This window comes from Candidatus Pelagibacter sp. HIMB1746 (assembly GCF_052047555.1).
Classification (GTDB): domain Bacteria; phylum Pseudomonadota; class Alphaproteobacteria; order Pelagibacterales; family Pelagibacteraceae; genus Pelagibacter.
This window is the reverse complement of record NZ_JBNAJZ010000001.1, coordinates 1-56,986: the sequence shown is the minus strand read 5'-3', so window position 1 is coordinate 56,986 and position 56,986 is coordinate 1. Positions and strand designations below refer to the sequence as shown.

Below are 56,986 nucleotides of genomic sequence, written 5' to 3'. Positions count from 1 at the left end.
ACAGGTGAACCTCCTGGAGAATTGATTGATATTGCTACTGCAGCAGCTTTTTTTAGTGAAAAAGCTTTTTTAATAATTTCTTCCTGTCCTGCAAAATCAATACCTTGCTTAAATTTACCAGCATTACCAATGACGCCATTTAATTTAATATGTGAAACAATTTTTTTCTTTTTTAAAAAGGAGAACATATTTATCTCTTACAGAATATTTAGTTGATTATAAAGACTACTTATAATTGAAGAAATAGGTGCGTCAAATGATAAGTAATAAATATAGCTTATTTATATTAATTTAAAATTAATATGGGAACTGTAGTACAGCTTAAAAACCAGATAAATAATTCATATTTCCAATTGAAGGATTCTGTTGAAGAAAAACTAGCTTTGACTGAAGAAAGAATAAAATCCAAATTAACTAGTGATGTTCAATTAGTTCAAAAAATGACTAATTATCATATAGAGACTGGTGGCAAAAGACTAAGGGCTTTATTAACATTAGGAAGCGCTAAGTTATGTGGTTACTCAAAAGGTTCAAGAGACGTAAATTTAGCAGCTTGTGTAGAACTTATTCACAGTGCAACTTTGATGCATGATGATGTTATCGATGAAGGTGAGATTAGAAGAGGTAAAGAAACTTTAAATAAAATTTGGAGCAATCATTCCTCGGTTTTGATTGGAGATTATCTCTTAAGTAGATGTTTTGAGATGATGGTTGAAGATGGAAACTTAGAGGTATTAAAATTATTATCATCAACTTCATCTAAAATTGCCCAGGGAGAAGTATTACAACTACAACATAAAAATGAAGTTGATATGCTTGAAGAAACATATCTAAAAATTATTTCTGCCAAAACTGCAGAACTATTTGCTGCTTCAACAAAAGTAGGTGCAATTTTAGCTGAAGTAGAAAATAAAGAAAAGGATGCGCTAGAATTTTATGGAAGGAATTTAGGGTTAACTTTTCAAATTGCAGATGACACATTAGATTATAATTCTGAATTAAAGTTGTTTGGAAAAAAAATAGGAAAAGATTTTTTTGAAGGAAAAGTGACTTTACCAATAATCTTGCTTTACCAAAAATTAGAAAACAATGAAAAAAATAAGCTAAAAGAAGTATTTAATAGAAAAGAAAGAACAAAAGAAGATTTTAATAATATTATATCTTTGATTAATAAATATAAGATTATAAATGAGTGCTACCAAAAAGCTCAGCACTATATTAATTTAGCATCAAATTCTTTAAGTGTGTTCAGGGATACTAAAGAAAAAGAAATTCTTAAAAAACTTACATCTTTCAGTTTAGCGAGAAATTTTTAAGGACTTAATAAAGCTTTATTCCATAATCCATTCTGGCTTTTTGTATAGAGTAATCTTTCATGAATTCTATTTTCTCCATCTAGCCAAAACTCTATACTTTGTGGATTTAAATTCCACCCAGACCAGTGTTTTGGTCTAGGAACTTTTGTTTCATCAGAATATTTATTTTTATATACCTTAATTGAATTTATCAATTCATCTCTATTTTTTAATTCTTGGCTCTGATTTGATGCCCATGCACCAATTCTACTTTCATATGCTCTGGAAGAATAATATTCATCTGCAACATCATCAGAAACTAATGATAAAGTCCCAGTAATTCTGACTTGTCTTAAAAGACTTTTCCAATGAAAACACATTGAAGCGTTAGGATTTTCCTTTAGTTCATTACCTTTTCGACTATTTAAATTAGTGTAGAAAACAAATCCATCTTTATTAAAATCCTTAAGGAGCACCATTCTGACTGATGGAACATTATTTTTACTTGAAGTTGCTAGCGCAACTGCATTTGGATCATTTGGTTCAGTCTGTTTGGCTTTTTCCATCCATATTTCAAATAACTTAATTGGGTCATCTAAATTTAAAAAGCAGCTGTTAATACCAAGTCTGTTTTTTTCATTCATAATTTAAACAAAATAATCTATATAATATAAATAATGTCATTTAACACTTTTGGAAAGCTATTTCGTTTCACAACTTGGGGTGAATCTCACGGTCCTGCTATTGGTTGTATAGTTGACGGTTGTCCTCCAAACATAAATCTAGATGAAAAAGATATTCAATTAGAATTAGATAAAAGAAAACCTGGACAATCAAAATTTACCACACAAAGAAAAGAAGACGATAAAGTCCAAATACTTTCAGGTGTATTTGAAGGAAAAACTACTGGCACACCAATTTCTTTAATTATTTATAATAAAGACATGAGATCTAAAGATTATGGAAATATAAAAGATAAATTCAGACCAGGGCATGCGGACTTTACCTATTTCAAAAAATACGGAATTAGAGATTACAGAGGTGGAGGAAGATCTTCAGCTAGAGAGACAGCTTCAAGAGTTGCGGCTGGTGCTATAGCTAAACTAGTACTTCAAAAAAAATTAGGAAAAAAATTTAAAGTTATAGGTGCTGTAACTCAATTAGGAATCTTAGGATGTGATACGTCACAGTGGAATGATAAAATTATTTCAAAAAATCCATTCTTTTGTCCAGATAAGTCTATGATTAAGTTATGGGAAAAATATTTACTTGGTGTAAGAAAATCAGGGTCATCATGTGGCGCTGTAATAGAGGTTAGAGCAAGAGGTATTCCTGCAGGTCTTGGTGCGCCTATTTATTCAAAATTAGATTCTGATATTGCATCAGCGTTTATGAGCATTAACGCAGTTAAAGGAGTAAATGTTGGTGCTGGAATGAATTCTGCACAACTAAGTGGCGAGCAAAACTCTGACGAAATATCATTAAAAAATAATAAATTAAAATTTAACTCTAATAATGCAGGCGGGATCTTAGGCGGAATTTCTTCTGGGCAAGAAATAATAGCATCATTTGCAGTTAAACCTACATCTTCAATTTTAACTACAAGAAAAACTATTAATAAATTTGGAAAAAATACCACAATATCAGTTAAAGGGAGACATGACCCTTGCGTAGGAATAAGAGCTGTTCCAGTTGGAGAAGCTATGATGAATTGTGTTTTATTAGACCACTACCTAATGAATCAGGCTCAGTGCGGATAAATAATTAGTTTTTTACTACTCTAATTGAATCCTTATTAAATAAAACTTCTAAAACTTTTTTTGTAATTTGCGGACTATTAAGTCCAGCAATATCATACATATTTTTTGGATTATCTTGCTCTATGAATTCATCTGGAAGAGTCATGGATCTAAATTTTAACCCTTTATCAAATATCCCTTTTTCAGCTAATAAATTTTTAACATGGGAACCAAATCCTCCTATAGAACCTTCCTCAATTGTAATCATTAATTCATGTTCTCTTGCAGATTTTAAAATTAAATCTTCATCTAAAGGTTTTGCAAATCTGGCATCTATAATTGTTGTTGAAATACCCTTTGCTTTCAATTCTTCTGCAGCTACTTTACATTCTTCAAGTCTAGTTCCTAAGCTCAACAAACAAACTTGAGTTCCTTGCTGAATAATTTTTCCTTTACCTATCTCTATTTTTTCCTCTATTGAAGGAAGTTCAACTCCAATACCTGTTCCTCTTGGATATCTTATTGCACAGGGTTTGTCATTAATATCAACCGAAGTATTAATCATTTTTACTAACTCAGCTTCATCACTAGCTGCCATCACGATAAAATTTGGTAAAGTTGACAAATAAGTAATATCAAAAGACCCTGCATGCGTTGATCCATCTGCGCCAACTAATCCAGCTCTATCAATTGCAAATCTTACAGGTAGACTTTGTATTGCTACATCATGCACTACTTGATCGTAAGCTCTTTGAAGAAAGGTAGAATAGATAGCGGCATAGGGTTTATACCCTTCTGTTGCAAGACCTGCAGCAAAAGTAACTGCATGCTGTTCAGCTATACCAACGTCAAACATTCTTTTTGGAAATTCCTTGCCAAAGATATCCATACCAGTTCCACCTGGCATTGCTGCAGTTATTCCAACAATCTTACTGTCTTTTTTTGCATGCTTAACAAGTGTATTTGCAAAAACTTTTGTATATGCAGGTAAATTAGAACCACTTTTTTGTTGCTCTCCAGTTTCAACATTAAATTTTGATACTCCATGATAGTGATCGCTAGCTTTTTCAGCATAAGAATATCCTTTTCCTTTTTGAGTTTTAATATGTATCATAATTGGACCCTCATGCTTTGAGTCTCTAGCATTTCTTAAAATAGGGACAAGTGAGGAAAGATCATGTCCATCTATTGGTCCTGCATAATAAAAACCAAGTGAGCTAAATAGTGTTCCACCGGTGACAGCAGAACGAAAAAAATCTTCTGCCTTACCAGCTTTAGCACTAAATCTTTTTGAAAAAGCTGAGGTGACTAATTTTAAAGTTTCTCTTAAGCTAAAATAGATTTTTCCAGTAAATAACTTTGCTAAATATGTTCTCATTGCACCTACTGGTTTTGCTATAGACATGTCATTATCATTTAATATAACGATCATTTTAGTTTTTGATGCGCCAGCATTATTCATAGCTTCGTATGCCATACCAGCACTAATAGCGCCATCTCCAATAACAGCTATTACATTTGAAGATTTATTTTCTAATTTATTTGCTTCAGCCATGCCAAGCGCAGATGATATAGATGTGGAACTATGAGCTGCACCAAATGGGTCATATTCACTTTCAGATCTTTTAGTAAAACCTGATAAACCGTTGCCTTGTCTTAAGGTTGTAATTTTTTGTTTTCTTCCTGTTAAAATTTTATGTGGATATGCTTGGTGTCCTACATCCCAAATTAATCTATCATTAGGTGTGTCAAAAACATAGTGCAGAGCTACAGTCAGCTCAACAACCCCTAGACCTGCACCTAAATGTCCACCAGTTTTAGATACTGCACTGATCATCTCTTCTCTAACTTCATCAGCTACTTGTTGTAAATCATTTTCAGAAACTTTTCTTAAATCAGATGGAAAGTTAATATTATCTAAAAACTTGTAATTATTTTTCATTTATTTCTATTCAATATAAATTCTAATGTATCGTTTAAATTTTCTGATTTTGAACCATAAATTTTTAAATTTCTATTAATATCTGAAATAATCTTACCACAATATTTTATTGAAGCATCATAACCTAGCAAACTTATAAGCGTAGCTTTGCCTTTTTTTTGATCTTTTTTTGTTCTCTTCCCAGCAATTTTAGAATTACCTTTAAAATCTATTAAATCATCTGCTATTTGAAAAAGAAGACCAATATCAGAACCAAGACTCTCAAAAAATTTTATTTCCTTTAGACTTTTCTCCTTAATGATTGCTGGTACTGCACAACAAAAACTAAAAAGTTTTCCTGTTTTTTTAATTTCCATTTCTATAATTTGTTTTTTTGAAACTTTCTTTTTTTCATAATCTAAATCTAAATATTGACCACCCGCTATACCCAAATGTCCTGAACACATAGAAAGTTTATCTACTAATTTAACTTTAATTTTGTCACTCAACTTTATCTTAGAACTAGTTAAAATTTCAAAAGCCATTGTTAATAATGAATTTCCAGCAAGGACAGCTGTCGACTCACCAAATTTAATATGAGCTGATGGTTTACCTCTTCTCATATTATCGTTATCCATGCATGGTAAATCATCATGAATAAGAGAATAAGCATGAATACATTCTACAGCAGCACCTATAGCAATTAATGTGTGATAGTTAATTGAGAATAACGATCCAATATCAATTAATATTTTAGATCTAATTTTTTTTCCCCCAGGGAATAATCCATACTTCATTGCATAAACTAATTTGGAATTTTCTTGTTCCTGAATATATTTTTTCAAGAATAAATTGGTATCTTTTGCAATTTTATTAAGTTGATTTTTCACTTTCTCTTAATGATATCCTTAATTTTTTTATTTGTATTTTCACTAATGGATCTCAAATTTTTTTGAAATTTTTTTTCAATTAAATTATTTAATTTTAGTAACTCTTGATAGCTTTCTACAGAATTGTCTAGGTCATCTTTTTCTTCTAAAGACTTTATCATTTGATTTGCTTCATCTGTTAACTCTTCAAGCGTTCTATTATCATAATCAAGTGGTAAATTTTTATCTTTCATATATTAATCATTACTATTACATGAAAAATATTCAATCAAACATCAAAAAAGCAAAAAATTACTTAGATAAAAGTCATTGTGTAGCTGTTCCAACAGAAACTGTTTACGGACTCGCAGGTAACGCATACTCGGACACTGCTGTTAAAAAAATTTTTAAACTAAAAAGAAGACCTGCTAACAATCCACTAATTGTTCACTACTATAATTTAAAAAAAATTTCAGAAGACTGTGAAATAAATGATAATTTTATTAAACTTTATAAAAAATTTTCTCCAGGACCAATAACATATATATTGAAGCTCAAAAAAAATTCTAAAATATCAAAGTTTGTAACTAATAATAAAAAAACAGTTGCTATACGATTTCCAAAACATCCTCTATTTAGAAAATTACTCAAAAATTTAAAATATCCAGTTGCAGCACCAAGTGCTAATATTTCTTCAAGGTTAAGTGCTGTAAAAGCAGCAGACGTCAAAGATGAATTCGGCAACAAAATAAAATTTATTTTGAATGGTGGTTTTTGTAAAATTGGTGTCGAGTCTACAATATTAAATATAACAAATAAACCTAGATTACTAAGATATGGAGGATTGAGTGTTTCAAAGATTAAAAAAACTTTGAATCAAAAAATAATAATTAATATAAATTCAAAAGATAAAATTTCTCCTGGTCTTTTTCCTTTACACTATTCTCCAGGATTACCTTTAAGAATGAATGCAAAAAAAAACAAAAAAAATGAAGCTTTTGTACTCTTAAAAAAAAGAGAAAATATATCTAAAGATATTTATTATTTAAGCAAAACAAGTAACTTAAATGAAGCTGCCAGAAACCTGTATAGTGTTTTGAGGAAAATAAAAGAAGATAAATATAAATCAATAGCTGTAGAAAAAATACCAAATGAAGGAATTGGAAAAACAATAAATGACAGACTCAAGAGAGCATCAAACTTCAAATGAAAAACTCAATAGAAGTCATAAATCTATCAAAATCATATAAGAGTAAAAATGCAGTTAATAATATAAATTTTAAAATTAATGAAAATGAAATAGTAGGATTGTTAGGTCCAAATGGATGCGGAAAAACAACAACAATCGGAATGATACTGGGATTATTAAAACCTACAAGTGGCCAAGTCTTAATTAACGGTAAAAATATTGAAAATAATAAGATTTCAATTCTACACAAAATGAATTTTATTTCTCCCTATATTGAATTGCCTAAAAAATTAACTGTAAACCAAAATTTAATTGTGTATGGGAAACTATATAATATTCAAAATTTGAATGAGAGAATTAATTTTCTCTCAGAAAAATTAAGATTGGCAGATCTTTTAGATAAAATTACAGGAGAGCTGTCATCAGGACAAAAAAATAGGGTCAGTCTTGCGAAAGCATTAATTAATGATCCTACTGTGCTCTTGTTAGATGAGCCAACTGCTGCTCTAGACCCCGAAACAGCAGATTTTATTAGAACCTTTTTAGAAAAGTATAAAGAAGAAAAAAAAATATCTGTTTTGCTGGCTTCTCATAATATGGATGAAGTAAAAAGATTGTGTAATTCTGTTATGATGATGAAAGATGGTGCTATCGTAGACAGTGGTACTCCAGAAGATTTAATAAAAAAATATGGACAAAAAAACCTGGAAGAAGTTTTTTTAGAAATTGTTAGGAAAGATAAATGAATATTACAAGAATATATGGATTATTTTTAAGGCATTTTTATTTAATTACTAGATCGTTCCCAAGAATACTTGATTTAATATATTGGCCCTCCATCCAGATAACTCTTTGGGGTTTCATTTCCAATTTTTTTGCAGCACACAGTTCATATTATAGTGGAGCTGTTGGAGTTATATTGTCTTGTGCAATTCTTTATGATTTTCTTTTTAGAACAAGCATTGGTTTTAATATGTTATTTTTAGAAGAAATTTGGAGTAGGAATTTTACTAATTTATTTATTGCTCCAATGAAAATTAGTGAAATAATTACTGCACTTGTAATCACCGCTTTAATAAGAGCTTTAATCGGATTAATTCCAGCGATACTTTTAACCTCACCATTATTTGGCATATCTATATTAAACTTGGGATTACCATTAGCTTTTCTTTTTTTAAGTTTGTACATTTTTGGAATTACTTTGGGGCTTTTTGTATCTGCTGGGTTGCTAAGATTTGGGCCATCTTTTGAGAATATTGCATGGTCTACAATGTTTTTATTGGCACCTTTTGGCTGTATCTATTATCCAGTTGAAATTTTACCTGAAATATTTCAATCAATAGCTTTCGCATTGCCATTAGTTTATATATTTGAAGAAACCAGAAATATCTTGGTCAATGGAATTGTTAGCTATGAAAATATTCGTATCGCACTTTCATTAAATGCATTTTATTTCACAGTTGCTATAGCAACTTTTTATTTTTCGTTTGATAAAGCTAGAGAAAAAGGGACATTAATTAATATTGGAGAGTAAATGGTGCGCCTGCAAGGAGTCGAACCCTGAACCTCCAGAGCCGAAATCTGGCGCTCTATCCAGTTGAGCTACAAGCGCATTTAGTATTAATATTATATTTTATGGAAAAAAGCATTAATTTTATAGTTGAAGAAGAAGAAAAGAATTTAAGAGTAGATGTATTAATTAACAAAAGAGACGAAATTATTAGTAGAACCAGAGTTAAAAATTTAATTTTAAAAGAGAAATTAAAACTAAATAATGAAATAATTAAAAGTCCATCTAAAAAAGTTTCGATTGGTGATGTTGTAAATCTTACGATTCCAGAACCAGAGATTGCATCTCTAAAGCCTTATGATTTTAAATTAAATATTGTTTATGAAGATTCTGATTTATTAGTCATCGATAAACCTTCAGGAATTATAATGCATCCTGGAGCAGGCAATTATGACAAAACAATTGTAAATGCATTGATGCATTACAATAAAGAATCTTTATCAACTATTGGGGATGAATTAAGACCTGGAATTGTCCATAGAATTGATAAAAATACTTCAGGTTTAGTTGTTGTGGCAAAAAATAATGAGACCCATGAAGATTTATCAAAACAATTCAGTAAGCACACAATTATTAGAGAATACCAACTTTTAATATGGGGAAAGCTAAGACCATCTTTTGGTAGGATAGAAACATTTATTACTCGTAGTTCAAAAAATAGACAACTTATGGAAGTGAGCAATTCAAAGGGCAAGAAAGCTGTAACAAACTATAAAACAATTGAAATTTTCGAAAATAAAAAAATACCTACATTAAGTTTAGTCGAATGCAAATTAGAAACTGGTAGAACTCATCAAATCAGAGTGCACATGAACTATAAAGGAAATAGTTTAGTTGGTGATGACAAATATAAAAAAAAATATAAAAAATTGAAAAACGTTGATTTTGACATTCAAAATTCAATTACAAATTTAGACAGACAATTTCTACACGCAAAGACTTTAGGCTTTGTTCATCCTAAAACTCAGAAAGAGCTGATTTTTACCTCAATTTTGCCTCAAGAACTAAATAATATTTTAAAAATGCTTAGAAACACTGAAGAATAAATTATTGAAAATTAAGTATAATTAACTAAATAAACTCTGCTATGAACACAACTATGAGCAACAATCTTCCTACACTATCCAATGAGGGTGGTCTTTCTGCATATTTAGAACAGATTAAAAAATTCCCAATGTTGGCCGCAGAAGAAGAATATATGTTAGCCAAAAATTGGAAAACAACTGGAAATATTAAAGCTGCTGAAAAATTAGTAACTAGTCACTTAAGATTAGTTGCAAAAATTGCTATGGGATACAAAGGCTATGGTCTGCCAATTAATGAAATGATTTCAGAAGGAAATGTTGGTTTGATGCAGGCTGTTAAAAAATTTGAACCGGAAAAAGGTTTTAGATTAGCAACTTATGCTATGTGGTGGATTAAAGCATCCATCCAAGAATATATTTTAAGATCTTGGAGTCTTGTAAAAATTGGAACAACAACTGCTCAAAAAAAATTATTTTTTAATTTAAAAAAAATTAAAAACCAAATATCCCCTGAAACTGAAGGTGATTTAAGGGATGAACACGTAAACCATATTGCTAACAAACTTGATGTGAGTAAAGAAGAAGTTGTTTCAATGAACAGAAGACTTTCTGGAAAAGAGTTTTCATTGAATGCTCAAGTTGGAGAGGATGGTGATGAATGGCAAGACTGGTTAGTAGATAAAGAGCTTGATCATGATTTAAAATTTGCTCAACATGAGGAAATGGAGCAAAGAAAAGACTTATTAAAAGATTCTATTACAGTGCTTAATGATAGAGAAAGAGAGATATTGTATTCAAGAAGACTTAATGATGATCCAACAACCCTGGAAGATTTAAGTAAAAAATATAAAATTAGTAGAGAAAGAGTTAGACAAATAGAAAATAAAGCATTTGAAAAACTTCAAAAACAAATGCTACTTCTTGCTAAATCTAAAAATTTATTACCTGCAAATTAAGCTTCAAAAGGATTTTCAATTAAAATAGTATCATCTCTTTCAGGACTAGTAGAGACGCTTGATATTTTTGCACCTATAAAATCTTCTACTGCAAAAATATATTTTTTTGCATTATCAGGTAATGAGTCCATATTTTTAATTCCACTAGTAGATACTTTCCAGCCTGGAAAAGATTTGTAAATTGGTTTTATTTTAATTTGATCCTCTACAGCAGCAGGCAAATAATCTAATTTTTCTCCATCTAGTTCATAAGCAATGCACATTTTAATTTCATCTAATTCATCAAGAACGTCCAATTTTGTTAAAGCTATACCATCTATACCTGAAACTTTAATTGTTTGTCTTACTAGAACACCATCAAACCACCCACATCTCCTTTTTCTACTTGTAACAGTTCCAAATTCTTTTCCACGTGTGCCCAAAAGTTCACCTACTTCATCAGTTAGTTCTGTTGGAAAAGGCCCTTCCCCTACTCTTGTTGTATAAGCTTTTGTAATTCCTAAAACATAGTTTATTGAATTAGGACCACAGCCTGTTCCAGTAGCTGCGCTCGAAGCAACTGTATTAGATGAAGTTACAAAAGGATAAGTTCCATGATCTACATCAAGTAAAATGCCTTGGGCACCTTCAAATAAAATTTTCTTTTTTTGCTTTTTAAATTGATCAATTTTAAGCCATACAGGCTGTGAAAATTTTAATATTTTAGTAGCAATTTTGAGTAAATCAGATTTAAGTTGATCTTTTTCAAAAATTTTTTTTCCAAGTCCTTTTCTGATTGCATTATGATGTATCAATACAGAATCTAATCTTTGATCTAAATTTTTTTCTGATCTTAAATCCATAACCCTTATTGATCTTCTTCCTACTTTATCCTCATAAGCAGGACCAATTCCTCTTCTGGTAGTTCCTATTTTACTTTTTCCTGCAGTATCTTCTCTAATTTCATCCATTTCTCTATGGAATGGCAAAATCAGATTTGCAGATTCTGATATTATGAAGTTATCTACATCTACTTCTACACCTTTAGATTTAATCTCTTCAATTTCTTCCAATAAGGCCCAAGGATCTACAACAACACCATTACCAATTATTGATATTTTACCTTTTCTAACAATGCCAGATGGAAGTAATCTTAGCTTATAAGTAACGCCATCAATAACAAGAGTGTGGCCCGCATTATGACCACCTTGAAATCTAATAACTACATCTGCCTGTTCAGATAACCAATCAACAATCTTACCTTTTCCTTCATCACCCCATTGAGATCCAACAACAACTATGTTTTTCATTAATTAAATTTTTTATTTACTTTTATAGAAGTGAGATGGTTAATTGGACCATGACCTCTTCCATAATTTGGGTTTGTTTTAATAGCTGAATTTACATACTTAATTCCAAGCTCACAAGATTTCTTTGCTGGTTTTCCACACGATACAAATGTAGTGACTGCACTTGATAAAGTACAACCTGTACCATGAGTATTATTTGTTTTATAACGCGTACTATTAAAAATCTTAATATCTTTTTTATTAACAAAAACATCCTTAACTATTTTATTTTTTGAATGTCCACCTTTAATAAGAACATTTTTAGCTCCAAATTCCATAAGCTTATTTGCAGCGTAAATCATATCTTCAACAGATATGATTTTTGTTTCAGTCAAAATTTCAGCTTCAGGAATATTAGGGGTAACTAGTGAAACTTTTTTTATTAATTCCGATTTTAATAACTTAATTGCTTTATTATCTATTAATTTGGCACCACCTTTTGCAACCATGACAGGGTCTAAAATAATACTTTTAACTTTAATTAAATTTAATGCTTTAATTACCATCTTGATAACATTAGATGAGTGTAACATTCCTATTTTGATTGCATCAGGCTTAATATCTTTTGAAGTAAAAACTATTTGATTGAAAATTTCTTTTGGATTGATGCCTACTATTGATTTCACACCTGTAGTATTTTGAATTGTAACTGCAGTTATAGCTGTCATCGCATAAGAACCTAGAGCTGTAACAGTTTTAATATCAGCTTGTATACCAGCCCCACCAGATGAATCTGAACCCGCAATAATTAAAATTTTCGAATTTGGTTTCAATTTATTTTATTTTTTTGGATATCATGTTTACACATCTGGATAAAAGTATTTTATTATCACTTTCTGCCATGACTCTAATTTTAGCTTCTGTTCCCGATTTTCTAACTAAAACTCTTCCCTTACCATGAATTAATTTTTCTGCGAGTTTTATAACTTTTTTTATTTCAGGTTTATTAATAATATTTTTATCTTTAACAGTTATATTTTCTAATAATTGAGGAGTTTTCTTGAAACTCTGAAAAAATTCACTCGTTTTTTTACCTTTTCTCAGAGCAAAAAGAACTTCTAAAGCTACAAGCAACCCGTCTCCAGTTGTTGCAAATTTACCTAAAATAATATGTCCTGATTGTTCACCACCTAAATTAAATTTATATTTTTGCATTTTTTCTTTAACATATCTATCGCCTACATTAGCTCTTAAAAATTTTATTCTTTTAGATTTTAAATATTTTTCCAATCCATAATTCGACATTAAAGTTCCAACAACACCACCTTTTAGCATTTTTTTATTTTTCCATCTTGCAGCTAAAGCAGCTATTATTTGATCACCATCTACAATGTTACCTTTTTCATCGCACATTATAATTCTATCAGCATCTCCATCTAAAGAAATGCCAATATGAGCTTTATATTTTTTTACAGCTGTTCTAATTTTTCTTGGAAAAGTTGAGCCACAATCTTTATTAATGTTTAAACCATTTGGGTTTACACCTATTGCTATAACTTTAGCGCCTAATGATTTTAATAACTCAGGCCCTGCTTTATAACCAGCACCATTGGCACAATCTATAACAATTCTTAATCCTCTTAAATTGAACTCTTTTGTGAAATTTTTTTTTAATATTTTAATATATTGTTTAGTGCCTGTTTCTAATCTTTTAACTCTTCCTAACTTTTCAGGACTGGAAAGGTTATTTGATATTTTTTTATCTATAAGAGCTTCTATTTTTTTTTCTATTTTATCTGATAATTTCATTCCATCAGGACCAAATAATTTTAATCCATTGTCATAATGAGGATTATGAGAAGCTGTAATCATAATACCCATATTAGCCTTCATTTCTTTTGTAAGCATAGCTAATCCATTGGTTGGTAAAGGACCCAATGTGTAAACATGCATGCCAGCAGAAGCCAAACCAGAAACAAGCGCAGGTTCAAGTGTATATCCTGACAATCTTGTATCTTTTGCTATTATTGCTGTTTGTTTTTTTTTCTTTTGGGATTTAAAATATGTACCACTAGCTAGTCCAAACTTAAAAAACATATCTCCATTAATATTTTCACTATTAATAGCTCCTCTTATTCCATCTGTTCCAAAATATTTTTTTGCCATTATTTATTTGTTATCTCTTTAAAAACTTTAATTGCTTGCATAACTTCATTAACATCATGAATTCTTAAAATCTGAACTCCTTGTGTCATCAAATATAATGATGACGATATTGTTCCTCCAATTCTAGTAAAGCTATCATTTTTTTTGGAAATATCTCTAATAAATCTTTTTCTAGAATTTCCTACAAGTATAGGAAATCCTAATGAATGAAAAATAGAAACACTTCTGATTAAATTCATATTATGTTTCAGTTTTTTTCCAAACCCGATTCCAGGGTCTAAAATTATATTGTTATGTTTAATACCTTTAGACCTTAGAAGTTTTATTTTCTCCTCAAAAAAATCATAAATATCTAGTAATTCATTATTATATTTTGGATTTTTTTGCATATTTTCTGGTGTTCCAAGCGTGTGCTGAATGACAAAAGGAACTTTATTTTTTTTTAATACGTCTATTGTTTCTGTATCAAAACTTAAGCCTGAAACATCATTAATTAGTTTTACACCTAATTTAATTCCATTTTTCATTATATCAGATTTTCTAGTATCCAAAGAAATCGGAATTTTTTTTACAATAGATTTTAAGATTTCATTAATTCTTTTCCATTCATCTTCTTTATTTACTGTCTTTGAACCTGGTCTTGTTGACTCTCCTCCAACATCGATTAAATCAGCGCCATCGTTATATAGTTTAAAAGCATGACTTATTCCTCTTTGTTTTGTATTAAATTTTCCTCCATCAGAAAAACTATCTGGGGTAAGATTTAAGACACCTAGTATATTTGGAACTTTTTTAAATTCTAAGTTAGAAAAATTTTTTTTTTTAGTTTTAATTTTTTTTAAATCTAAATTAACTTTTTTCTTCAAATCATTTGGTAAATATTTTATTTGATTAATTGAAATTTTTTTCTTTGATTTTCTAGTTATTATTTCAATATGATCAAACGATATTTCCTTAATTTGATGTAATGGTATGGCTTTTTTTTTACTTACTAAAATTTTTGATTGATTGCCATAATAGAAATTACACGCTCTTGTGTAATATCTTTGCATTATAAATTAATGAACAATTTTTGGTTTTAGACCCATGGCTCCTAAAGCCGAGTCATGATCATCTTTTGAGTCTTGATTTTCTAAAATTTTATCTTTTGGATATAAGTTTTTGTTAATTATGTTCTCAATCTCTTCACCTGTTAAGGTTTCGTAAGTAATTAATGCTTTAGCAATTTTATGTAGATCGTCAATTTTCTCAGTCAAAATTTTCTTTGCTTGATTATATCCTTCGTCGACTAGTTTCCTAATTTCCTTATCAATTTTTTGAGCAACTTCTTCAGAAACTGATTGTGTTTGAGTAACTGATCTTCCTAAGAAAACTTCCTCTTGATTTTCCCCATATTCAACTGGACCCATTTCCTCACTCATACCATATTTAGTTACCATCGCTCTTGCAAGTTGAGTAGCTTGATTAATATCTGAACCACTTCCTCCACCTGCTCCTGTAGAAATGTTATCTTTTCCAAAAATTAATTCTTCTGCAACTCTTCCTCCAAAACAAACTGCTAGTCTAGCTTTTAAATATTTGATTGAATATCCATGTTTATCTCTTTCTGGTAAATTCATAACCATTCCCAAAGCTCTTCCTCTTGGAATGATAGTGGCTTTATGAATTGGATCATAACTAGGCATATTAAACGAGACTAAAGCATGGCCACCTTCGTGATATGCGGTAAGTTTTTTTTCATCCTCAGTCATTACCATTGATCTTCTTTCAGCACCCATTAATACTTTATCTTTTGCCTCTTCAAATTCTAATAAAGTTACAATTCTTTTATTTTTTCTAGCTGCTAATAAAGCAGCTTCATTGACTAAGTTAGCTAAATCTGCCCCTGAAAAACCGGGGGTCCCTCTTGCAATAGTTCTTAAATTTACATCGGGTGCCATCTTAATTTTTTTCACATGGACTTTTAAAATTTTTTCTCTTCCAATAATATCTGGGTTTGAAACAACTACTTGTCTGTCAAATCTTCCAGGTCTTAATAGTGCTGGATCAAGAACATCAGGTCTATTTGTTGCTGCAATTATGATAACTCCCTCATTAGTATCAAACCCATCCATCTCTACTAATAATTGGTTTAAAGTTTGCTCTCTTTCATCATTACCTCCACCTAAACCTGCACCTCTACTTCTTCCAACTGCATCTATTTCATCAATGAATATTATGCACGGAGAATTTTTTTTACCTTGTTCAAACATATCTCTTACTCTTGATGCTCCAACACCAACAAACATTTCAACAAAATCTGAACCAGAGATAGTAAAGAAAGGAACTCCTGCTTCACCTGCAATAGCTCTTGCTAACAAAGTTTTTCCCGTTCCTGGAGGTCCAACCAATAAAGCACCTCTAGGTATCTTTCCACCAAGTCTACTAAATTTTTTAGGGTCTTTTAAAAATTCTACAATTTCTTCTACTTCTTCTTTTGCCTCTTCTACTCCAGCAACATCATTAAATGTTACTTTGCCTTTAAGTTCATTCATCATCTTAGCTTTTGACTTGCCAAATCCCATTGCTCCACCTTTTCCACCTTGCATCTGTCGCATAAAAAATATCCAAACAGCAATTAATAAAAGCATTGGGAACCAAGAAAGTAGTACGCCAAATAAAGATGGCATTTTTTCATCTAACGGAGCCGCTGAAATACTTACTCCTTTGTCTGATAATTTTTCAATTAAATTTGGATCGTTTGGAGCATAAGTTGAAAATGAATTTCCATTTGAGTAAACACCCTTGATGTTGTTTCCCTGTATCTCAACTTTTAAAACTTCTCCATTTTCAACTGAAGTTAAAAAATCTGAAAAAATTATTTGATTTCCTCCTCTAATATTTGATTGAGGATTTTTAAACATGTTATAAAGACCAATAGTTAAAAAAACTATTATTCCCCACATAGCCAGATTTTTAAAATTCATGATGTAAAGATAAGAATTATTGCAAATTAAACAAGTGACAAAATAACTATAAATTTAGTGATATTAACGCTCTTTATATACAATTACAGTTTTCTTGATTTTTTTTATTACACAATTTCCAAGTGTAGACTTAAAAGTAATTTTACTCTGTAGATTTTCTAAAATATTGGTAATTTTTTTACCTCTGGGCGGAAAATACTTTTTCCCAACTAACTGTAAGATCTTTGAAAATGACCTGAACAAAACTTCTTGAGGAAAGTTAAAAAATTCTTCTTTTAATACAACTTTATTTTGAGAAATAATCGAATTTTCTTTTAAATTTTTTTCACAAAAAAACTGGATTGATTGGTCGACACTTTTTAAATTACTAATTGATAATTTAAATTTACTTTTATCCAAACCTTCACTTTCAAGATTTTTAATTAAATTTCTAATTCTTACTCTTTTAAAAATTTCATCTTCATTTGAAGGGTCTTCTACATATTTATTAAACACCTTTTTTGAGATGTAGATTAAATCTTTTTTTTCAACGTTTATTAAAGGTCTTAAGATATTTGCATTATTAATTAAAGTCGTTTTGTCTAAAGATACGATACCCTTTAAACCACTACCTCTTAAAAGCCTAATTAAAAAATTTTCATAAACATCATCTTCATGATGACCAAATAAAATATGATTAATTTTAAATTTTTTTGATTGGTTAATTAAGAGATTATATCTCTTTTTTCTTGCAAGAGATTGGATATTATTTTTGGGTTTTTTCCCATTCCATTTTAAAATATCTAAATCTATAGAAAAATCCTTCAAAAGATTTTTTACAAATAAAGCTTCTACAGATGAATTATTTCTCAATTTATGGTCAACTAGAAAGTATTTAATTTTTAAAGATTTTTTAATTGAATAAATTTTTGAAAAAAAAGCTAAAGCAAGACTATCAGGGCCACCTGACACAGCAACTGTAAAATCGTTATTTAAATTTAAATTATTTTCAAATTTATTATAGATTTTATAAATTCTTTTATCTCTTAGCTTATTAAGAAGTTGTTTATGAATCTTGCTTGACGCATTCAAATTTTTTAGACTCATATTTTGCTTTTTGTATTACAGACTGATTTGCGTTTGGATATTGCAACTCTACACCATTAATCATCTTACAGCCTTGATCTTTTTCACCAATTTGAACCATTGAAACTCCAAGTTTTAATAAATTTATTGGAGCTTTCTTTCCTTTTGGATATTTTTGATATCCTTCGAGATAAGCTGAAGCAGCATCAGTATAAAGTTGTCTTATTCTGAAAGTTTCTGCATACCAATATTGAGCACTACCTGCTAATTCATCTTCAGGATTTGATAACACAAATTCTCTAAAAGCTCTTTCTGCTGTACTGTAATCTCCAACTTTTAAGAAACTTGTTGCAAATTCATATTGTTCTTTTGGAGTTAAATCTATTGGTAAAATTTTATCTTCAGCTTGAAAAGTTTCTTCTACAATAGAAGCTGTAGTTTCAACTGATTGAATCTGTTGATTCTTCTCTGCAGTTTCCATATCTTTATAAGAAATTGTACCTAAGTCCTGAGGCTGCGAGCTTCCAGGAAGAATTTGCTTCTCAATTTTAGGCGCAGAACTGAGTTGTTGACTGCTATCAATTACATTAACAGAACTTAAATCATTTTCTATATCTTGAAACCTTATCTGATTATCAGACTGTAGCTTGGATACTCTGTTTGAAAGTTTATCAAGCTTAAAATTAATTTCCTCAAATTTATTAGTAAGTTCTCTAAACTGCTCCTCTACCTCTGATAACTTTAACAAATGTCTGGTTAAGACATCCTCAGAATTATTATCAAGACTTGATACTGATTGATTATTTGTATTACTTTCTATTTCAATTGATCCAGAGTAAACAGCTCTTTCAAGAGTTTTTAAATCTTTTTTAATTAAATCTAAAATTTCATAAATATTGTGGTTATCTGAGTAAGCAATTCCTGAAAAAAAGAAATTTAGTATTATTAAATTAAATAATGTTGATCTGAAAAGTGATCTCATCAAATTTTTATATGATTATAAAAAGGCAAAAAAAAGACCCTAAAAATTTTAAATTTTAGGGTCTTTTTTAAAAATTCTTTAGTTTGCTTTAACAGTAACTGATCTTCTGTTTTTAGACCATGCTAAAGGATTTGATCCTGAATCAACAGGTCTTTCTTTACCATAACTGATTACAGTAATTCTGTCTGATGAAACACCATAAGTCATTAGATAATCTTTTGCAGCGTTAGCTCTTCTTTCACCAAGTGCTAAGTTATATTCTCTTGTTCCTCTTTCATCTGCATGACCCTCTAAAACTACAGTGATGTTAGAATTTTCTCTTAACCAAGCAGCTTGAGCTCTTAAAGTTTCTCTTGAAGCTGTAGTTAATATAGATTCGTTAGTTGCAAAGAACACTCTATCAGCAACACCATCTGCTAAATATTTTACGCTATCTGTTCCAACGTAAACATCTCCTTGCATTTGACCTGCAATTTTTTCAATTTTAGTAACTTCTTCTTTTTTAGTTTCTTCTTTTGGCGCTTCTACAGCTACCTCTTTTTTTGTTGCACACGCTGTTAAGATTATTCCAGCTGAAATAACTAATAACGTGTTTTTGAAAATTTTGTTTAATCTCATTAATTTGCTCCTTGCTGCTTTTTCAAATACTATTTTTTTCACAACTAATTAGATGTTTCAACCCAAAAAATCAAGAAATTTCATCGTATTTAAAGATAAAATGATATTAATTACTTAATAAAGACGACCAAGATGGGTCAGATGCGTCTGTCTCAGTTGTTATCAATCTTTCATTATAACCAGTTAAATCAATAGACCATAATTTAGCAGAAAAACCTTCGCCTTTAGAATTAGTTTTTGTTTCTCTATAAAATATCAAAACTCTTCCATTGGGTGACCAAGATGGGGCCTCTTGATAATAGTTTTCTGTTAACAATCTTTCACCGGTTCCATCTGTTCTCATCACTCCAATATAAAATTTTCCTTTATGTAATTTTGTAAATGCAATTAAATCACCCCTAGGAGACCAAACTGGTGTTCCGTACAAACCATTACCAAAAGAAATTCTTTTCACATCACTTCCATCATTTTTCATGACATAAATTTGTTGGTAACCACTTCTGTCAGAGTTAAAAGTTATATATTTTCCGTCTGGAGAATAAGAGGGTGATGTATCAATTGAAGGATGATTGGTTATTCTCTCTACTAATCGAGTCTCTAAATTCATTGTATAAATATCTGATTTTCCATCTTTTGCGAAACTCATGATTATTTTTTTACCATCAGGTGAAAATCTAGGAGCAAATGTCATTCCAGGAAAATCTCCAACTACTTCTTGTGTTCCCGTTTCAATATCTAATAGATAAACACGTGGCATATTTTTAAAATAAGATAAATAAGTAACCATTTGACTTGCAGGGTTAAATCGTGGAGTAAGGACAAGCTCATTTCCTAAAGTTAGAAATTTATTATTTGCACCATCTTGATCCATGATAGCTAATTTTTTTATTCTTTGTGTTTTTGGTCCTTCTTCTGCAACATAAATTATTCTTGTATCAAAATACCCTTTTTCGCCTGTTAATCTCTCATACACTTTATCTGATATTATGTGCCCAACTCTTCTCCAATTTGTTGGTACAGTTGTAAATGCTAAAGCCATCATCTCTTTTGCAGCAAGCACATCCCAAAGTCTAAACTCGACTCTTAATTTGTCATTAATGTAGTTTACTTTACCCGTTATAAGAGCTTGAGCTTTAATTAAATTCCAATCCTCAAATCTTGGTTTTAAATTTGCTATATCTGGAGCTTGTAAAAATGCTTTTTTATCTAAAGGATTAAATAAACCTGAAGTTCTTAAATTATTTTCAACAATTAATGATATTTCAGATCCAATGTTCTCTTTGTCTAGAATTTTTTCAAAATTCTTTCTAGACGTTTCATCTATTGATAATGGTGAGACTGCAAGTGGAAGAGGGTTTAAATTTCCCCTTGTAATATCAACTTCAATTAGCGCTAAAGCTTTTAATGGAAAAAAAACAAAAATGAAAATTATAAATTTTTTAATCATAAATTCTTTATACTAACCTCCTAACATCTCTCTTGCATCAAAATTTAATTGTAATTCTTTCCATCTCTCATAACCAGAAGCTGGAACTCTCAAAGGTTGACATAATCTTACTGCTCTTAAGGCACTTTCTGCTAAGACTTTATAAAAACCCTGTCCAGGTTTATTCATTCTAGCATGATCTAATATCTCAGTTTTTGTGACTGAACCATCTGGTTTAAGTTTTAATTTTATTCTGACTAGTAAATTTTCGTCATATGGCAAACCTAAAGGTATGCTCCAACAACCAAATATTTGGGCCTTTAATGCATCTTCCTCACTTAAAGTTAGTTGAGAGTTTTCAATGTTTCTTACTTGATCTTGGGTTACATCATTATTGGTTTTCACTTTTTCCGCTGTTTCTTCTTTTGATTTATCTATTAATGCTGCAATGTTGTTTGGATCAAATAAATCTTTTTTTTCAAACTCAGATACTTGCTTTACTTCATTATCTACCTTTTCTGGATTTTGTTTTTTTTCCTCTTTAGTCTTTAATTTTTTAACTTCTTTATCTGGCAAAGGGACAGCTTCAGGATTTTGTTTTTCTATCGTTTTGTTTTTTTTCTCTGAGACAACAGTCTTTGTTTTGGTTTTTTTTACTTTTTTAGGTGGAGCTTGTTCTGAAACAAGTTTTTTTTCTTTTTCTTTTACTTTTTGAATAATTTTTTTTGCTTTAGGCGCGAAAGGAATATTTGTTTCTTCTGTTATTTGAATTAATTCAACAGAAACTATGGGTGGAATGTCTATTGGTTTTTTTGATAGAAAAGGCAAACTTAAAGCTGTAAGGACAACTAAAGATATGTGTAAAGCTGAGGATATAGCTATACTACTACTCTTCACCGTAACTACCTTTGTTTAAGAGGCTCAGAGATTAAAGCAACTTTTGTAAAACCAGATCCAGATAATAAACCCATTATCTCTAAAACTCTTCCATAGTTTATTGTTTTATCACCTCGTACATAAATTCTTGTGTCAGTTCTATTTTTTGAAACAGCTAAAACTTTAGCGATTATGTTGTCATACTCTACTTTTGATTCTTGGATAAAAATTTCTCCTTTAGCATTAATAGATAATGTTAGAGGTTCTGTTTCCTCAGGCAAAGAATCTGCAGAACTTTCAGGTAGATCAACTTGAACACCAACTGTTAATAGTGGTGCAGTGACCATGAATATAATTAATAGAACCAACATCACATCAACAAAAGGTGTAACGTTAATCTCACTCATTGGTTCTTTTGATGAGCGATTTAATCTGAAAGCCATTTAAATTATTGTTAAAAATCTTTTTGAAAAATTCTCTAATTTTTCTGAGTATTTTTTTGCGTCTGTATTAAATTTATTGTAAGCAACTACTGCAGGTATAGCTGCTAACAATCCTAATGCAGTCGCAAACAATGCTTCGGCTATACCAGGCGCAACTATTGCAAGACTAGTATTTCTTGAAATTGCAATTGACTGAAAAGAATTCATAATTCCCCAAACTGTTCCAAACAATCCAATAAATGGTGCGGTTGAACCAACAGTTGCTAAAAATGTAAATCCCTTTTCAATCTTTGACATTTCTTTTTCTATTCCACCTTCAAGGAAGGCTGTCATTCTTTCAGACAAATTTGTTTTGGATTTTTTCTTTAGTAAGTTTTCCATTGCATTTCGAAACACCAAAGACATTGGGTCATCTAAATTATTTGGTAAACTATTGTAAAAATTTTCAGCAGATTTAGAGTTCCAAAATTTTTCCTCAAATTCCTCTGAGGATTTATTTATTTTTTTAAAAAGTCTATATTTTTCTATAATTACTGCCCATGAATATACAGAGCAAAGAATAAGGCTAATCATTACTGCTTTAACAATTATATCTGCTTTTAAAAATAAGCTAAAAAGTGAAAAATCTGTATTTGTTCCTAAGTCTAATGCATTTGCGGCTATATCTGCTTCCATAATCACTCATCACACTTAATTGTGTCATGAATTTGGCTATATAAATTTAAAGATTATTCATTTTTGTATGTTTCATGAAAATAACTGGCTATCAGAATTGCATCAGCTTTATTAGAGTCTTTTTTTTTAGATAAATTTGTAGAAAAATAAGGAAATATTTCAATAGCTCTTGTCCTGCTGGCATCTTTTTCTGAGTTAATTAAATTAAAATATTTTTTCCATTTTGCTGGTCTTACAAAATAAATTGGCAACTGCATTGCGCTACAAATACCTTTTAAAATTCCAAAAGATTGACCAAAATTAAACATACTGGTTACCCCTTGGCCTGGCATAGCTGAAACTTGTTCTATTACCACTTTAATATTTTTCTTTTCATACGTTTTTATTTGTGAAGATATTTCATTAAATATTTGAGATCCATTAACTTGTTTTTTATTTTTTTTTCCTTCAGTCATTGTTGGCATCTCAAGAACATCTTTGATTATTCCATCCTCTAAGAAACATATGGATCCTGAAATTCCTGGATCAATTCCAATTATTAACATCAAATGTTACCTAAATTTACGTTTGAAAAAACGTTCTGAACATCATCGTCATCTTCTAGATTTTCTAAAAACTCAATCACACTTTCTTTTTCATCATTTTGAATATCAACACTGTTAATAGGCACCCATTCAATCTCTGTGGAAATGAAATTCGCAATTTTATTTTCTAAATTTTTTTTTACATTATATATTTCATTTGAAACACATTGAACTTCATGAAACTCCTGGTGAGAGATACATTCCTCTGCACCAGCTTCTAAAGCTAATTCAAAAATCTTGTCTTCTGATATTTCATTTTTATCAATCTTTATTATCCCAAGTTGTTTAAAATTATGAGATGCCGATCCTTGTGTACCTAGACTTCCACCAGATTTTTGAAAGATGGTTCTCACATTGGAAGCTGTTCTATTTTTATTATCAGTTAAAGTTTCAACAATTACAGCAATCTTGTTTGGTCCAAAACCTTCATATCTCAAATTTTCAAAATTTGCACCAGACGCGGCAGAAGATTTATCTATTGCTCTTTCAATATTATCTTTTGGCATATTTGCTGATCTTGCAGCTTGTACTGCTGATCTTAATCTTGGGTTCATAGCAGGATCTTTATCTCCTAACTTTGCAGCTACTGTAATTTCTTTCGATAATTTAGAGAAAATTTTTGAACGTTGCTTATCAGCTTTTCCTTTTTTATGCTTAATACCTGCCCAATGTGAATGACCTGCCATATCTAAATTAAAAATTTTTTAATTTTTCCCCAAATATATAACTATTAATGTTTTTAGCTAAGCCTGTATTTATATCACAATCAACAATAACACCAGACAAAGTCCCTTCTCCAACTGCAGGAAAATGTTTAACCGAGTCTTTTTTTAAAAATCTGTTTAATGAATTCTCTTTATCCATCCCAATTACTGAGTCGTAATCACCACACATGCCTGCATCAGTTTGATATCCAGTACCATTGTTTAGTATTCTAGCATCATTCGTTGGTACATGTGTGTGTGTCCCAACAACTAAAGTTGCATGACCATCAAAAAAATGACCTATAGCATTTTTTTCACTAGTAATTTCACCATGAAAATCAACCACTAATAAATCGTAGTCATCTTTTAATTTATACTCACTTAAAAATTTTTTTGAAGTTTCAAAAACATCATCACACTTTTTCATGAAAACATTACCCATAAGGTTAAGTACACCAACTCTTACATTTTTATCTGTTTTGAAAATTTGAAAACCTCGACCAGGGGCAGGCTCAAAAAGATTTTTAGGACGTAACAATCTTTCTTCTTTTTCTATGTACTTCATGATTTCTTTTTGATCCCAAACATGATTGCCAGTTGTGATTACGTTAACACCACAGTTATAAAAATCTTTGCAAATTTCTTGTGTCAAACCTACTCCTTGGGCTGCAGCATTTTCACCATTAGCAATAACAAAATCAATTTTTTTTAATTTAATTTCACTAAGCAAGCTACTAGTAAGTTTAGAACATCCTGAAATACCTACAACATCACCTAAAAATAAAACTCTCAAAATATTAAACCTCTTTCAGTAATTATTAAATCAAGTTTCTTATCATAATTATTAACTGGTACCTTTTTTAATTCTTGGAAAGAAAAAGCAAATCCTACTTTAAATACCTTTTTTTTAATTTCAATTTTTTCAATATAACGATCATAAAAACCACCGCCATAACCCAATCGATTAAATTGCTTATCAAAAGCTAATAGTGGGACTAATAATATATCTGGATAAACTTTCTTTTGAGACAATGGTTCAATAATCCCGTATTTGTTTATCTTCAATGGATTATCTTTAGACCATTCATAAAAGTCCATTTGGTTATTTTTCTTGATTATCGGTAAAGAGGTAGTTTTTTTATTTTTACTAAATAAACTTAAAACCTCTAAATCATCTATTTCATGATTGCATGGATAATATCCTCCAACTATTTTTGTTTTAAGCTTATTATCCCTTAGAAATTTAATTAATTTTAAAGAATTAATTTTCAAATTTTCTTTAAAATTTTTTTTTCTAAATAATGTTATCTTTCTTCTTAATTTAGATTTATTCACAAAATTATTGAGATAAATTTTCTTGTTTCGCTTTTTCGATAAAACTTGAAATTTTCTCTGCGGCAGTATCAATTAAATCTTCATATTTTTTTTGATTAGTTTCAATCTCGATTTTTAATTTGTCATGATTTAAATTTAACTCTTTTATTTCTTCTTCTTTTTTATCTTTATATTCATAAATTAGAGTTTTTAATTCTTTAAATTTATTTGATAAATCTTTTAATTCTTGTTTCTTTTGTTCAACTTTCTTTTTTGTTTCGTAGTATTCATCCATTATTTTAACTGCTGTAATTAATAAGAGTTTATTCTCTCCTAAATTACCAAGATCGTTTTTTAAATGATTAAATTTCTGGTTTATTTGAATTAACAATTCCTCTAAATGTTCTTCTTGTCCATCATCACAAGATAGTAAAAACTCTTTATTATTGAATTTGATACTTACATTTGCCATTTATCAATCTCCTCCAACAAAGTGTCTGTTTCTTGATTTAATTCATCAATTTTCTCAGAAAACTCTATTTGTTTTCTTTCTTCAACCTTTTCTTTACTTCTAAACTCATCTAATCTTTTTGACAAAATTTCGTTTTGATCTGATAGTTCTTTATATTTTTTTTCTAGCTCATTTTTTTCAATCTCTAATTGATTTTTTTGCAAGTTAAGGTTTTCAATATTATTTTTCAAATCTGGATTAGTTAGATCTAAATTTTTTAATTCTTCTAAAGCTAGATTAAGTTTTTTTTCTTTTTCGTTTATAGAATTCATATATATATACTTATAATATTAAATAGAATCTTCTTAGTCTAGTCAGGATAATTTTTGAGTAAAATACATAACGATTTAGCAAATTGTATCAGATTTTTATCTATTGACGCGGTTCAAAAAGCTAATTCTGGTCACCCTGGGATGCCAATGGGTATGGCAGATGTTGCGACTGTACTTTTTAGGTATTTTTTAAAATTTAATCCACGAAATCCAAATTGGTTAAATAGAGATAGATTTGTTTTATCAGCAGGGCATGGTTCAATGCTTCTTTATTCTTTGCTGTACTTAACTGGTTATAAAAGTATTTCGTTAAATTCGATTAAAAAGTTTAGACAACTAAACTCTATTTGTGCAGGTCATCCAGAGTATCATCCAAAAACTGGAATTGAAACAACCACTGGACCACTTGGACAAGGAATAGCTAATGCAGTTGGATTTGCAATAGCTGAAGAATTCCTCAAAAAAAAATTAGGTAAAAATCTAATTAATCACAAAACTTATGTTCTAGCTGGCGATGGTTGCTTAATGGAAGGTATTAGTCACGAAGCAATGAGTTTAGCTGGTCACTTAAAATTAAAAAATTTGGTGATGCTTTTCGATAATAATAATATTTCAATTGATGGCCCAACAAGCCTTGCTGTATCAGATAATTTTAAAAAAAGATTTGAAAGCTACGGATGGGATTACATATTAGTTGATGGTCACAATCAAAATCAAATTTATAGAGCTTTAAAAAGAGTTCAAAATGCAAAAAAACCAACAGTAATTTCTTGTAAAACAAAAATTGGATATGGTTCTCCAAATAAATCTGGTAAGTCGTCTTCACATGGTAGTCCTTTGGGATTAGATGAAATTAAATTAGTAAGAAAAGTACTTAAATGGAAATATAAACCTTTTGAAATTCCAAATAAGTTATTGAACCAATGGAGAGCTATAGGAAGAAAGGGTCAGTTAATTGAAAAAAAATGGGACAAATTAACTAAAAAACAAAGTGAAAAATTAAATCTAATCAAAAATAATAATAACTTTAAAAATGTTTTAAATGCAGAAAAGAAACTTGCAATCAAAGAACCTAAAAGCTTAGCAACAAGAAAATGTTCTGAGTTAACTTTAAGCGCATTAACCAATTCAAATAATAATCTTATTGGTGGTTCTGCAGATTTGGCTGGATCTAACAATACAAAAACAAAAAAACATAAAATTATTACACCAGGTAATTTTGAGGGAAATTATATTCACTATGGTGTCAGAGAACATGCAATGAGTGGAGTTATGAATGGGATCGCACTCCATAGTAATTTTATTCCTTATGGTGGAACTTTTTTAATATTTTCTGATTACTGTAAACCATCAATAAGATTGTCAGCTCTAATGCAACAAAGAGTTATTTATGTAATGACGCATGATTCAATTGGCTTAGGTGAAGATGGACCAACACATCAACCAATTGAGCAATTATCTGGTTTAAGATCAATTCCAAACCTTAATGTATTTAGACCTGCAGACAGAATTGAAACAATTGAATGCTGGGAGCATGCTTTAAAGACTACAAAGACTCCAAGTGTGTTGTCTCTAACAAGACAAAATTTAAATCCGATTAGAAAAAAATATTCTTCAAATAATAAATGTTCACTTGGAGCTTATGAAGTGCTTAGAACAAATAAGAAAATTAAATTAACAATTTTGGCAAGTGGTTCAGAAGTAAATCTTGCGATCGAAGCAAGTCAAAAACTTGCCAAAGATAAAATTTATTCTAAAGTTATTTCAGTACCTTGTATGGAGCTTTTTGATAAACAAAGTAAAACTTATAAAAATAAAATACTAAATGAAACCAAAAATAAAATATCCATAGAAGCTGGTTCAAGTGATTGTTGGAAAAAGTATGTTGGAGAAAATGGAAAAAATTTTGGAATTAATGAATTTGGCAGAAGTGCACCATTTAAAGAAATATATAAATTTTTTGGTCTCACAAAAGAAAATATAACCAATAAATCAAAAAGTTTAATTAACAATTAATAATGACAATTAAAGTTGGAATTAATGGAATGGGTAGAATTGGTCGAATGGTAGTTCGATCAATTATAGAAAGCCAAGATAAAAAAATAAAAATACAACACATCAATAACAGATCAAATTCTGAGGCTACCTGCACATTGATAAAATATGATTCTATACACGGTAAATTTAATGCTGATTTAGATTTTGATGAAAATCATTTGATAATAAATAGTGAAAAAATTACATTTTCACAGGAGTCTAGTATTGAAAATATAGACTGGAAAAAATTTGATGTTGATTATGTTTTTGAGTGTACAGGAAAATTTAATTCTAAAGAAAAACTTTTAGCTCATATAAAAAATGGAGCAAAAAAAGTAATAGTATCTGCGCCGTGTAAAAATGCAGATAAAACAATCGTATTTGGTGTAAATGAAAAAGATATAACCAGTAAGGACCAAATAATCTCAGCTGCATCATGTACGACAAACTGTTTGGCTCCAGTTGTACATACACTTAATGAAAATTTTGAAATTGAAAAAGGGTTTATGACCACTATTCATGCATTTACAAGTGATCAAAGAATTCTGGATAATTCACATAAAGACCCAAGAAGAGCAAGATCAGCAAGTCAATCAATTGTTCCAACATCTACTGGTGCATCAAAAGCAATTGGTGAAATAATTCCTAGCTTAAATGGAAAGTTAGAGGGGGTCGCAATGAGAGTACCTACCCCAAATGTTTCACTTGTAGAATTAGTTTTCTGCACGAAAAAAAATATCAATAAAGAAAATATAAATAAATCATTTGAATTAGCATCAAAAAATAAACTAAAAAATGTATTAGAAATCACTTATGAAAAGTTAGTATCAATTGATTTTAATCATAACCCTGCATCTGCGATTGTTGATGGATCTCTTACTAATGTTGTTGGAGACAATATGGGTAAAATTTCAGCCTGGTATGATAATGAATGGGGTTTTTCAAATCGTATGTGTGATATTGCAAAGTTTATTGATCAAAATTCTTAATGCAAAGTATTTCCAGATTAACAGACCTGGCAGGTAAAAAAGTTATTTTAAGATTGGATTTAAATGTACCTCTTAAGAATTGTAAAATAACTGACACTACAAGAATTGACAAAGTTCTTCCAACAATTAAATTTTTATTAAATCAAAATTCAAAAATAATTATCTTATCTCATGTCGGTCGACCTAAAGGAAAAATAATAAAAGATCTTTCGTTAAAACCAATACAAGAGGATATAGAAAAAAAATTAAATGAGAAAATAAACCTTATTGAAAAAAATATATATGAGATAAATAAAGATTTAATTGATAATTTTAGTGAAAAAATTTTATTAATTGAAAATATTAGATTTTATCCAGAAGAAGAAAAAAATGACACTAATTTTGCAAAACATTTGGCAAGTTTAGGTGATATTTATGTAAATGATGCTTTTTCATGCTCACATAGAGCTCATACATCTGTTTGTGAAATTTCAAAATTTTTACCGTCTTTTTCAGGATTACAACTAGATTTAGAGATTGGTGCATTAAAAAAAATTACATCTAATATAATTAAACCTGTTACTTGCATAATTGGAGGATCTAAAATTTCTACTAAAATTAATATTATTAAAAATTTAATTCCAAAATTTGATAACATAGTAATTGTGGGTGCAATGGCGAATAACTTAATTGAACACAATGGATACAATATAGGAAAATCTCTTAAGGAAGAAAATGTTAGTTCTATAGTTAATGAAATACTTTCATATTCAAAAAAAAAAAATTGTAGATTAATTTTTCCAGAAGATGTGGTGGTGGCCAATGATTTAAATGGTCACCCTAAAATTAAAGAATTGAATCAAATTAAATTAGATGAAATGATTTTGGATATAGGTCCAAAAACTGTTGAAAGTATATGTAATATTATTGATAATACAAACACCATATTATGGAACGGTCCTGCTGGATATTTTGAAAATCCTAATTTTGCTAATGGAAGTACTGCAATTGCAAAAAAAATAGTTGAAAAATATAAAGAAGATAAAATTTATTCTGTTGTAGGTGGTGGAGATACCGTTTCATTAATTAATTCTTTAAACGCTGTTAAAAACTTTAATTTTGTTTCAACTGCAGGTGGAGCATTTTTGGAATATCTTGAAGGAAAAGAACTTCCTGGTATAAGCGCTTTAAATTGATATGTCAGAACTAAATAAAATAGCTCTTAAAATACTTTCAAATGGCAAAGGGATACTTGCGGCAGATGAAAGTAACGGAACTATGACAAAAAGACTTCAGACTGTAAATATTGAGTCTACACCAAAAAGCAGACTCGCTTTTAGAGAAACTCTTTTTAGTTCAGAAAGTATGAAAGATTGTATCGGTGGTGTGATCTTGTACGATGAAACAATAAACCAAATTTCAAGTTTAGGTAAATCAATTCCTGAATTAATCTCTGCTAGTGGAGCAGTACCTGGAATTAAAGTAGATACAGGTGCAAAAAATTTAGCAAACTCTCCAGAGGAAAAAATTACAGAAGGGCTAGACGGGCTAAGAGAAAGATTAAAAAAATACTATGAGCTTGGTGCAAGATTTACAAAATGGAGAGGTGTTTATTCGATAAGCAATAACTATCCTAGCAAACTTGCAATTCATTCTAATGCTCATGCACTTGCAAGATATGCCGCTTTAGTTCAAGAATGTGAAATGGTTCCTATAGTGGAACCAGAAGTTTTAATGGATGGTGATCATTCAGCTGATGAGTGTTTGGAAAAAACTTCAGAAGTTATAAAAAAATGTTTTGAGGAATTAATTATGCATAAAATTGATTTATCAGGGATCATATTAAAACCAAATATGATTTTAGCTGGAAGTAATTCAAAAAACAAAATCTCTAATGAAGAAGTTTCAGACAAAACACTTGAATGTCTTAAAAATTCAGTACCTACAGAAGTACCAGGAATTGCTTTCTTGTCTGGAGGTCAATCCGAAGTAGAAGCAACAGAAAATCTCAATTTAATTAGCAAAAACAATAGTACAAATTTTATAATGACCTATTCATATGGTCGGGCTTTACAACAAAGTGCACTTAAATTTTGGTCTAAAGACATCACTAAAACTAACGAAACACAAGATGTGTTTAATCATAGAGCAAGAATGTGTACTTTAGCTTCTCAAGGAAAATGGACAAACGATCTTGAGAATAAATAAAAAAAAATTTATTTATCTTATCTCTCCAAATAAAATAACAAAGAATTTTTACAAGATGCTGAATGAGGTATTGAAATCAAGTAAAATAAGTTTTTTTCAAATGAGATTTAAAAAATACTCATTTGAAAAAAAATTTTTGGTAGGAAAAAAGATCAGACAACTATGTAAAAAAAATAATGTAAAATTTATTGTTAATGATGACCCAGTTCTTGCAAAAAAATTAGATGCTGATGGATGTCATTTAGGGCAAAAAGATGTGAATATCAAAGAAGCCAAAAAAATAATTGGAAATAAAATTATTGGGATAACATGTCACAACTCAATTAAAATTGCAAAAGAAGCAATTAAAAATAGAGCCAATTACATTGCGTTTGGTGCTTTTTTTCCAACGAAAACAAAAAAAGCTAAATACAGGGCTAATATAAAAACTTTGAATAAAGTAAAAAAATTAACAAATATTCCCATCGTAGCTATAGGTGGAATAACAAATGAAAACTATAAAAAACTTTTATTGAACAATGCAAATTTTTTAGCTATCTCAGGCTACATTTGGAATAATAAAAAATACAAACCTAAAGAAGCTATAGAAAGTTTAATATGAAAATAAATGCAAGTGAAATTAGAGTTGGAATGCTTTTAGAATATAAAAATGATCTTTGGCAAGTTCTAAAAACACAACATGTAAAACCTGGAAAAGGTGGTGCATTTGCACAAGTAGAAATGAAAAGTGTTGGTAAAAATACCAAACTAAATGAAAGATTTAGATCTAGTGAAACTGTAGAAAAAGCATCATTAGATGAAAATAAATACAATTATATGTATGAAGATGATGCTAATTATTTTTTTATGGAACCAAAAACTTTTGAACAAATTGAAATTAAAAAAGAAATTATTGGCGAACAAGGTAAATTATTAACTGAAAATCTTGAGGTATCTGTAAGTTTTTATAATGAAAATCCAATTTCAGTTGAATTGCCAAATCAGGTACAATGTAAAATAGAAACTACTGATGCAGCATTAAAAGGTCAAACAGTCTCGTCCTCTTACAAACCAGCAACTCTAGATAATGGTTTAAATATTCAAGTTCCACCGTTTATAGAGGCAGGTGACGAAGTAATTGTTGATACACGAAATTTAGAGTACGTAAAAAAAATTTGAAATGATATCAATATCTTCAAATCTTAACTTGATGATAAAGGCTGCTGAAAAAGCATCTAAATCTGCAATCAGAGATTTTGGTGAAGTAGAAAAATTACAAGTTTCTAAAAAAGGCCCTAACGATTTTGTTACAAAAACAGATAAAAATGTAGAAAAAATTTTAATAGAAGAATTATCTAAATCGAAAAAAAATTACTCATTTATAACAGAAGAAACTGGCAAGATAAATAACAAGGACAAAGAAAATTTTTGGATTATAGACCCAATAGATGGGACAACTAATTTTCTTCACGGTATTCCACACTTTGCTATTTGTATTGCCCACATGTCTAACAACGAAATTATAAGTGGATTAATTTTCGACCCAATAAAAGATGAAATGTTTTTTTCTGAAAAAAATAGGGGAGCATACTTGAATAATCAAAGACTAAGAGTTTCAAAAAAAAGCTCTATTGAGGATTGTTTGTTCTCGAGTAACCATGAGGGAGTAAAATTTAGTGACCTTAACATGAGATGTACTGGATGTGCTGCACTTGATCTAGCATATGTATCTTCAGGAAGACTTGATGGATTTTTTCATAACAAAATTAATATTTGGGATATTGCAGCAGGAGTTCTGATGGTCGAAGAAGCAGGTGGAACAGTCAATAAAATTAATAAATTAGATATAAAAAATATTGATATTAGAGCCTCAAGTAGTGCAATTAGTGATAAAATGCTTGAAAAATTAGTTAACTTTTAATTGTTTTCAATAATTCTTTTGCTATAAGTCACGTCATGAAAAAAAACATTCATCCAAACTACCATACTATTAAAGTTGAAATGACGGACGGGACACAATTTGAAACAAGATCAACTTGGGGTTCCGAAGGTGATGTACTTAAACTCGAAATTGACCCTAAATCACACGCTGCTTGGACTGGTGGAAAACAGAAGTTGATGGACAAAGGTAGAATAAGTAAATTTAATAAAAAATTTCAAAATTTTAAATCAGAAAAGAAAAGTTAAATGTCAAATGCACCTCTTATGCCAATGGCTACTGCTGTTTGGTTAGTAGAAAATACAACACTAACATTTAAACAAATTGCAGATTTCTGCAATCTGCACGAAGTGGAAATTCAAGGGATAGCAGATGGTGAAGTTGCAAAAGGAATTAAAGCTTATAATCCAATTATTTCAGGACAGCTTTCAAGAGAAGAAATAGAATTATCATCAAAAGATGAGAGCAGACCATTGCAAATCAAAAATAATGACATTGAAATCTCAAACAATGAAAAGAAAATAAAAAAATATATCCCTCTTTCAAAAAGACAAGATAAACCAGACTCAGCTTTATGGCTCATAAGACAACACAATATTCTCAAAGACTCTCAGATAGCAAAGTTAGTTGGAATTACAAAAAACTCAGTTACCTTAATAAGAAATAAGAGTTATTGGAACTACAACAATCTTAACCCTAAAGACCCAGTGGCACTAAACCTATTTTCTCAAAAAGATCTCATTGACGCTATAGAAAAAGCTGAGAGAAGAATTAAAAGAGAAAAAAAAGAAAAAGAAAAACAAAGTAAAATAAATTAAGCAGGTATATAGTGAACAAAACCAATAGACATAAATTAATAAAAGTGATATCAAACCACTTTTTTGGAGGTAGTTATTAAAATAGAAGTAAAAGATAATAATGTTGAACAGGCATTAAGGGTTTTAAAAAGAAAACTACAAAGAGACGGTTTTTTTAAAGTTATTAAATTAAAAAATACTTATGAAAAGCCTTCTGAAAAGAAAAAAAGAATTCTTCAAGAAAACATTAAAAGAGTTAAAAAGTTAAACAAGCTTAAAAACAGAATTTAGTTATACCGCGGGGTGGAGCAGTCTGGTAGCTCGTCAGGCTCATAACCTGAAGGTCGGCGGTTCAAATCCGTCCCCCGCAACCAATTATATTAAATAATGTTTAACTAAACTTTTTAAGATATTTAGATCTCCAGAATTTATAAAACTATAAATTCTTGGTAATGTCTTCAGTCATTTTTTTAGCATCAGCAAATAACATTAAAGTATTCTCTTTATAGAATAAATCATTATCAATACCTGCATATCCTGGTGAAAGACTTCTCTTAACGAATAAAACTGACTTACATTTTTCAACATCAAGAACAGGCATACCAAATATTGGGCTTTGAGGATCAGTTTTTGCAACAGGATTAGTTACATCATTGGCTCCAATTACAAAAGCAACATCTGCATTTGCAAAATCATTATTTATTTCCTCTAATTCAAATACCTCATCATAAGGAACATTAGCTTCTGCTAATAGTACATTCATGTGACCAGGCATTCTTCCTGCAACAGGGTGAATAGCATAAGAAACTTTAATATCGTTTTTCTTAAGTGTATCAACCATTTCTCTTAAAGCATGTTGAGCTTGGGCTACTGCCATACCATAACCTGGAACTATTATAACTGAAGATGCATTTTTCATTAAAAAAGCTGCATCATCAGCATTACCACTTTTTACTGGCTTTTGTTCTTTATTTTGACCAGCAGAAGTTTGTTCGGTTGCACCAAAACCACCTAAGATAACATTAAAAAATGATCTATTCATTCCCTTACACATTATATATGAAAGTATGGCACCTGAAGATCCCACTAAAGCTCCTGTAATGATTAGTGCAGTATTCTCCAAAGTAAATCCAATGCCAGCTGCTGCCCAACCAGAATATGAATTTAACATTGAGATTACTACAGGCATATCTGCACCTCCAATTGGAATAATAATTAAAAATCCAATTAAAAAAGATACTGTTATTAATATCCAAAATAAATTAGCTGATTGTGATGAACAAAGATAAATTGATAAAATTACAATTAACACTAATAATAAAGCATTTAATAAGTGCTGACCTTTAAAAGTTATGGGCGCACCTGACATTATTCCTTGTAATTTTAAAAATGCTATGACAGACCCAGAAAAAGTGATTGCACCAACTGCTGCTCCGATTGCCATTTCTATTAAACTTGCGAGTTTAATGTTTCCTGGTGTGCCTAAATTAAATGCAGCTGGATTAATAAATGCAGAAATTGCTACAAAAACTGCAGCTAAACCAACTAAACTATGAAATCCAGCAACTAATTCTGGCATTGCTGTCATTGGTATTCTATATGCAATAAAAGCTCCTATAGTTCCGCCAATGGCCAAAAATATTAGAACGTAAATAAATCCAGAACTAAAATTTCCAACTGAAAGAAATGTTACAGTCACAGCTATTATCATTCCGATAATTCCAAATAGATTTCCTTGTCTTGAAGTTTCAGGAGAAGACAATCCTCTTAAAGCTAAGATAAACAACACCCCTGATACTAGATATAGAATTGCAGATAAATTTGCTGACATTTATTATTTTTCCTTTTTCTTTTTTTTATACATAGCAAGCATTCTTTGAGTAACTAAAAATCCACCAAAAATATTAACCGCTGCTAATATAATCGCTAAAAATCCATAAATACTAGATGATGAAAACACCACTCCCTCACTTCCAGATAAAGCTGCAATGATCGCGCCAACTATAATTACTGAAGAGATTGCATTTGTGACTGACATCAATGGTGTATGTAACGAGGGTGTTACACTCCATACGACATAGTAACCTACAAATATTGATAATATAAAAATGCTTAATCTAAATATAAAAGGATCTATTTCCATAATACTATTTAATAAGTGTTTTCTCTATAATTTCATCTTCTAAATTAATATTTAGTTTCTTGTTTTCTTTATCATATAAATTTGTGATAAAATTAAATAAATTTTTTGCATACAAATTAGAAGCTGAAACTGGTAATTTATTTAGTATATTTGCCTCACCTAAAATTTTAACACCATCTTTTTCAATAATTTTATCGACTTCAGTAAAAACAGTGTTTCCTCCTTGAACAGCTGCTAAATCATAAATAACTGAGCCTGGTTGTAAATTTTTAAACATATCTTCCTTAATAATTTTAGGTGCTTCTCTACCTGGAATTAAAGCAGTACAAATTATTATATCAATTTTCTTTAATGTTTCTGAAAGTAATTCTTCTTGTTTTTTTTTAAATTCACTTGAAGCCTCTTTTGCATAACCACCTTCAGTTTCTAAATTCTCAGATCCTTCAACTGTTAAAAATTTTCCACCTAAACTTTCTACTTGTTCTTTAGATGCCATTCTGACATCAGTAGCAAATACAACAGCTCCCATACGTTTTGCAGTTGCTATTGCTTGTAGTCCAGCAACTCCTGCTCCAACTACTAATACTTTTGCAGCAGGAATAGTTCCAGCAGCTGTCATCATCATTGGAATTGCTTTTTCATAAACTTGGAAAGCTTCAACAACAGCTTTATAACCAGCGAGATTAGCTTGTGATGATAAGATATCCATTGATTGGGCTCTTGTTATTCGTGGTAATAACTCCAATGAAAAACAATTTATTTTTTTTGAATTTAAATTCTCTAATTTTTCTTTATTTAAAAAAGTATTTAATGAACCAATTAAAGTTTGATTTTCTTTAAATAATAATAATTTTTCTTCATTTGGTAATCCTAATTGAATAATAATATCAGAACTTTTAATTATTTCATCTTCGTTATTTATAAAATTAACTCCTAAATTTTTATAGTCTTCATCACTAAAACCTAAATGAGTTCCATAATTATTAGATAGTGTTAAATTAAATCCTAAACTAATATATTTTTTTGCAATTTCCGGGGTAATTGCTATTCGTTTCTCAATGTTATGGTTTTCTGAAATTGAAGCAAGATTCATAAAAATTTGTAATAAGAAATTATAAAAGAAATAATGCCATTAAAACTAGAACTGTGATTACAGCGACTGTTCCCCATAAAACAAATTTAGTAAAATTATTCCAAGTATTTTTATGGTTTTCATGGTCCATAAAATTATTTCTGTCTTGCTTTAAATTTTGGGTTAGTTTTGTTAATTACGTATACCCTACCTCTTCTTCTGACAAGTTTAGAGTTTAAGTCTCTTTTTTTTATTGATTTTAATGAACTTTTAATTTTCATAATTCTGGCTCTTAATAAAGGAACTTACATAATCTTTCAATTGTAATTTTCCATATTTTTGTATTATTTTGTTATTAATTGCTATTTTAGTCATAGCAGATGCATATCTTTCACCTAATCTGGGTTTTAATAACTTTATTTTACTTTTAAACATTTTTGCAACTTCAAGTATTGAATAAGAGTTTTTATTGCTAATACTGTAATATTTGCACTTATCTGCTTTAAAAGCCTCATAACAAATACGAACGGTGTCACTGATATGAGTAAATCTTCTAGACTGCGTACCAGGTCTTACAACTGTTATAGGTTTTTTATTTTCATATTGATGTTCAAATATACCAATTACTGTAGCCATATCTCCAACCTTAATTTGTCTTGCTCCATAAACATTATAAAAAAAAATAACTTCAAATTTAAAATTAAACCATTTTTTTAAATTTTCTAATAATTCTAAATTTTTTGATTTAGTAAAAGCATATGGAGAAAGATTTTTATCATTTCCTTTATTACCTAATGAAGCTGAGGTTGCTGAATAAATTAGTTTTATTTTGTTGTCTAAACAAAATTTAAAAACAGCTTTTGAACCTATTGAATTTGATTGATAACATTCATCAAACTTTTTAAAACTTTGAAAAATTCTTGCAAACTCACCAAAATGAAATACTGAGTTAATTTTTTTTTTATATTTATTCAATATTTTTGCAACATTAGCTGTATCACCCTTTAAATAGCTAACTCTTTTATTATTGAAATGGTTTTTTTTTGTTCCTGATGAATAATTGTCTAAACTAATGATTTTATAAGTTGTTTTCTTCAACAACAACTCTATTAGATTTGATCCAACAAAACCTGCTCCACCTGTAACAATAATGAGATTTTTCATTTAGATTAGCCTGGCAATGTCCTACTCTTCCATGTCTTAAGACAAAGTACCATCGGCGCTGAAAGGCTTAACTTCCGAGTTCGGAATGGTATCGGGTATTACTCTTTCGCAATAATTACCAGGCGTAATCTTTTACACTTTTAAGATTTGATTGTAAATATTATTATTACTTTTTTTCCTAAAATAATGACTAAATCCCAAAAAATTACTAAAATTTTGATGAGTTTACTTTTTATTCATATAATCATTCAAAATATTATTAATATCAAATTGTGGCTTAAAGCCTAATTTAAGTATTTTTTTATTATTTCCAATTAAATAATTAGATTTACTTTCCTTGTTAGTTATAGGGGGATTTACTTTGATCCTATTAATATCTCCTTTTAAATATTTTGCTATATCATTTAAACTTATAGATTTTGAACTGCAGATGTTGACCACACCACAAAATTCTTTATCTACAAGAATTTTAATCGCTGCACAAATATCTTTGGTGCTTAAAAAATCTCTATATTCTTTATTTAGTAAATTATTGTAAATTTTCTTTTTTTTTAGAATTTTATCATAAATTGAAGGTATAAAATATTTAATATTTTGTTTTGGATGGGTGAAACTAAAAATTCTAGCAATACAAATTTTTATATTTTTTTTATTTTTTAATAAATAATTTTCTGTTTCTAATTTTAATTTACCATAAAAATTTATAGGATTACATCTTGATTTTTCTGATAGTTTTTTTTTGGAAAAATTATAAACATGTGAAGTGGATGAAAAGAAAAACCAGGGTTTTAAATTATTATCTTTTAAAGCTTCAACCAAATTTTTAGTTCCAGTATAATTAATACTTTTAGCTTTTTTTTTGTTTTGATTTACTTCTTTAGTTGAAACCATTGCCGCTAAATGAATTATTATTTCAGGTTTGTGTTTTTTTACCCATCGATTAACATGCTTTTTTACACGGATATCATTTTTGAAAATAATAAAATTAAAATTATTTTTATAATACTTTCTAAACTCTGTGCCAAGAATACCTCTTCCACCTGTAATACCAATTTTTAATTTAATTTTTTTCAATTTTTAAAAGATTTTCACAAAGGTATTGTAAAGTTTTACTATTGATTTTTTTTGTATGTAATCCAATAAAAAAACCTCTTTTTTCGATCTCATCAGCATTAGGAAATTTTTTATTTTTGTTAAAATTATATAATTTTGCAGCAGGTTGATTTAAAAAATTTCCACTTAAAATAGGTCTTGTCTCAATTTTTTTTTGATCTAAAAATTTTAAAAAATAATTTTTATTTTTTAAAAATTCTTTATTTATCAATAGAGCAAATCCAAACCAACTTGGTTCAATTTTATTATTAATTTCAACAAACTGAAACTGGTTATCCCATTTATTAGATTTTTTTAAATAAGAAATAATCTTATTTCTATTTGAGTTTCTTATATTTTTAAAATATCTTAATTTTTTAAATTGGCTTAGTCCTATAGCTGCCTGTACCTCCGTTGGTCTTAAATTATATCCTGAGTTAATAAATAAAAACTTTTCATTTAAATTTTTATATTTCTTCTTATATTTTTTGTGAAAAATTGTATCTCTAGACCACCCATGTGATCTTAAAGATTTAAGTATATTGTAGTTTTCTAAATTATTACAAACAATCATTCCACCTTCACCAGACGTTATTTGATGAGAATAATAAAAAGAATAAGTTCCAAATTCTCCTATGGTTCCTAAAGATAGTTTGTTAAAATTTGCCCCAAGACTTTCACATGTATCTTCCAAAATTATTATATTTTTTTTTTTACAAATTTTTTTAATTTCATTCATATCTGATGAGATACCGAGCACATGAACACACATTATGGCTTTAGTATTTTTTGTAATTTTATTTTTTAAATCTTTAATAGAAATATTTAATGTATCTACATCGACATCAACGAAAACAGGTTTTAAGCCAAGTTGTACAATAGGCCATAAAGACGTAGACCAACAAATCGCAGGTATCAAAACTTCATCATTAAACTTTAGTTTTTTTTTATATAAAGGATTTACTATAGCAGACAACATCAATAAATTTGCAGATGAACCCGAATTAACCATTAAAGCATATTTTGAGCCAATTCTTTTTGCAAAAATTTTTTCAAAATTTTTTGTAATTTTTCCCATAGTGAGCTGTCTGCTTTTTAAAACTTTTACACCTTCATTAAGATCATGTTTTGTAAATGCATTTTCTAGTAGTGGATAATTCATTTTTAGGATTTAATTATCAATTTTTCTTAAAAAGTTAAATTTTATTAAAATTTGCATATTTTAAATTTACATATGACAGTTTATTACTTTTATCTTATTTTTTTTAATTTTTTTTCCCATAACAATGCTGACTTTAATATAATTTTAATATCATCAAATTTTGGCTTAAAAGAGAATTTTCTTTTAAATTTACTAATATTGCTTACTACGTGAGGCGTATCACCTAATCTCCTTGGTCCAATTTCAATTTTTATTTTTCTTCCCAATATTTTTTCTAAATTTTCTATAACCTCATTTACAGAATAACCTCTTCCATATCCGCAATTAAAAATATCAGACCTTTTAGATTTGATCATATAATTTAAACATTTTATATGCATTTCAGCTAAATCAGAAACGTGAATATAATCTCTTACTGGAGTTCCATCTCTAGTATTGTAATTATTTCCATTGATAATTAACTTTTTTTTCTTACCTACAGCTACTTCACACGCAACCTTAATTAAATGTGTTGAATATTTTGAAATTAAACCACTTCTTAACTTTGAATCGGCTCCTGCAACATTAAAATATCTTAAGATTACATAATTTAACTTTCCCTGTTTTTTTTTCTTAATCAAATAATTTTCAAATCTAAGTTTAGATTTTGCATATGGATTTATTGGGTTTAATTTATCATTTTCTCTTACTTCAATACTTTTTGGTTTTCCATAGACACTTGCTGTAGAGGAAAAAATAATTTTATTTAAGCCGTGAGAAATACATGTTTCAATAAAATCTTTTGATTTATTATAATTATATAAAAAATATTTTTTTGGAAATTTTACAGACTCATCTACCCTGATTAATCCAGCAAAGTGTAATACAGCGGTAAATGATTTTGAATTTAAGATTTTTGATATTTTTTTAGTATCATCAATGTCACAAATCTTAAGTATAGCTTTCTTAGGAACTAATTTTAAATTACCTGTAATAAGATTATCAATAATTGTCACTGAGAAACCAGAGTCAATTAATTTTTGAGCTACATGACTACCAATATAGCCGGCACCACCTGTTAACAATATATTTGGTTTCATTAAAATCTTATATCAATTAAGTATGGAATTTATGAGAAAAATTTTTGTAAGTTTAATATTATCTAACTGTCTTATTATTATTTGTAATTAATAAATTATACACAATCTTTATGAAATTCTCCTATATTTTAAGATTTATAATATAAATTTTCTTTATTAAGTATTGATAATGCTAAACCTATATGAAGCCAAAAAAACGATGCATTCCAAGAAGTAAAGAAGCTTCCTGATGTTATAAATGGAAACAAAGTAATTAGAATGAACACATAACATCCCACAAATATTGATTTAATGTCATCATTTAGTTCATGTTTTATCCTGCTGTATTTTACTAGTAAATATTTTAACAAATAGAAATATAAAACTACAAATATTATCAACCCAATAAGTCCTGTTTCTGACATAACCTGTAATAAAATATTATGTGAGTGCGTTGGAGAGCAATATGGGAAAATAGAATTTTTTTTATTATTATCCTCTAGTTTGACACATTCGTTATGATAGTTTTTTAAACCTGATCCTGTTAATTTATTTTTTTTCCATACGTCATAAGATGATTGAAATATTCTTCCATAGCTAGAATTTTGTATATTTAAAATTATTTGAATAGTTTCTTTAACTCTAGTTTTTAAAAATCGATTTTGTTCATAAAATATTAAACCTACACTTGATAATAAAACTATTAAAATAATTATTTTTTTAAAATCTAAGATAAATAATGAAGCAAAAAATATGGCTGAAAGAATAATTAGAAAGCTTAATCTTTCACCAGTAATGAAAATAGTTACAGATAATAAAATTATTAAAATTAATGATGATATTTTCATGTATAATTTGCCTGATTGAAATGTATATGCCAAGTAAAAAATAAGCGGATAAGATAACTTAGCTAGAAAGCTTCCGACTACTAATTCATCATTGAATACGCCTCCTAATCTGGCTATATGTGAAAATTTTGAAACCCCAGGTGTGAAATGTTCGGCTGGAAAACCAAAAAAATTTACTCCATTAAAAAATTGATAGATTACATCAAAACAAACAAAAATTAATATTAATTTCCATAAGAAAAATATTTTTTTATAATTAGAAAATAAATTTAAGTAAAATCCTAAAAATAATGAAAAAAGTAAAAATCTTATTTGTGAAAAACTTGCTTTAAAAGATTTAAATAAATCAATAGAAGAAAAACTAATGATAATCAAATAAATCCAAAAAATTAAAAAAATATATTCCCATTTTTCTCTAAAAATTTTTTCTTTGTTTTTAATTTTACGATATAAAAAATATATTGAACTTAATATAAGAAAAAAGTTAACAGAGGGAGCGCCTAAAATCAAAGCAACTGGAAAAATTAAAACAATATAAAATGCTATTTTATTATAATTATCCATCAGACTTATTTAAAATTTATTGTATACAAACCAGTTTATATTTATACAAATTAATTAAATGGAATTTTCAATTTTATTTAACTCAAAACTAATTAATTATCTATTCATATTTAATTTAGCTATATTTTTTTTTGCTATTTACGCTTTAACTAAAGCAAAAATTAATCATACTTTTTTCTTAAAAATTAGCGATCACTCTTATCATAACAATAAAATTTTTAATAATACTGGCCTAATCTTAGTACTCCTATTTTTATTTAATAATATTTTGCTATATAATTACTCAGAAGAATTTTCTCAATTATTTATAAATTATTCATCAAGATATTACTTACTTTTAATAAGTGTTTTTTTTTTATTGTTAATTTCTGTTTTAGACGAATTTAAACAAATAAATCCTACGATAAGATTAATTTTTCACATTACTATATGTTATCTAAGTCTTCCTATATTTAAATTTCCAATTTTAGAATTTCTACCTCAAAAGCTTGAACTTTTAATTATTGTTTATTTTTTTGTTTTAATAATTAATACTAATAATTTTATTGATGGATCCGATGGCGTCGTGGGTGTTTGCTCTTTTGTACTTTATTTGGGTATTATTATATTTTCATATTTAGAAAACCAAATATACCCAGCAACTTTAATTTCCGTTATAATGCTTTCTCTAATTTTACCTTTTTTAATTTTTAATTGGCCAAAAGCTAAGGTATTTCTTGGGGATACAGGAAGTATACCTATAGGATTTATAAACGGTTATCTTATAATTTTTTTTGCACAAATAGATTATATGTTTTTTGGGATTATTTTATTCTTATATCCTTTAGTTGACATAAACCTAACATTAATTAGAAAAACACTAAATGGAATACCGCCATGGGCAAGGTTGTTCGATTATTTTTTCTTAGCTCCTACAATTATTGGAGGTATGAGTCATTTTTATGTTCTAAAAAAAATAATAATAATATCGTTAATAAATCTTGTTTTTGCAATATTATATTATTTATATTTCAAAAATATTTTTTTTCTACTAGCTTTTATTCCAAACTTTTACCTTATTTACTTATTTAATAAGTTTCGAAAATAAAAAATACGAATTAATTTTTTTATAAAGCTAGGTGTTAAATGATAAATTGATTTTAACAACATGAGCATTATCATAATAAAAAAATTATTTAACCTATATCTGAATAATGAAAATTGTATTAAAATTTCACTTTTTACCAAATCAAATCCTGTTCTTCTTAATAAAAAATCTTCTTTTACATTCATAATAACAAGCGGTCTTTTTAAATTTTCAAGAACAGCTCCAGAATTGATCAACCTTATCCACAGATAATAATCTTCCATTCTATTAATTTCTTTATATCCTCCAATCGAAACTAATAGTTTTTTTTTAAACATTATCGTTGGATGATTCATTGGATTTCTAAATGATAAATTTTTTTTAATTTGTTGAAGTTTTAAAGGATTTTTTTTTAAGATTATTTTTCCCGAACTTAGATATTTCTCATAAACTGAGGATCCTAAAACTGAAATATACTTTTTGGAAGTGATAAATTTATACTGAATTTCAAATCTTTTTGATAATGAAATATCATCGCTATCTTGTATGGCCACTATTTCATAAGTTACAAATTTAAGAGCTTTGTTATAAGATTTTGAAATACCTAAATTCTTTGAATTTTTGATAATTTTTAAATTTTTAAATTTTTTTTGAAAATTTAAAGTTTCTTCAATTAATTTTTTTTTTTTTACACCATCTAAAACAATTATAATTTCTTTTGGTAAGCATGTTTGATTTAACAAGCTTTTAAGTGATTTTTTATACAATAAAATATCAATTCCATCATATAAAGACATGATGACAGAAAAATTTTTATATTTTTTTTTCAAATTCTAATTTTTAAGAAATACTTTCAAATCTTACTTTCAAAATTCTCTTAATAGTCCATATAGATGTTTCCAAGGGAGCCATTTTACTTTCTCCTACTCGCTCAAAATAATTTATATTTATGTGTTTCAATTTTAACTTTCTTTTATAAAACGAAAGCAATAACTCAACTGGTAAAGAAGGGCCATTAGCAAAATAATTTATGTTGTTTAACGTCTCTTTGTTATATGCTCTCATTCCAGAATGAAGATCTGGTATTTTTCTTAAAAATAATATGCTAGCAAATATTGAAAAAATTTTATTACCAATATAATTAATCAATCTCATATTTTGAGGTTTTCTTTCAAGTCTATTGCAATCTATTAGTTTATAATTTTCTTCAAAAATTAATTTGGATAAAAAATCAATTTTATCAGTTGGATATGTTGAGTCACAATCCATTGTTATTATAATTTCTTTTGTGCAAGATTTTAATGCAAGATCCATTGCTAAACCGTAGCCTTTTGGAGGAAATTGTTTTATTGCATTAACTCCAAGTTTTTCTGCTATTTCAAATGTATTATCCGTGCTACTATCCACCAAGATAATTTCAATTCTATCATCTATATTAAATATCTCTTCTACAATTTTTTTTATTGACCCCTCCTCATTCATTGAGATCATAGCAACACTAATTCTATCCCCATACTTTATCATAATTAAAATCTATAATTTTTTTTATTTGTAATTAAAAATTTAATTGTCTTTATAATAGTTTCCTTGCTTGAATTTTTATTATACCATCCAAATTTCCTAAATTTATTATCATTAATTCTCACTATTGGCACATCCCCTCTCCATCCTCTACTGCCTCCTGTATATTTTTTTTCAATTTTTTTTATTTTGAAAGCTTTTAAAGCTAAAGTTAAGATTTCATTTACTGATATAAAATCTCTGGTTGATAAATTATAAACTTGATGATTACTAAATTTTAAATTCTTTGCTTTAATCAAAGCACTAACAACATCAGAAACATGTAAATATGATTTACTTTGTTTACCGTTTCCAAGAATATTGATTTTATTTTTATTTTTAAATAATTTTCTCACAAAATCATAACAAACACCATGAGTGCAATTATCACCAGAAACATTAGCAAATCTAAATGAGATACCAGCTATTCCTACAAGGTTAGAATATGATGCAATTAGATTTTCGCAATACAATTTGCTTGCACCATAAGTTGAAATTGGGTTGGTAATAGTTTTATCCTCTACTAATGATTTTTTTTTTTTATCACCATATACACCACTACCTGAGGCAAAAATGATTTTTTTAATTTTATTTTTTCTCATAGCTTCCAAAACATTTCTTAGAAGAATGGTTCCCTCGACAAAATCAATATCAGGATTTTTAACAGCTGCTGCTATATCTGGATTTGCTGCAAAATGATAAACTAAATCAGTTTTTTTAATCGCACTATTTAGCTTCTTCTCATCTTTTAAATCAGCTTTAATAATTTTAATTTTTTTACTTTTTTTTAAAAACCATTTCTTTCCAGAGGAAAAATTATCATAAATGACAATTTTTTTTATTTTTCTATATTTTAGTATTTCGTTTACTAAATTACTTCCTATAAAACCAGCACCTCCAGATACAAATAAGTTCATTTATAATTTACTTGATTGATTCCCAAGTTGTTTTGTTTTCCATTAAATCTGGATGACTAACTAAAAAATGCCAAATTACCGAAGTTAAACCTTCGGTAATTGGTGTAACAAAATTACTATCATCAATATCAAAAACTAAACATACATCTGACTTCTTATTTGCGTATCCAGTTTCTTTGCCTATCACAGATATAATTTTACAACCAATTTCTTTAGAGTAATCAATACAATTTACTAGATTAACAGAGATATTTTTTTCTTTTGAACCTCCACCAACAGAATAAACCATTATTACATCATTAGAGTTTAATTTAGATCCTTTTAAATAATTTTTGTAAGAATTTTCCCAACCTTCATCATTAATTCTTGCCGTTAATTCAGACACATTGTCTGTGGGTGTAAATGATTGAAGGTTACAAATTTTTCTAAAATCATTAACTGCGTGACTGCAATGTCCGGCTGATCCTCCGACTCCAATTAAAAACAATCTACCATTATTATTTTTACATTGTACCAAAATTGATACCATTTTATCTAGAAGTTTAGTATTAACTTTACTTAATGATGAAATATTTTTATGAATAAATTTTTCTGAAAAGCTCATAATTAATTTCTTCCTAATATTACAGAACCATCGTAATCAAAATTATATTTGAGCTCCTGTAACTTTAAATTTTTCATTTTCGAACGTAGTCTTAACTTATCTTTTGTAATAAATAAAACAAATCCACCACCTCCTGCTCCAATTAATTTAGCTCCTAAAGCTCCATTTTTTAAACCATATTCAATTAAGCTATTGATGCTATTAGAACTCATATTTTTTGACCTTTTCATTTTATAGTTCCAATGTTCATTCATCAAATTTGCATAATCCTGAACAGAACCTCTTTTAAAAATACTTATCGTCTCTTTTGCTATATCTTTCACAAAATCTAATGATTGTATTAATTCTTTATTTTTCTTTTTTGTTTTTTTTTCTTGTTCTCCTAAAATTTTTTTTGATTGTCTTGTGTAACCTGTAAAATAAGTTAGAAAACTATCGTCTAATTCCTCACTAAAATCTTGAGAGATTTTTAATTCCTCAATTTTTGTTTTACCATTTTTTGAAATTTTTATTATCTTTAAACCTCCATAACTAGAAATAAAAGGATCCTGCTTACCAGAAGGTTCTTTTAAAATATCCATCTCAATTTTACATGCATTTTCAGCTAGCTCATATCTACTCAAATTTTTATTATAAAATGAATTCACAACGTTTATTAATCCTACCAAAAAAGTACCTGAAGATCCAAGTCCTGTTCCAGCTGGAACATCTGAAATACTTGATATTTCCAAATAATCAGGAATTTTAAAAAAATTTAATGTTTCTCTTATTGCATTATGTTTTATTAAGCCTATTGTTTTTTTTTTTTCTATTTCAGAGTATTTTAATAAAAAATTCTTCTTCCAAGTCTTGTTAACTGTTACGTAAATGTATTTATTTATTGCAGCACTAATTACTAATCCTCCTTTTAAATTATAGTATGATGGTAAATCGGTCCCACCACCTGCAAGTGAAATTCTTAATGGTGATCTGCTAAGAAACATAGACTAATTATATTTAATTTTAATTATTTTATTTTTATATATACGTATATGTGTGAAAAAAAAACCACCTATCATCATACTTGCTGGCGGAAAAGCAACAAGATTAAGACCTATAACCAAAAATATACCTAAATCAATGGTTTTGATAAACAATAAACCATTTTTGTATTACCAATTAAAACAACTATTACGATTTAATTTTGAAAAAATAATTATTTCTACAGGGTATAAAAGTCAGGTTATTGAAAAATATATTGATAAAAAATTTAAGAATGAATCTATATCAATAATCAAGGATACCAAATATTGTTCTGGAACGGGTGGTGCAATAAAAAATTGTCTAAAAATTATAAACAACGATTTTTTTGTTATTTATGGAGATAGCTATCTAAATATAAATTATGACAAAGTTTATAAAAAATTCTTAAAAAATAAAAAACATTTACTAATTACTGCTCTTAAAAACAAAAACAAATACGATAAAAGTAATTTATTTATAAAAAATAATAAAATTCTTGAATATAATAAAAATTCTAATAAGGCAGAGCATATTGATTATGGTGTTTTGTGTATTAATAAAGAAGCTTTTAAAGGTATAAAAAATTCTAGATTTGATTTGAAAAAAATAATAGTGAAACAAATTCAAAATAGCAATGTTTCTTTTTTTGAAGCAAAAAGAAGATTTTATGAAATTGGAAACAAAATTTCCTTAAAAGAATTTAAAAAATATGCAAAAAAAAAATTGTGATCTAGTTGTTCTTCTTTTGGCTCATAATGAAGAAAAAACAATCGTTAAAGAAATACTTAATATAATAAAAGTTTTAAAAGGAATAAAATTTAAAATTATAGTAGTAGAGGATGGTAGCAAAGATGAAACAACGAAAAAATTAAAATCTCTAAGAAAAAAAATTACTTTGATTTCCTCAAAAAAAAGACTTGGTTATACAAAAGCTCTTTTGAAAGGAATTAACGCTTCCAATTCTAAATTTATTTTACATAGTGATACTGGAAATAAATTTGATCATAGAGAAATAGTTAATTTTTATAATATTATTTCCAAAAAGAAATTTGACCTAATTGCAGGTAATAGAGTACAAAGGTTTGATAGTTTGTTTAGACAAATTTTAACTAAAGGCCTAACTGTTTATTGTAACATATTTTTTAATACAAATTACAAAGATTATGATTGTGGATTTAAGATGTATCGGACAAGTGTTTTAAAAGAAATACTTAGAAGTGGTCTTGTGGCAAAAAATTTAATTTCAAGTGAAATTTTTTTAAAATTTATTTTTAATAAAAAAAAAATAAAACAAGTTGATATAAAATATTTTGCATCAAAAAACAGGGTTTCTAGAGGTCTTCCATACTTTAAAATTTTTAGAGTTATATTTGAAACTATTTTAAATTATCAAAAAATAAAAAAACAAATAATATGAAAAAAAAAATTATAGCAGTTTTAGGGGGCGGTATCTCTGGATTAGCTTTCTCAGCAAATTCAAACCATCAAACAATAATCATTGAAAAAGAAAAAAAATGTGGAGGACATTGCCAAACAAAATTAGAAAAAAATTTTACTTATGACATTGGAGGACCACATATTTTATTTTCAAAAAACAAAAAAATATTAAAATATATGGTAAAGTTACTTAAAAATAATATTTTAATTGGAAAAAGAGATAATAAAATTTTCTATAAGGGAAAATTATTAAAATACCCTTTTGAGAATGGAATAAATGATTTATCCCCAAAAGAAAAATTTAATTGTTTAAACGATTTTATTTTTAATAAAAACAAAGAAAATAAACCTAAGAATTTTAAGGACTGGTTATATTTCAATTTTGGAAATTTTTTAACTAACGAGTATCTCCTACCTTATAATGAAAAAATTTGGAACACTAAAGCAGAAAAAATGGATTTTGACTGGGTTGATGGAAGAGTTCCAATTTCATCTAACCAAGAATTAATTAAAACTGCTGTTGGAATACCAACTGAAGGATATACTCATCAACTATATTTCTATTATCCAAAAAAAGGAGGATATGAAGAATTTTGCAAAGCTTTAGAGAGAAAATGTAAAAATATAAAAACTAATTTTACAATTCAGAATATTTATAAAGTGAAAAAAAAATGGATAATTGAGAGCAAAAATGAAAGAATTGTTTGTGATGAAATTGTATCAACCATTCCAATAAAAGATCTATTAACTTATTTCTTAAAGGTACCACAAAAAGTTTTAAAGGCATCAAAAAATCTAAAATCTAATTCACTTATTCAAATTAGTTTAGGTTTCAAAACAAATAAAAAAATACCTTATACAGCTATTTATTTTCCTAATAAGAATTATTTATTTCATAGAGTATCCTTCCCACACAATTTTTCGAAAAATTGTGTTCCTAAAAATCATATTTTGATTAACTTTGAGATTACTGTCAACGAAGGTGATGGAATTTATGAAAAAAGTGATAAATTTTTTATTAATCATTGTTACAAAAAGATTTTGGAAACAAACTTATTAAAAAATGTAAAATTGCGATACACAAATGTTGAAAGAACAGAGTATGCTTATGTTGTTAGAGACTTTAAACATAAACAAAATTTAAATACATGTTTAAACTTTATTAATAAAAAAGGGATTTACTCTCTAGGAAGAAATGCTCAGTTTTTGTATATAAATTCAGATGAGGCGGTGAGAAGAGGAATAGAACTAGCTAAAAAATTTAATGGAAAATAATAAAGCTTTTTTTTTTGATAGAGATGGTGTTTTAAATAAAGCAGTAATAAAGAATAAAAAACCTTATCCACCAAAAAATTTGGAGGAACTTATTATTGATGAAGACGCTTTTGAAATAATAAAGTTTCTAAAAAAAAAAAAATTTAAAATTTTTGTATTTACAAACCAACCTGATGTAGCAAAAAAAAAAATAAAAAAAAAGGAAGTTATTAAAATAAATAATTTTATCTCAAAAAAACTTTTAATTGATGAATTATTTGTCTGTTATTGTTCAACAGATGAGTGCTTCAGACGTAAACCAAACCCAGGAATGATATTTGACGCTAAAAAAAAATGGAATATAAATTTGAAAGAAAGTTACGTTGTAGGTGATAGGTACAAAGATATAGAAGCTGGTATTAACGCTGGAACGAAAACTATATATATAAACAACAATTATAACGAAAAAAAACCAAAAAATTTTAATCACTTAATAAAAACTTTAAAAGACATCAAAAAAATTATAAGAAGCTAATATGCATAAATTAAAAATTAAAATATTTGCTGATGGAGCAGATGAAAAACATATGTTGGACTTAAATAAGCTCAAACATATTAAAGGCTTGACAACAAATCCAAGTCTAATGAAAAAAGCAGGAATTAAAAACTACAGTGTTTTTGCAAAAAAAATTTTAAAAAAAATTAAAATAAAACCTATATCATTTGAAGTGTTCTCAGATAAACATGAGGAAATGTATAAGCAAGCTAAAATAATTTCTTCATGGGGGAAAAATGTATATGTTAAAATACCGATAACAAATTCTAAAGGCAAAAGTTGTCATAAGATCATTAAGAAACTCTCAGATGAAAAAGTTAATTTAAACATAACAGCTGTTTTTACTATTAGTCAGGTTAAAATTTTAAAAAATAATTTAAATCCTAAATCAAAAAGTATAATTTCTATTTTTGCTGGAAGAATTGCAGACACAGGAAGAAACCCAGCCGACATAATTAAACAAAGTGTTAAAATGTTTTCAAAACATAAAAATGTAGAAATTTTATGGGCAAGCACTAGAGAGTTATTTAATATATTTGAGGCTAATAATTTGAAATGTCAAATTATAACTGTCACACCTGATATTCTAAAAAAAATAAAACTGATTAATTACAACTTAAATAAATACTCTCTCGATACGATAAAAGATTTTTACAATGATGCAAAAGCTGTTGGATATAAAATTTAATAATCCAAATTTCTAATACATTGTCTTAAAGTTTTTTCTAATGGAGTATTTTTAAATAGCTTTTCCCTTTTTGCATCTACACTATCAAAATAAGAAAATTTACCTATATTTTTAATCTGATTTATATTTAAAGGGAAAGGTACCAAAAAATTTAGTCCAGTATACTTAAATAAATTATAAAGAAATATAAAAAAACTTTTTGATAACATTAAACTAAAATCTATTCTATTTGATATTTGTCTTACTTTTTTTACTAAATCTTTAATTTTTATATTGTGACCACTTAAAATATAAGTCTTATTATTTTTTTTCTTTAAAATCAGAGCTATTGACTTGCAAACATCTGTAACGTTAACAAGATTAATACCACCATTAACATAAATACCAATTGGAGTCTTAATCATATTTTTAATATTTGATGTAGAAGGTGTAATTCTAAAATCATTCAAACCAATCATGGAACTTGGCAAAACTAAAGATATTGGAAATTTATATTTTTTGATTTCATCTTTAACTATTTTGTAGGAAGTTAATTTAGAATTTACATACGGATCATTTGAAGAATTGATTATTTTTAAATTTTTTTTGATATTTTCATAATAATTAAGACCAAGCACTGAAACTGAACTAATATAGATACCTTTATCGATTTTAAGTTTTAAAAAAAGTTTACAAAAATTTTCTGCACTTTTTATTGCAGTATCTAGTGTAATATCTCTCAATTTTTCATCATGAGAATATATTGCGGCTGCATGTATTATATAGTTTTTTCCAATTGATGCAGAGTAAAAATCCTCAAATTTAGTAACATCACCATATATTATTTTAATATTATTTTTTTGTAATCTTTTTATATTTGAATTTTTTCTACAAAAAGCAAAAACATTATATTTTTTTTTTAGTTCCAAACATAAATTAAACCCCAAGTGCCCAGTAGCACCTGTAACTAATGCTTTTTTCATAAATAAATTTATTGTAACTTCTTTTTTCTACCAAATAACTTTTCTACTAAACTTCCAAATTTTCTATGTCTGAAAAAAGTGTTATCATCATACATAAACTTTTCTAAAAACATAACATCAAAAATTTTTAAAGCTTGTCTTTCAACTTCATTAGGTCCATCCAATGAACAGGTGCTACAATAATCAACATTTTCTCTTCCACTAACATGAAGTTTTCTGTAGTTTTTTGCCTTTTCACTATTCCATATTTCTTGAAGACTTTGTTCAGGAAACTTTCCATAAGTATCTTGATTATCAAAATATCTAGTACAGGGCACGACTTCACCATTCCAAGTAATTGTTAATAATCTCCAAGGTTTTTCACATAAAATTCTATCTGGATCAGTTGGCTTTTCATTTGTGGAAAGATTGTTAATTTCCTCAACTTTTCCGCCCCATTCGTTAAAAGGTTTGTTTGAAAATGTAATATCATATTTATCGAACTTATTTTTCAAAACTTCAATCGCATTTTCATTACCTTTCATCGAAATTGTTTGCGCAACTATATGAACTTTAGAATTTAATTTTTTTCTCAAGTCTAAAAAATTGAATATATTTTTTTCAACATTTTTCCAACCTGCAACTTTTGTGTAAATACCTACTCCTGGTCTAATTTTGTCATAACTTTCCTCAGTAGCACCATCCAGTGATAAAGTCAGAAAATCTAACTTTGAATTAAGTATTCTTTCAGAAATTTTTTCATTCAATAAAGTTCCGTTAGTTGACATACCAACTTGCAAACCATTTTCAGAAGCATAGTCTATCATATCTGTAATCTTTTTATGCAGTAACGATTCTCCAAACTGATGCAAATATACAAACTCTGCTGGAGTATGTTTTAATTCATCAATTATAGATTTATATAAATCTAAATTCATCATACCTTTTATTCTTTGCATCTCGTTAGGTTGTGGACACATTATACAGCCAAGATTACAATGATTTGTAGGCTCAATGTGAATCATATTTGGAAATGAAGCTAATTCATTTTTTTTTTTTGAATATTCTTTTATGACTTTAAATCTATTAAACACTTTATTTAACGAAAAAGTATTTCTGTTTAAATATTTGATGAAATTTAACATTATTTTTTTTTTGGTCTTAATATAACATAAAAAGTTGGCTGTCTATTTATTAGATAATAAAAAAATTGGATTGAAAAAGATATTAATTTATAGAATTTTTGGCTCATTTTAAATGAATAAATCCAATAAAGTTGATTCGGAAGCTTTAAAAATTTAGTAAGATAATATGATTTATTTAATTTTTTTTTTATTAAATCGAAATTAACGTTTATTCCTTTTAGATGAGAATAATTTTCAAAAACTATTAAACCCTTTTTTGAAAGAAGTTTTGAGACTGAATTAATATTCAATATAATTTTTTTTAAATCATTGTTCCGTGTAAATGGATAGCACTCTCTTAAATAAATAATATCAAACTCACCCTCATTTTTTTTTTTTAAGTCACTTAAAAATTTACACTTAAAATTAATTTTTTTAAAATTTTTGGAGGCAAATTTTATTGCATATCTTGAAGGATCAACACCTATAATTTTTTTTAATTTAAAAATTTTACTTAGTGAATACGTAATATGACCAGTACCACAACCGATATCTATTATAGTATTTGGTTCAAAATTAAACATAAGTGATAAAATTCCTTTTAAATTTTTTGCTATATAAATTGTTTTTTTTTTATTTATTTCACTATGACTTTTGACCCAATTAAAATTCTTTTTTTTGTATAAGGCATAATAAGCTCCATAAGAGGTGTTATTCTTAAATATTCCAAAATCCACTAATTTTTTTTGATTTATTTGTAACTTTTTAATCTGCAAATTACTAAAATCTTCTTTTAGTTTTGAATAATAATTATCTTTTTTTATAAGGTCCTTATGCTTCAATTTCATCATACAGTGTTTCATAATTTTGGCCAAGGTGAAACCAAGTATTTTTTTTTGAGAACGAAATGCAATTTTTTTTCATTTGAAGAAATTTTTTTTTGTTAATTGATAAGATATTTTTTTCAAATTTATAATCATTGTATAATACCCCAACTTTATTTTTTTTTAAAAAATCTCTAAATATCTCAATATTTGAACAAATTATTGGCAAACCATAAGATAAAGATATATGCATAGGGCCAGCAGATCCTGCATAACCTTTTTTATAAGGCAAAAGTAAATAGTCATGACTTAAAAATAAATTTTCTAACTCTTTTTTATGAAAGTATTTATTTTTGATTGTTATTTTTAAATTTTTGTACTTCATTAATTGATACATACTTTTAGCATTCACTTTTCCGGCAATTGTAAGAGTTAGTTTTTGAAGCTTATTTTTTTTGATAAAATCAATTATTCCCTTATCTTCTCTAACCAAACCAAAAAATAAAATTTTTTTATTATATGTTTGGTTTAAATTATTTTTTTTTACAATTTCACATGGATAATTAAATACCTTAATTGTATTTTTAAAAATTTTGGATAGTTTATTTTTATGGTTTTGTGAATGAACAACAATTTTCACTGGAAAAAGATTTAATAAAAAAATTACAATTATAAATAAGAATCTTTGAAAAAATATAATAAGATTTTTAAAGAATGAATTACTGAAAGTGGGATTAATTGAGTGAATCGTAATTATGACATTTGGTAATCTAAATATATTAAGAATAAAATATATTAATATAGAAATTGGTTCAAATTCTAAAAAATGGATAGTTTTTATTTGACTTTTATTTTTATAGCTAAAAGTTATAAATAAAATAACCCTCAAAAAATTAAGTACTCTTGAAAGTATAAAGTAAATAAAATTATACCTATAATCTTTAACTACAGTTTTAATAAATATTGAACGATTAATTTTTCTTAATTTATTATCACAGTAAATTTTAATTGAATTTCTAATTTTAAGATTATTTATATAATCATAATAATGACCGTCCCAATCACAATAAGGCTGAATTATTAATTTCAATTTTTTAACTCTCTATTATTTATTATATTTTCAATAAAAAAATAACATTTATGATATAATCCAACTTTATCTTTTTTTAATTCTAAGGAACTTATTGTTTTATCTTCATTTTGGTAAATTTTTACTAAATTTTTATCTATATTATACACGGTGGGATTTACATAATTAATATAAATTATGTTTATAAAAATAACTAGAAGAAAAAAAATTTTTATTTTTTTTTCTTTTACATAATCATTAATTAACAAAATTACTTGCAAAAAAACAGTTGTTAAAAAAAACATCATCATAAAATTATGTGGAATTATTTGTTTTGCGAAAATAAGATAAAATAAAATAGATGAGATATTCAAATTAAATAAACTTTTTCTTTTTCTATAAAAATAAAAAAAAGAAATTAAATATAAAATTAAAAAAATAAATCCTAAATTATCACGTATTTCAGCGTAGAATAAATA

Annotated in this window: 66 protein-coding genes, 2 tRNA genes and 1 rRNA gene (1 of these 69 cut by a window edge); 24 read left to right on the top strand and 45 right to left on the bottom strand. The window is 27.7% G+C overall.

All coding sequences use genetic code 11. The features are described 5' to 3' along the window. A protein-coding gene (locus ACTTBM_RS00345) for a S49 family peptidase (RefSeq protein WP_440634243.1) crosses the window boundary here: on the bottom strand, positions 1–188 show its start. It extends 616 nt beyond the left edge of the window; only the first 188 of its 804 coding nucleotides appear in the window; it begins with the start codon at positions 186–188; its stop codon lies off the left edge, out of view. Positions 189–302: 114 nt separating this feature from the next. Here ACTTBM_RS00345 and ACTTBM_RS00340 point away from each other — a divergent pair, with 114 nt between their 5' ends. Beyond that, on the top strand, positions 303–1,316 hold the full coding sequence (locus tag ACTTBM_RS00340; protein ID WP_440634242.1) for a polyprenyl synthetase family protein: 1,014 nt from the start codon (positions 303–305) through the stop codon (positions 1,314–1,316). On the opposite strand, the gene pdxH is transcribed toward ACTTBM_RS00340, so the two are convergent. After that, a complete protein-coding gene (gene pdxH, locus ACTTBM_RS00335; protein WP_440634241.1) occupies positions 1,313–1,939 on the bottom strand; it encodes a pyridoxamine 5'-phosphate oxidase in 627 nt (208 codons plus the stop codon). The two genes, ACTTBM_RS00340 and pdxH, sit on opposite strands and share 4 nt — an antisense overlap. A gap of 33 nt (positions 1,940–1,972) precedes the next feature. On the opposite strand from pdxH, the gene aroC reads away from it, so the two are divergent. Then, on the top strand, positions 1,973–3,055 hold the full coding sequence (gene aroC, locus ACTTBM_RS00330; protein WP_440634240.1) for a chorismate synthase: 1,083 nt from the start codon (positions 1,973–1,975) through the stop codon (positions 3,053–3,055). Between the two features lie 4 nt (positions 3,056–3,059). Here the strand turns inward: aroC and dxs are convergent, their stop codons facing one another. Genes dxs through ACTTBM_RS00315 form a run of 3 tightly spaced genes read right to left on the bottom strand, consistent with a single transcriptional unit; the run spans position 3,060 to position 6,078 of the window. Next, a complete protein-coding gene (gene dxs, locus ACTTBM_RS00325) occupies positions 3,060–4,976 on the bottom strand; it encodes a 1-deoxy-D-xylulose-5-phosphate synthase (protein ID WP_440634239.1) in 1,917 nt (638 codons plus the stop codon). Beyond that, positions 4,973–5,845, bottom strand: coding sequence for a polyprenyl synthetase family protein (locus ACTTBM_RS00320; RefSeq protein WP_440634238.1), 873 nt, complete (start codon positions 5,843–5,845; stop codon positions 4,973–4,975). The genes dxs and ACTTBM_RS00320 overlap by 4 nt, the downstream gene beginning before the upstream one ends. After that, positions 5,842–6,078, bottom strand: coding sequence for an exonuclease VII small subunit (locus ACTTBM_RS00315; RefSeq protein WP_262590296.1), 237 nt, complete (start codon positions 6,076–6,078; stop codon positions 5,842–5,844). The genes ACTTBM_RS00320 and ACTTBM_RS00315 overlap by 4 nt, the downstream gene beginning before the upstream one ends. Before the next feature lie 20 nt (positions 6,079–6,098). On the opposite strand from ACTTBM_RS00315, the gene ACTTBM_RS00310 reads away from it, so the two are divergent. Genes ACTTBM_RS00310 through ACTTBM_RS00300 form a run of 3 tightly spaced genes read left to right on the top strand, consistent with a single transcriptional unit; the run spans position 6,099 to position 8,547 of the window. Beyond that, the gene (locus tag ACTTBM_RS00310) at positions 6,099–7,034 is read left to right on the top strand and encodes an L-threonylcarbamoyladenylate synthase (protein WP_440634237.1); all 936 of its coding nucleotides are present in this window, start codon (positions 6,099–6,101) and stop codon (positions 7,032–7,034) included. Further along, a complete protein-coding gene (locus ACTTBM_RS00305; protein ID WP_440634236.1) occupies positions 7,031–7,759 on the top strand; it encodes an ABC transporter ATP-binding protein in 729 nt (242 codons plus the stop codon). The genes ACTTBM_RS00310 and ACTTBM_RS00305 overlap by 4 nt, the downstream gene beginning before the upstream one ends. Next, positions 7,756–8,547, top strand: a complete 792-nt coding sequence (locus ACTTBM_RS00300; RefSeq protein WP_440614004.1) for an ABC transporter permease — start codon at positions 7,756–7,758, stop codon at positions 8,545–8,547. The genes ACTTBM_RS00305 and ACTTBM_RS00300 overlap by 4 nt, the downstream gene beginning before the upstream one ends. Before the next feature lies 1 nt (position 8,548). On the opposite strand, the gene ACTTBM_RS00295 is transcribed toward ACTTBM_RS00300, so the two are convergent. After that, positions 8,549–8,625 (bottom strand) — tRNA-Arg (locus tag ACTTBM_RS00295). A gap of 23 nt (positions 8,626–8,648) precedes the next feature. On the opposite strand from ACTTBM_RS00295, the gene ACTTBM_RS00290 reads away from it, so the two are divergent. Further along, positions 8,649–9,629, top strand: coding sequence for an RluA family pseudouridine synthase (locus tag ACTTBM_RS00290; RefSeq protein WP_440634235.1), 981 nt, complete (start codon positions 8,649–8,651; stop codon positions 9,627–9,629). Positions 9,630–9,682: 53 nt separating this feature from the next. Then, a complete protein-coding gene (gene rpoH, locus ACTTBM_RS00285; protein WP_262590531.1) occupies positions 9,683–10,564 on the top strand; it encodes an RNA polymerase sigma factor RpoH in 882 nt (293 codons plus the stop codon). On the opposite strand, the gene ACTTBM_RS00280 is transcribed toward rpoH, so the two are convergent. From ACTTBM_RS00280 to ACTTBM_RS00195, 18 genes are all read right to left on the bottom strand, one after another. Further along, complete coding sequence (locus ACTTBM_RS00280; protein ID WP_440634234.1) at positions 10,561–11,853, bottom strand: adenylosuccinate synthase; 1,293 nt, start codon at positions 11,851–11,853, stop codon at positions 10,561–10,563. The two genes, rpoH and ACTTBM_RS00280, sit on opposite strands and share 4 nt — an antisense overlap. Next, positions 11,853–12,665, bottom strand: coding sequence for a bifunctional hydroxymethylpyrimidine kinase/phosphomethylpyrimidine kinase (gene thiD, locus ACTTBM_RS00275; protein WP_440614001.1), 813 nt, complete (start codon positions 12,663–12,665; stop codon positions 11,853–11,855). The genes ACTTBM_RS00280 and thiD overlap by 1 nt, the downstream gene beginning before the upstream one ends. Before the next feature lies 1 nt (position 12,666). Continuing rightward, positions 12,667–13,998, bottom strand: coding sequence for a phosphoglucosamine mutase (gene glmM, locus ACTTBM_RS00270; protein WP_440634233.1), 1,332 nt, complete (start codon positions 13,996–13,998; stop codon positions 12,667–12,669). Beyond that, positions 13,998–15,050 carry a dihydropteroate synthase gene (folP, locus tag ACTTBM_RS00265; protein ID WP_440634232.1) on the bottom strand — a complete coding sequence of 351 codons (1,053 nt, stop codon included), beginning with the start codon at positions 15,048–15,050 and terminating at the stop codon, positions 13,998–14,000. The genes glmM and folP overlap by 1 nt, the downstream gene beginning before the upstream one ends. 6 nt (positions 15,051–15,056) lie before the next feature. Continuing rightward, positions 15,057–16,964: an ATP-dependent zinc metalloprotease FtsH gene (gene ftsH / locus ACTTBM_RS00260; RefSeq protein ID WP_440634231.1), complete on the bottom strand. Its 1,908-nt coding sequence runs from the start codon at positions 16,962–16,964 to the stop codon at positions 15,057–15,059. A 63-nt stretch (positions 16,965–17,027) separates the two neighbouring features. Continuing rightward, positions 17,028–18,050 (bottom strand): tRNA lysidine(34) synthetase TilS, encoded by a 1,023-nt coding sequence (tilS, locus tag ACTTBM_RS00255; protein WP_440634230.1) that lies wholly within the window; start codon positions 18,048–18,050, stop codon positions 17,028–17,030. Then, positions 18,010–19,011 (bottom strand): tol-pal system protein YbgF, encoded by a 1,002-nt coding sequence (ybgF, locus tag ACTTBM_RS00250; protein WP_440634229.1) that lies wholly within the window; start codon positions 19,009–19,011, stop codon positions 18,010–18,012. The genes tilS and ybgF overlap by 41 nt, the downstream gene beginning before the upstream one ends. A 78-nt stretch (positions 19,012–19,089) precedes the next feature. Continuing rightward, complete coding sequence (gene pal / locus ACTTBM_RS00245; protein ID WP_440614677.1) at positions 19,090–19,629, bottom strand: peptidoglycan-associated lipoprotein Pal; 540 nt, start codon at positions 19,627–19,629, stop codon at positions 19,090–19,092. 106 nt (positions 19,630–19,735) lie between these two features. Further along, complete coding sequence (gene tolB / locus ACTTBM_RS00240; protein WP_440634228.1) at positions 19,736–21,076, bottom strand: Tol-Pal system beta propeller repeat protein TolB; 1,341 nt, start codon at positions 21,074–21,076, stop codon at positions 19,736–19,738. 12 nt (positions 21,077–21,088) lie between these two features. Further along, a complete protein-coding gene (locus ACTTBM_RS00235; protein WP_440634227.1) occupies positions 21,089–21,952 on the bottom strand; it encodes an energy transducer TonB in 864 nt (287 codons plus the stop codon). A gap of 5 nt (positions 21,953–21,957) precedes the next feature. Then, a complete protein-coding gene (tolR, locus tag ACTTBM_RS00230; RefSeq protein ID WP_440634226.1) occupies positions 21,958–22,374 on the bottom strand; it encodes a protein TolR in 417 nt (138 codons plus the stop codon). Then, the gene (gene tolQ, locus ACTTBM_RS00225; RefSeq protein ID WP_440634225.1) at positions 22,375–23,049 is read right to left on the bottom strand and encodes a protein TolQ; all 675 of its coding nucleotides are present in this window, start codon (positions 23,047–23,049) and stop codon (positions 22,375–22,377) included. It lies immediately after the preceding gene. Positions 23,050–23,102: 53 nt separating this feature from the next. Continuing rightward, the gene (locus tag ACTTBM_RS00220) at positions 23,103–23,594 is read right to left on the bottom strand and encodes a crossover junction endodeoxyribonuclease (protein WP_440634224.1); all 492 of its coding nucleotides are present in this window, start codon (positions 23,592–23,594) and stop codon (positions 23,103–23,105) included. Next, on the bottom strand, positions 23,594–24,319 hold the full coding sequence (locus ACTTBM_RS00215) for a YebC/PmpR family DNA-binding transcriptional regulator (protein WP_440634223.1): 726 nt from the start codon (positions 24,317–24,319) through the stop codon (positions 23,594–23,596). The genes ACTTBM_RS00220 and ACTTBM_RS00215 overlap by 1 nt, the downstream gene beginning before the upstream one ends. A gap of 7 nt (positions 24,320–24,326) precedes the next feature. Then, on the bottom strand, positions 24,327–25,130 hold the full coding sequence (locus tag ACTTBM_RS00210; RefSeq protein WP_440634222.1) for a TIGR00282 family metallophosphoesterase: 804 nt from the start codon (positions 25,128–25,130) through the stop codon (positions 24,327–24,329). Beyond that, a complete protein-coding gene (locus ACTTBM_RS00205) occupies positions 25,127–25,672 on the bottom strand; it encodes a 5-formyltetrahydrofolate cyclo-ligase (RefSeq protein WP_440634221.1) in 546 nt (181 codons plus the stop codon). Before ACTTBM_RS00205 ends, ACTTBM_RS00210 begins: the two co-directional genes overlap by 4 nt. Positions 25,673–25,676: 4 nt before the next feature. Next, positions 25,677–26,123, bottom strand: a complete 447-nt coding sequence (locus tag ACTTBM_RS00200; RefSeq protein WP_440634220.1) for a cell division protein ZapA — start codon at positions 26,121–26,123, stop codon at positions 25,677–25,679. Beyond that, a complete protein-coding gene (locus ACTTBM_RS00195) occupies positions 26,111–26,434 on the bottom strand; it encodes a 5-formyltetrahydrofolate cyclo-ligase (RefSeq protein WP_440634219.1) in 324 nt (107 codons plus the stop codon). The genes ACTTBM_RS00200 and ACTTBM_RS00195 overlap by 13 nt, the downstream gene beginning before the upstream one ends. Before the next feature lie 54 nt (positions 26,435–26,488). On the opposite strand from ACTTBM_RS00195, the gene tkt reads away from it, so the two are divergent. From tkt to ACTTBM_RS00140, 11 genes are all read left to right on the top strand, one after another. Further along, positions 26,489–28,450 carry a transketolase gene (gene tkt / locus ACTTBM_RS00190; protein WP_440634218.1) on the top strand — a complete coding sequence of 654 codons (1,962 nt, stop codon included), beginning with the start codon at positions 26,489–26,491 and terminating at the stop codon, positions 28,448–28,450. A 2-nt stretch (positions 28,451–28,452) separates the two neighbouring features. Next, positions 28,453–29,460, top strand: a complete 1,008-nt coding sequence (gap, locus tag ACTTBM_RS00185; protein ID WP_440634217.1) for a type I glyceraldehyde-3-phosphate dehydrogenase — start codon at positions 28,453–28,455, stop codon at positions 29,458–29,460. Further along, positions 29,460–30,635: a phosphoglycerate kinase gene (locus ACTTBM_RS00180; protein WP_440634216.1), complete on the top strand. Its 1,176-nt coding sequence runs from the start codon at positions 29,460–29,462 to the stop codon at positions 30,633–30,635. The genes gap and ACTTBM_RS00180 overlap by 1 nt, the downstream gene beginning before the upstream one ends. Before the next feature lies 1 nt (position 30,636). Further along, positions 30,637–31,647 (top strand): class I fructose-bisphosphate aldolase, encoded by a 1,011-nt coding sequence (locus ACTTBM_RS00175; protein WP_440634215.1) that lies wholly within the window; start codon positions 30,637–30,639, stop codon positions 31,645–31,647. Further along, the gene (gene thiE, locus ACTTBM_RS00170) at positions 31,634–32,248 is read left to right on the top strand and encodes a thiamine phosphate synthase (protein ID WP_440634214.1); all 615 of its coding nucleotides are present in this window, start codon (positions 31,634–31,636) and stop codon (positions 32,246–32,248) included. Before ACTTBM_RS00175 ends, thiE begins: the two co-directional genes overlap by 14 nt. Beyond that, positions 32,245–32,805 (top strand): elongation factor P, encoded by a 561-nt coding sequence (gene efp / locus ACTTBM_RS00165; protein ID WP_440618057.1) that lies wholly within the window; start codon positions 32,245–32,247, stop codon positions 32,803–32,805. Before thiE ends, efp begins: the two co-directional genes overlap by 4 nt. Before the next feature lies 1 nt (position 32,806). Next, positions 32,807–33,547 (top strand): inositol monophosphatase family protein, encoded by a 741-nt coding sequence (locus ACTTBM_RS00160; RefSeq protein WP_440634213.1) that lies wholly within the window; start codon positions 32,807–32,809, stop codon positions 33,545–33,547. Positions 33,548–33,582: 35 nt separating this feature from the next. Then, positions 33,583–33,813 carry a 50S ribosomal protein L31 gene (gene rpmE / locus ACTTBM_RS00155; protein WP_440634212.1) on the top strand — a complete coding sequence of 77 codons (231 nt, stop codon included), beginning with the start codon at positions 33,583–33,585 and terminating at the stop codon, positions 33,811–33,813. Then, the gene (locus ACTTBM_RS00150) at positions 33,814–34,383 is read left to right on the top strand and encodes a cell cycle transcriptional regulator TrcR (protein WP_440634211.1); all 570 of its coding nucleotides are present in this window, start codon (positions 33,814–33,816) and stop codon (positions 34,381–34,383) included. It begins immediately after the preceding gene. A gap of 75 nt (positions 34,384–34,458) precedes the next feature. Then, positions 34,459–34,653 carry a 30S ribosomal protein S21 gene (gene rpsU, locus ACTTBM_RS00145; protein ID WP_075484443.1) on the top strand — a complete coding sequence of 65 codons (195 nt, stop codon included), beginning with the start codon at positions 34,459–34,461 and terminating at the stop codon, positions 34,651–34,653. A 6-nt stretch (positions 34,654–34,659) separates the two neighbouring features. Beyond that, positions 34,660–34,736, top strand: a tRNA-Met gene (locus ACTTBM_RS00140). Between the two features lie 62 nt (positions 34,737–34,798). Here ACTTBM_RS00140 and ACTTBM_RS00135 read toward each other — a convergent pair. The 11 genes from ACTTBM_RS00135 to ACTTBM_RS00085 form a co-directional block, all read right to left on the bottom strand. Beyond that, positions 34,799–36,193 carry an NAD(P)(+) transhydrogenase (Re/Si-specific) subunit beta gene (locus ACTTBM_RS00135; RefSeq protein ID WP_440634210.1) on the bottom strand — a complete coding sequence of 465 codons (1,395 nt, stop codon included), beginning with the start codon at positions 36,191–36,193 and terminating at the stop codon, positions 34,799–34,801. A 3-nt stretch (positions 36,194–36,196) separates the two neighbouring features. After that, on the bottom strand, positions 36,197–36,505 hold the full coding sequence (locus ACTTBM_RS00130; RefSeq protein WP_440634209.1) for a proton-translocating transhydrogenase family protein: 309 nt from the start codon (positions 36,503–36,505) through the stop codon (positions 36,197–36,199). A 4-nt stretch (positions 36,506–36,509) separates the two neighbouring features. Next, on the bottom strand, positions 36,510–37,598 hold the full coding sequence (locus ACTTBM_RS00125; RefSeq protein ID WP_440634208.1) for an NAD(P) transhydrogenase subunit alpha: 1,089 nt from the start codon (positions 37,596–37,598) through the stop codon (positions 36,510–36,512). 19 nt (positions 37,599–37,617) lie between these two features. Next, a complete protein-coding gene (locus ACTTBM_RS00120; RefSeq protein ID WP_440634207.1) occupies positions 37,618–37,728 on the bottom strand; it encodes an aa3-type cytochrome c oxidase subunit IV in 111 nt (36 codons plus the stop codon). A gap of 4 nt (positions 37,729–37,732) precedes the next feature. Then, positions 37,733–37,858 carry a type B 50S ribosomal protein L36 gene (ykgO, locus tag ACTTBM_RS00115; RefSeq protein ID WP_008545413.1) on the bottom strand — a complete coding sequence of 42 codons (126 nt, stop codon included), beginning with the start codon at positions 37,856–37,858 and terminating at the stop codon, positions 37,733–37,735. Continuing rightward, positions 37,848–38,741, bottom strand: coding sequence for an NAD-dependent epimerase/dehydratase family protein (locus tag ACTTBM_RS00110; RefSeq protein WP_440634206.1), 894 nt, complete (start codon positions 38,739–38,741; stop codon positions 37,848–37,850). Before ACTTBM_RS00110 ends, ykgO begins: the two co-directional genes overlap by 11 nt. Before the next feature lie 8 nt (positions 38,742–38,749). Beyond that, positions 38,750–38,864, bottom strand: a 5S ribosomal RNA gene (gene rrf / locus ACTTBM_RS00105). A gap of 102 nt (positions 38,865–38,966) precedes the next feature. Then, on the bottom strand, positions 38,967–39,815 hold the full coding sequence (locus ACTTBM_RS00100) for an NAD-dependent epimerase/dehydratase family protein (RefSeq protein WP_440634205.1): 849 nt from the start codon (positions 39,813–39,815) through the stop codon (positions 38,967–38,969). After that, positions 39,802–40,995 carry a DegT/DnrJ/EryC1/StrS family aminotransferase gene (locus ACTTBM_RS00095; protein ID WP_440634204.1) on the bottom strand — a complete coding sequence of 398 codons (1,194 nt, stop codon included), beginning with the start codon at positions 40,993–40,995 and terminating at the stop codon, positions 39,802–39,804. Before ACTTBM_RS00095 ends, ACTTBM_RS00100 begins: the two co-directional genes overlap by 14 nt. 89 nt (positions 40,996–41,084) lie before the next feature. Continuing rightward, on the bottom strand, positions 41,085–42,074 hold the full coding sequence (gene galE / locus ACTTBM_RS00090) for a UDP-glucose 4-epimerase GalE (RefSeq protein WP_440634203.1): 990 nt from the start codon (positions 42,072–42,074) through the stop codon (positions 41,085–41,087). A gap of 128 nt (positions 42,075–42,202) precedes the next feature. Then, positions 42,203–43,465 carry an O-antigen ligase family protein gene (locus tag ACTTBM_RS00085; protein WP_440634202.1) on the bottom strand — a complete coding sequence of 421 codons (1,263 nt, stop codon included), beginning with the start codon at positions 43,463–43,465 and terminating at the stop codon, positions 42,203–42,205. A gap of 58 nt (positions 43,466–43,523) precedes the next feature. Here ACTTBM_RS00085 and ACTTBM_RS00080 point away from each other — a divergent pair, with 58 nt between their 5' ends. Then, the gene (locus tag ACTTBM_RS00080) at positions 43,524–44,552 is read left to right on the top strand and encodes a hypothetical protein (protein ID WP_440634201.1); all 1,029 of its coding nucleotides are present in this window, start codon (positions 43,524–43,526) and stop codon (positions 44,550–44,552) included. On the opposite strand, the gene ACTTBM_RS00075 is transcribed toward ACTTBM_RS00080, so the two are convergent. From ACTTBM_RS00075 to ACTTBM_RS00055, 5 genes are read right to left on the bottom strand one after another with little or no spacing between them, the layout of a single operon-like run. Next, the gene (locus ACTTBM_RS00075; protein ID WP_440634200.1) at positions 44,525–45,361 is read right to left on the bottom strand and encodes a glycosyltransferase; all 837 of its coding nucleotides are present in this window, start codon (positions 45,359–45,361) and stop codon (positions 44,525–44,527) included. The two genes, ACTTBM_RS00080 and ACTTBM_RS00075, sit on opposite strands and share 28 nt — an antisense overlap. A 10-nt stretch (positions 45,362–45,371) precedes the next feature. Then, positions 45,372–46,055, bottom strand: coding sequence for a glycosyltransferase (locus tag ACTTBM_RS00070; RefSeq protein ID WP_440634199.1), 684 nt, complete (start codon positions 46,053–46,055; stop codon positions 45,372–45,374). Between the two features lie 2 nt (positions 46,056–46,057). After that, a complete protein-coding gene (locus ACTTBM_RS00065; protein ID WP_440634198.1) occupies positions 46,058–47,008 on the bottom strand; it encodes an NAD-dependent epimerase/dehydratase family protein in 951 nt (316 codons plus the stop codon). A 7-nt stretch (positions 47,009–47,015) separates the two neighbouring features. Next, positions 47,016–47,612 (bottom strand): SIS domain-containing protein, encoded by a 597-nt coding sequence (locus ACTTBM_RS00060; protein ID WP_440634197.1) that lies wholly within the window; start codon positions 47,610–47,612, stop codon positions 47,016–47,018. 2 nt (positions 47,613–47,614) lie between these two features. Next, positions 47,615–48,595, bottom strand: coding sequence for a GHMP family kinase ATP-binding protein (locus ACTTBM_RS00055; protein ID WP_440634196.1), 981 nt, complete (start codon positions 48,593–48,595; stop codon positions 47,615–47,617). 52 nt (positions 48,596–48,647) lie between these two features. On the opposite strand from ACTTBM_RS00055, the gene ACTTBM_RS00050 reads away from it, so the two are divergent. The 5 genes from ACTTBM_RS00050 to ACTTBM_RS00030 are packed head-to-tail and all read left to right on the top strand — an operon-like array spanning position 48,648 to position 52,549. After that, positions 48,648–49,343 carry a sugar phosphate nucleotidyltransferase gene (locus ACTTBM_RS00050; protein ID WP_440634195.1) on the top strand — a complete coding sequence of 232 codons (696 nt, stop codon included), beginning with the start codon at positions 48,648–48,650 and terminating at the stop codon, positions 49,341–49,343. Further along, positions 49,324–50,031, top strand: coding sequence for a glycosyltransferase family 2 protein (locus tag ACTTBM_RS00045; protein ID WP_440634194.1), 708 nt, complete (start codon positions 49,324–49,326; stop codon positions 50,029–50,031). Before ACTTBM_RS00050 ends, ACTTBM_RS00045 begins: the two co-directional genes overlap by 20 nt. Beyond that, on the top strand, positions 50,028–51,326 hold the full coding sequence (locus ACTTBM_RS00040) for a protoporphyrinogen/coproporphyrinogen oxidase (protein ID WP_440634193.1): 1,299 nt from the start codon (positions 50,028–50,030) through the stop codon (positions 51,324–51,326). Before ACTTBM_RS00045 ends, ACTTBM_RS00040 begins: the two co-directional genes overlap by 4 nt. Further along, positions 51,316–51,840 (top strand): HAD-IIIA family hydrolase, encoded by a 525-nt coding sequence (locus tag ACTTBM_RS00035; RefSeq protein WP_440634192.1) that lies wholly within the window; start codon positions 51,316–51,318, stop codon positions 51,838–51,840. The genes ACTTBM_RS00040 and ACTTBM_RS00035 overlap by 11 nt, the downstream gene beginning before the upstream one ends. Position 51,841: 1 nt before the next feature. Continuing rightward, positions 51,842–52,549 carry a transaldolase gene (locus ACTTBM_RS00030; RefSeq protein WP_440634190.1) on the top strand — a complete coding sequence of 236 codons (708 nt, stop codon included), beginning with the start codon at positions 51,842–51,844 and terminating at the stop codon, positions 52,547–52,549. Here the strand turns inward: ACTTBM_RS00030 and ACTTBM_RS00025 are convergent. The 5 genes from ACTTBM_RS00025 to ACTTBM_RS00005 all read right to left on the bottom strand — a co-directional run. Further along, positions 52,546–53,511, bottom strand: coding sequence for an NAD-dependent epimerase/dehydratase family protein (locus ACTTBM_RS00025; protein ID WP_440634189.1), 966 nt, complete (start codon positions 53,509–53,511; stop codon positions 52,546–52,548). The two genes, ACTTBM_RS00030 and ACTTBM_RS00025, sit on opposite strands and share 4 nt — an antisense overlap. An 8-nt stretch (positions 53,512–53,519) precedes the next feature. After that, positions 53,520–54,635, bottom strand: a complete 1,116-nt coding sequence (locus ACTTBM_RS00020; protein WP_440634188.1) for a radical SAM protein — start codon at positions 54,633–54,635, stop codon at positions 53,520–53,522. After that, the gene (locus ACTTBM_RS00015; RefSeq protein ID WP_440634187.1) at positions 54,635–55,465 is read right to left on the bottom strand and encodes a class I SAM-dependent methyltransferase; all 831 of its coding nucleotides are present in this window, start codon (positions 55,463–55,465) and stop codon (positions 54,635–54,637) included. Before ACTTBM_RS00015 ends, ACTTBM_RS00020 begins: the two co-directional genes overlap by 1 nt. Continuing rightward, positions 55,446–56,078, bottom strand: a complete 633-nt coding sequence (locus ACTTBM_RS00010) for a glycosyltransferase (protein ID WP_440634186.1) — start codon at positions 56,076–56,078, stop codon at positions 55,446–55,448. The genes ACTTBM_RS00015 and ACTTBM_RS00010 overlap by 20 nt, the downstream gene beginning before the upstream one ends. A 446-nt stretch (positions 56,079–56,524) precedes the next feature. Beyond that, positions 56,525–56,986 (bottom strand): hypothetical protein (locus ACTTBM_RS00005; RefSeq protein ID WP_440634185.1); only part of this gene is annotated, 462 nt, incomplete at its 5' end.

Excerpts from the sequence above, each read along its gene's own strand:
- ACTTBM_RS00195 (WP_440634219.1), bottom strand. The coding sequence starts at position 26,434 with ATGAATTCTATAAACGAAAAAGAAAAAAAACTTAATCTAGCTTTAGAA.
- ACTTBM_RS00065 (WP_440634198.1), bottom strand. The coding sequence starts at position 47,008 with ATGAACTTATTTGTATCTGGAGGTGCTGGTTTTATAGGAAGTAATTTA.
- ACTTBM_RS00110 (WP_440634206.1), bottom strand. The coding sequence starts at position 38,741 with ATGAAAAATCTCATTATTGTTACAGGTGGAGCAGGTTTTGTTGGATCA.
- ACTTBM_RS00300 (WP_440614004.1), top strand. The coding sequence starts at position 7,756 with ATGAATATTACAAGAATATATGGATTATTTTTAAGGCATTTTTATTTA.
- galE (WP_440634203.1), bottom strand. The coding sequence starts at position 42,074 with ATGAAACCAAATATATTGTTAACAGGTGGTGCCGGCTATATTGGTAGT.
- tolR (WP_440634226.1), bottom strand. The coding sequence starts at position 22,374 with ATGGCTTTCAGATTAAATCGCTCATCAAAAGAACCAATGAGTGAGATT.
- ACTTBM_RS00290 (WP_440634235.1), top strand. The coding sequence starts at position 8,649 with ATGGAAAAAAGCATTAATTTTATAGTTGAAGAAGAAGAAAAGAATTTA.
- ACTTBM_RS00280 (WP_440634234.1), bottom strand. The coding sequence starts at position 11,853 with ATGAAAAACATAGTTGTTGTTGGATCTCAATGGGGTGATGAAGGAAAA.
- ACTTBM_RS00035 (WP_440634192.1), top strand. The coding sequence starts at position 51,316 with ATGGAAAATAATAAAGCTTTTTTTTTTGATAGAGATGGTGTTTTAAAT.
- pal (WP_440614677.1), bottom strand. The coding sequence starts at position 19,629 with ATGAGATTAAACAAAATTTTCAAAAACACGTTATTAGTTATTTCAGCT.
- efp (WP_440618057.1), top strand. The coding sequence starts at position 32,245 with ATGAAAATAAATGCAAGTGAAATTAGAGTTGGAATGCTTTTAGAATAT.
- ACTTBM_RS00095 (WP_440634204.1), bottom strand. The coding sequence starts at position 40,995 with ATGAATTATCCACTACTAGAAAATGCATTTACAAAACATGATCTTAAT.
- ACTTBM_RS00220 (WP_440634224.1), bottom strand. The coding sequence starts at position 23,594 with ATGTTAATAATTGGAATTGATCCAGGAATTTCAGGATCCATATGTTTC.
- ACTTBM_RS00130 (WP_440634209.1), bottom strand. The coding sequence starts at position 36,505 with ATGGAAATAGATCCTTTTATATTTAGATTAAGCATTTTTATATTATCA.
- ykgO (WP_008545413.1), bottom strand. The coding sequence starts at position 37,858 with ATGAAAATTAAAAGTTCATTAAAATCAATAAAAAAAAGAGACTTAAAC.
- dxs (WP_440634239.1), bottom strand. The coding sequence starts at position 4,976 with ATGAAAAATAATTACAAGTTTTTAGATAATATTAACTTTCCATCTGAT.
- ACTTBM_RS00340 (WP_440634242.1), top strand. The coding sequence starts at position 303 with ATGGGAACTGTAGTACAGCTTAAAAACCAGATAAATAATTCATATTTC.
- ACTTBM_RS00125 (WP_440634208.1), bottom strand. The coding sequence starts at position 37,598 with ATGAATCTTGCTTCAATTTCAGAAAACCATAACATTGAGAAACGAATA.
- ACTTBM_RS00160 (WP_440634213.1), top strand. The coding sequence starts at position 32,807 with ATGATATCAATATCTTCAAATCTTAACTTGATGATAAAGGCTGCTGAA.
- ACTTBM_RS00310 (WP_440634237.1), top strand. The coding sequence starts at position 6,099 with ATGAAAAATATTCAATCAAACATCAAAAAAGCAAAAAATTACTTAGAT.
- folP (WP_440634232.1), bottom strand. The coding sequence starts at position 15,050 with ATGCAAAGATATTACACAAGAGCGTGTAATTTCTATTATGGCAATCAA.
- pdxH (WP_440634241.1), bottom strand. The coding sequence starts at position 1,939 with ATGAATGAAAAAAACAGACTTGGTATTAACAGCTGCTTTTTAAATTTA.
- ACTTBM_RS00055 (WP_440634196.1), bottom strand. The coding sequence starts at position 48,595 with ATGTTTCTTAGCAGATCACCATTAAGAATTTCACTTGCAGGTGGTGGG.
- gap (WP_440634217.1), top strand. The coding sequence starts at position 28,453 with ATGACAATTAAAGTTGGAATTAATGGAATGGGTAGAATTGGTCGAATG.
- rpoH (WP_262590531.1), top strand. The coding sequence starts at position 9,683 with ATGAGCAACAATCTTCCTACACTATCCAATGAGGGTGGTCTTTCTGCA.
- tilS (WP_440634230.1), bottom strand. The coding sequence starts at position 18,050 with ATGAGTCTAAAAAATTTGAATGCGTCAAGCAAGATTCATAAACAACTT.
- tolQ (WP_440634225.1), bottom strand. The coding sequence starts at position 23,049 with ATGGAAGCAGATATAGCCGCAAATGCATTAGACTTAGGAACAAATACA.
- ftsH (WP_440634231.1), bottom strand. The coding sequence starts at position 16,964 with ATGAATTTTAAAAATCTGGCTATGTGGGGAATAATAGTTTTTTTAACT.
- ACTTBM_RS00180 (WP_440634216.1), top strand. The coding sequence starts at position 29,460 with ATGCAAAGTATTTCCAGATTAACAGACCTGGCAGGTAAAAAAGTTATT.
- ACTTBM_RS00315 (WP_262590296.1), bottom strand. The coding sequence starts at position 6,078 with ATGAAAGATAAAAATTTACCACTTGATTATGATAATAGAACGCTTGAA.
- ACTTBM_RS00020 (WP_440634188.1), bottom strand. The coding sequence starts at position 54,635 with ATGTTAAATTTCATCAAATATTTAAACAGAAATACTTTTTCGTTAAAT.
- ACTTBM_RS00030 (WP_440634190.1), top strand. The coding sequence starts at position 51,842 with ATGCATAAATTAAAAATTAAAATATTTGCTGATGGAGCAGATGAAAAA.
- glmM (WP_440634233.1), bottom strand. The coding sequence starts at position 13,998 with ATGGCAAAAAAATATTTTGGAACAGATGGAATAAGAGGAGCTATTAAT.
- tolB (WP_440634228.1), bottom strand. The coding sequence starts at position 21,076 with ATGATTAAAAAATTTATAATTTTCATTTTTGTTTTTTTTCCATTAAAA.
- ACTTBM_RS00060 (WP_440634197.1), bottom strand. The coding sequence starts at position 47,612 with ATGAGCTTTTCAGAAAAATTTATTCATAAAAATATTTCATCATTAAGT.
- ACTTBM_RS00120 (WP_440634207.1), bottom strand. The coding sequence starts at position 37,728 with ATGGACCATGAAAACCATAAAAATACTTGGAATAATTTTACTAAATTT.
- ACTTBM_RS00040 (WP_440634193.1), top strand. The coding sequence starts at position 50,028 with ATGAAAAAAAAAATTATAGCAGTTTTAGGGGGCGGTATCTCTGGATTA.
- ACTTBM_RS00175 (WP_440634215.1), top strand. The coding sequence starts at position 30,637 with ATGTCAGAACTAAATAAAATAGCTCTTAAAATACTTTCAAATGGCAAA.
- ACTTBM_RS00215 (WP_440634223.1), bottom strand. The coding sequence starts at position 24,319 with ATGGCAGGTCATTCACATTGGGCAGGTATTAAGCATAAAAAAGGAAAA.
- ACTTBM_RS00200 (WP_440634220.1), bottom strand. The coding sequence starts at position 26,123 with ATGGCAAATGTAAGTATCAAATTCAATAATAAAGAGTTTTTACTATCT.
- ACTTBM_RS00015 (WP_440634187.1), bottom strand. The coding sequence starts at position 55,465 with ATGATGAAATTGAAGCATAAGGACCTTATAAAAAAAGATAATTATTAT.
- ACTTBM_RS00135 (WP_440634210.1), bottom strand. The coding sequence starts at position 36,193 with ATGTCAGCAAATTTATCTGCAATTCTATATCTAGTATCAGGGGTGTTG.
- ACTTBM_RS00150 (WP_440634211.1), top strand. The coding sequence starts at position 33,814 with ATGTCAAATGCACCTCTTATGCCAATGGCTACTGCTGTTTGGTTAGTA.
- aroC (WP_440634240.1), top strand. The coding sequence starts at position 1,973 with ATGTCATTTAACACTTTTGGAAAGCTATTTCGTTTCACAACTTGGGGT.
- ybgF (WP_440634229.1), bottom strand. The coding sequence starts at position 19,011 with ATGAGATCACTTTTCAGATCAACATTATTTAATTTAATAATACTAAAT.
- ACTTBM_RS00045 (WP_440634194.1), top strand. The coding sequence starts at position 49,324 with ATGCAAAAAAAAAATTGTGATCTAGTTGTTCTTCTTTTGGCTCATAAT.
- ACTTBM_RS00025 (WP_440634189.1), bottom strand. The coding sequence starts at position 53,511 with ATGAAAAAAGCATTAGTTACAGGTGCTACTGGGCACTTGGGGTTTAAT.
- rpmE (WP_440634212.1), top strand. The coding sequence starts at position 33,583 with ATGAAAAAAAACATTCATCCAAACTACCATACTATTAAAGTTGAAATG.
- ACTTBM_RS00070 (WP_440634199.1), bottom strand. The coding sequence starts at position 46,055 with ATGATAAAGTATGGGGATAGAATTAGTGTTGCTATGATCTCAATGAAT.
- ACTTBM_RS00305 (WP_440634236.1), top strand. The coding sequence starts at position 7,031 with ATGAAAAACTCAATAGAAGTCATAAATCTATCAAAATCATATAAGAGT.
- ACTTBM_RS00080 (WP_440634201.1), top strand. The coding sequence starts at position 43,524 with ATGGAATTTTCAATTTTATTTAACTCAAAACTAATTAATTATCTATTC.
- ACTTBM_RS00085 (WP_440634202.1), bottom strand. The coding sequence starts at position 43,465 with ATGGATAATTATAATAAAATAGCATTTTATATTGTTTTAATTTTTCCA.